The organism is Bartonella sp. MR100HLJHH, from assembly GCF_042194215.1.
GTDB lineage: Bacteria > Pseudomonadota > Alphaproteobacteria > Rhizobiales > Rhizobiaceae > Bartonella > Bartonella grahamii.
Genome location: NZ_JBHIMR010000004.1, coordinates 57,672 through 115,342 on the forward strand (window position 1 = coordinate 57,672; position 57,671 = coordinate 115,342).

The window sequence follows — 57,671 nt, forward strand, 5'->3', positions numbered from 1 at the left end:
ACATTAAGTTATTCTGTTTGGGATGTTCTGTTTTGTGTGAGAGGAGCAACACCATTAAAGCAATATTTGCTAATTATTTAAATAGCACTCTTCCCCCTAACTTTCGAATGTTAGCCAATTACATGATCTATCTACTTTATTTGCTTCTTTGACTGTTGTAAATTTTTGATGATTCAATTTCGTAGTTTTAGAACAGACGTATCTATCCTAACACTCTTACATGTTTCAGCGAATGAGAATAATTATACATTCAGATTATCTTAAGCGAAAAATATTTTCATACCAAATAAATATGAAGAGCTACTGCTATGAAAACTGGTAAATCCATAATCTCTTTGTTGTTTATATGTCAATAAATTAAACGCAAAGGAAAATTCTTCGTCGTTCTTAGGATATTTTTCGTTTCTGAGCTTGATTTTTCATTCCAAATCGACAATATGAACTTGGGAGGTTGGTGGTGGACGAACTGCTCGCCAACTGGGTCAGGTCTGGAAAGAAGCAGCCCCAACGAGTTTTGGTACGGGTCATCGTGCCAACCTCCTATTTTGCTGAAGAAATTATTTTTTATGCTGTCTTTGAGCGAGGTACTTTTAATCTTCAGAGCGGCATTTGTATGCAGCAAATAAAGGGGTTTTGTTATTTTTTAACAAATTGTCCCATAAATAATTTGATTAAGAAAAAATCCTTTTATATGAGACTACAGTATTGATCTATGCTTTTGTATTATCAAAATGTACGCATAAAGAACTTCGAAGTTGGAAATATTCATGGAAAATGTACCGGTAGAAACAGCCTATCGTGTTCTTGCTCGTAAATATCGACCCCAAAACTTCTCTGACCTTATTGGTCAGGAAGCTATGGTGCGTACTCTCACCAACGCCTTTGAAAAAGGTCGTATTGCACAAGCGTGGATGTTAACAGGGATTCGTGGCGTAGGTAAAACCACAACAGCACGTATTTTGGCACGTGCGCTTAATTATAAAACAAAAGATATTGACCAACCGACAACCGTATTAGACTCTCTTGGTGAACATTGCACACAAATTATCGAAGGACGCCATATTGATGTTATAGAAATGGATGCCGCTTCTCATACGGGCATTGATGATATTCGTGAAATTATTGAACAAATACGCTATCGTCCTGTTTCTGCACGTTATAAGGTTTATATTATCGATGAAGTACATATGCTCTCAACACAAGCCTTTAATGGTTTATTGAAAACTCTTGAAGAACCACCGTCCCATGTGAAATTTATTTTTGCCACAACAGAAATTCGCAAAGTTCCTATTACAATCCTTTCGCGTTGCCAACGTTTTGATTTGCGGCGTATTGAATCAAAAGCTTTGAGTGCACATTTGCGCCAAATTGCGAAATATGAAAAGGTAGAAGTAGAAGATCAAGCACTCTCTATGATTGCCCGTGCTGCAGAAGGATCTGCACGTGATGCATTATCCATTTTTGATCAAGCGATTGCCCATAGCAATGGCAATGTTAATGCCATTGCGGTGCGTACAATGTTAGGATTAGCGGATCAAGCACGTATTATTGATCTTTTTGAATTTATCATGAAGGGCGATGTTGTTAATGCATTACATGAATTACGCAGTCAATATGAGGCAGGTGCTGATCCTCTTACTATATTGACAGAACTAGCCGACTTTAATCATTTGGTCACACGTTTACGTTTTACACCAGAAATAGTGGAAGATTTCTCACTGACTGAAGAACAACGTTTAAGAAGTTTAGACTTTTCAAAAAAACTTTCCGTTCCTATTTTATCCCGAAACTGGCAAATGTTACTCAAAGGTTTACAGGAAGTTAATCAAACTGCACGTCCGCTTCAAGCCGCTGAAATGCTTTTAATTCGTCTTGCTCACACGGCTGACTTACCAACTCTTGATGAAGCTTTAAAAAAGCTTACGCAAGAAAAAACACCTCTCACACTGGTTAAAAACTCTTCTCATCAAGAATCTACAAATGCAGATAATATAACAAAAGAAACAATGGTCGAAGCCCATGCTTCCTCGAGCGTTTCAAATACATTACCAGATCAATCAGATTTAAAAACATCCTTGAAAAACCAATTAGATCATTCCTTACAACCGGAAAATTTAGTTAGAAATCAAAAACCTGACAAAATCAACGCCCAAGAAGTAACAGAAACTCTTGAAAATTCTCAATCTATTGATCTTTCTGAAAAGAGTGCAAATTTATCGCATTCTGTCACGCAAACAACAGAAAAGATTACTCAACCTAAAACTCTAGTGATTAATTCTTTGCACGATATTGTTCAATTAGCCGAACAGCATAATGATGCTCCTTTCAAACTCCTTATTAAAGAATTTGTTCATCCTGTTTCTTTTGAAGCTGGGCATATTACCTTAAGACTTTCTGAAAATACCCCACAATTTCTTGCTCATGATATAGAAAAAAAAATCTCTCAATGGACTGAAAAACGCTGGACAATAACTTTTGTTAATGAAGGAGGTGGACCAACCTTACAGGAGGAAAGTATAGCGATTCAAAAGACTCTTTTTTCCAATGCAGAAACAGATCCTGATATCGCGAAAATCCTCAACCATTTCCCAGAAGCAAAAATTGTCGATATTCGACTCAATAAAGAAGAAAATGATCTTGATTTACTTCCCAATACCTTTAAAAATGCTGATATTTTTAAAAATAAAAATGATATCAATGATGAATAAGGATACCTATTCCTATGCGTGAAATGATGAGCATGATGAAAAAAGCCAAAGAAATGCAAGAAAAAATGCAGAAGATTCAGGAAGAAATAGCTAATCTGCAAGCTACCGGCACTGCAGGGGGGGGGCTCGTCAATATCACTTTAAATGGCAAAAATATTATAACAGCAATTCAAATTGATCCTTCATTACTCAAACCTGAGGAAGCTGAAATTCTCGAAGATCTCATTATGGCAGCTTATAATGAAGCAAGAACAAAAATCGAAATCGCAATAGAAGAAAAAACCAAAAGTATAACGGCAGGAATACCGCTCCCTTCAGGTTTCAAGCTTCCATTTTAATGAAACGGATTTTTCCGTGGGACAAAAATATGTCTAAATACATTGCAGGACCTGAGATTGAACGTCTCATTCAGATTTTATCACGTATACCAGGTCTTGGTCCACGTTCAGCGCGTCGTGCTGCGCTTCATCTTATCAAAAAAAAGGAAACATTGCTGGAGCCTTTAGGAGCAGCTATACAAGCAGCTATAGAAAAAGTCGGCATTTGTTCTGTTTGTGGAAATGTCGATACCATTGATCCTTGTTCAATTTGTACAGATTTGCGCCGCGATGATACAACAATCATCGTTGTTGAGGATATTGCTGATCTGTGGGCTCTTGAACGCGCAAAAACTTTAGCCGCACGTTACCATGTATTGGGTGGACGACTCTCCCCCTTAGATGGAATAGGTCCTGACGAACTCAACATTGCCACCTTAATACAACGTGTTGTACAAAATCCTATTACGGAAATTATTCTTGCTGTCAATGCGACTGTCGAAGGTCAAACAACTGCTCACTATATCACCGATCAGCTCTCTAACTTCTCCGTTAAAATTACGCGACTTGCTCATGGTGTTCCTGTAGGAGGCGAGCTTGATTATCTTGATGATGGAACTTTAGCAGCAGCTGTACAAGCACGAACAAATCTCTAAAACTTTTTCCTCTTCACCTTTAGCTCTTTAATGACGGGGGAATATTAAAATGTCAAAGAAAAAACTCTCATTTTTGAACGACCTTGGTCCAGGTATTCTATTATGCCTGCTCATATCTGCCTTAGCTTATGGTTTAGAAGTAATAGAAAAACAGTTTTTCGCAGAAGCGTGGCTTGAAAGCCTTGTTTTGGCAATTCTTTTAGGATCAATTACTCGTAGCTGTTTTAATCTGCCCAAATATTTCCAAAAAGGTATAGTCTTTTGTGCAAAAACGCTTCTTGAAATTGCTATTGTTCTTTTAGGGGCAAGCATTAGCATCCGTGCTGTTCTTTCAGCCGGTTGGAATTTGCTTGCAAGCATCGTATTCGTTATATTTATAACGATCCTCATTAGTTTTGTTATAGGCAGACTTTTTGGACTTTCTGCAAATTTAGCAATGCTGGTCGCTTGTGGTAATGCCATTTGTGGCAATTCAGCTATCGTTGCAACTGCCCCTGTCATTCATGCTAAACATGAAGATGTAGCGGCAGCAATTGCTTTTACCGCTCTTTTAGGGGTTCTTATTATTTTATTTCTCCCTTTTTTACACCCACTTTTGAATTTATCATTTAACCAATACGGTGTGCTTGCTGGCATGGTTGTTTATGCTGTACCACAGGTCTTAGCAGCAACAGCGCCAATATCTTTCGTGAGCGTTCAAATTGCAACAATTGTCAAATTGGTGCGGGTTTTAATGTTGGGCCCTGTTATTTTTATCCTATCCATCATCTATCGTCGATCAGCACAAACACATTTTCGTCTACATACTCTCGTCCCATGGTTTATCATCGGTTTTATTATCATGATGCTTATTCGTTCAAGCGGACTTATTCCTGAAACGGCTATAAACCCGATCAGACTTATTGCTCAACTGTTCACGGTCATTTCAATGGCAGCTTTAGGATTAGGTGTTGATATCCGCTCATTAAAAAAAGCAGGATGGCGCGTTATTTTAGCTTCAACTTTCTCCATACTCCTTCTTGGCGCTTGTAGCCTTATCATGATAGGATTGATTGATCTGAACCATATAACATTTTGAAATATGCATTTATTACTATTTTTCAATGGAGCATGCAATCAATCCAAAGGTTCACTAATATTAAAATCAGTTCTTTCATACAACCAGAAAAAGTTCTAAAATACTGCTCATTATTCTATACAAAAAATTAAAAGAGCTGATATTTAAGTGAAAACTGTCAAATTTGCTTTTCAGTCCATAATGATTTGCAACGGCGTAGTATTAAAATACGTAACTCATGCAAAACAATGCCATTTCTTTCATCTTCTCTCATTATGCTGAAGTTTTTATATAAAGACTGATAGAATATGCTCTTATTGGGAAAAAATGTGGGGTCATGGCTTTCCCCCTTTTAACTTACTTTTACTTACTATGGAATACAAATGGCATCATCATACTATTTGATAGCTCAAAATGTTTGTGACAATCCTTACATTTAAAAGATTCGTGAAAGGAGTTTTTATTCTTTTCTTCAACAGTTTTGATTCACACCCTAATTCCGCTTGTAATATACAAGCTAATAACTTTAATTGTCTCACCATAAGTAGATTTGAAATAAGAGAATCTTACAATATTCAAGGTACTCATTCAAAAAGTGAAAACAAATAGGGATTAAATCAACATCTCGTTCTATCCCATAAAAAGATATTGTTGCTTATTGGCACTAGTAACTTTCTTACAAATGAAATATACGATAATAAAAAGATTAAAAATACAGCAGGACTTTTGTTTATCGTTTTATTCAACTAAAATATTTTTATGCTTATCCTTGCTATAGATACTGCTTCAATTTATTGTGCTGTTGCGCTCATTCGTCATAAATCTGTTATTGCGCATATCAATGAGCGCATGAACAAAGGACATGCTGAAAAACTTATTGGGCAGATTACACAAATAATGACACAAGCCAATATGACGCTTGATCAAGTTGAGCGTATTGCTGTCAATATTGGACCTGGATCATTTACTGGTGTACGTGTCGGTGTTGCAACAGCACGCGCTTTGGCATTAGCACTTGAAATACCTGCTGTTGGAGTGAGTGCTCTTGAAGCGTTAGCAGCACAAGTAATAAACAGTAAAAGTACAGCATCAGCAATTACTGTTGTCATTGAAGCAGGGAGAGAGATGTTCTACCATCAAAATTTTCATAATGATCTCACGCCTTTGGGAGCGCCGGGATTAAAAACAATTGAAAATATCCTCGAAGATTTGCCAAAAAAAACCCGACTGACTGGCCCAGCGGCTGATGTCGTTGTGGAGCATATTAAAAGCCATAAAATAAACGAAAAAATTGTCCTAGAAAAAATCCCCTGCGAAGCGGCTGATATTGTAAACTATGCTTATCTTGCCGCAAACAAACAATCAAAAAATTCGCCTCGCCCACTCTATCTACGCAGCGCTGATGCAAAACAACAAACCAATTTTGCTTTACCACAAAAAAAATAATGCCCAAATTTTCATTGACAAAAAAGAATTTTGGAATTGCTCCGCTACAAGTTAATGATGGTGCTCCTCTTCATCAAATTCATCAACATTGTTTTACTCCGTCTTGGGGAAAACAAGCTTTTGATAATTTCTTAACAGATCACTCTATCTTCGGATACAAAGTGTTTCTCATTGATCGCTCTGATCAAATTTTAGGCTTTTGCCTATGCCGCCTCATCCTTGATGAAGCAGAAATCATCACAATTGCTGTTCACCCTCATTATCGTCAACAAGGAATTGGTACCTTTCTTATCGAAAGCACAGTTCACCATCTTCACGACAAAGGCGCTATAAAATTATTCTTGGAAGTAGAAGCCACAAACCTTTCTGCTTTGAACCTTTATCAACGCTTTGAATTTCAAAAAATTTCTGAACGTCTTGCCTACTACCCCTCAAAAAATGGTCGTGGTGATGCAATTATCATGCAAAAAACTTTTAAGTAAATAGATTGAGATTTGTGTAAAAAACATTTACACATGCACCATGAATAAAGTAAACCCTAAAAATACGCCTCCTGTTGCTCCGAAAAAGGTTTTTATCAAAACCTATGGATGTCAAATGAATGTTTATGATAGCCAACGGATGACTGATAGTCTCAGTTCGCAAGGCTATGTGACAACACAAATTCCCAATGAGGCCGATCTTATTCTTGTTAATACCTGTCATATTCGTGAAAAAGCAGCAGAAAAACTTTATTCTGATCTCGGTCGTTTGCGCGTTATGCGTCAAGAGCGCACACCTGATAAACCCCTGATGGTTGGTGTAACGGGTTGTGTTGCACAAGCTGAGGGAAGTGAAATCTTGCGCCGTGCTCCAACAGTGGATCTTGTTATTGGTCCGCAAATGTATCATCGCTTGCCAGAATTGTTAGAGAAAGCCAAACAAGGAAAAAAAATTATCGAAACAGACTATGCTGTTGAAGATAAATTTGCTCATTTACCGCCCCATAATAAACATGCAGTAAGAAAACGAGGTGTTAGCGCATTTTTAACAGTACAGGAAGGTTGCGATAAATTTTGCACTTTTTGTGTTGTGCCCTATACACGCGGTGCCGAAATATCACGATCCGTTGAGCAAATTACTGAAGAAGCCCTTCAACTCATCGAAGCGGGTGTCAAAGAAATTACGCTGCTTGGACAAAATGTCAATGGTTGGCATGGACAAAGTGCTGATGGCAAAACTTGGCGTCTTGGCGATCTTCTTTATCATCTTGCAAAACTCGATGGTTTAAAGCGTTTGCGTTACACAACCAGCCACCCACGTGATATGGATGACAGCCTTATTGCCGCGCATCGAGATCTTGATATGTTAATGCCTTACCTCCATCTTCCTGTTCAATCAGGTTCAGATCGCATCTTAAAAGCTATGAACCGCCAACACAAAAGCTCTCATTATCTTCATCTTATCGAAAAAATTCGAACCGCACGGCCAGATATTGCCTTTTCAGGCGATTTCATTGTAGGGTTTCCAGGAGAAACAGATGAAGACTTTGAAGAAACCATTAAACTTATTCAACAAGTACAGTACAGTTCAGCTTATTCTTTTAAATATTCCCCCCGTCCTGGAACAGTGGGAGCCACAATGAAAAATCATGTTGATGAATCTGTAAAAGATGCCCGCCTTCAACATTTACAAGTCCTTCTCCTTGAGCAACAAAATGCGTTTTTGCGTTCTAAAATTGGTCAAAAAACTAACGTTCTCATCGAAAAACCTGGACGTCACTCAGGGCAAATGGTAGGACGTTCCCCTTGGCTTTTACCTGTTGTCTTAGATACAGAAGTCTCTACAGGTAGCGTAATAGAAATTCATATTAAAAATGCAAGCTCAAACAGTTTTGTTGGTGAAGTGACAAATAGATAAACATACTTCTAAAACCTTGTTCACAATAAATATTTTGGAAAACTCTTTTATTTTAAAAGAAAATGATTACATCTAAAACGTGCACTTTTTTTAAAAAATGTCTTTTATAGAATTTACTTAACAAAACGTGCAATATTTATGTAGATATGGAGAATAGGCTGAAAGCTTCAACCGAAAAAATAAAGCGTATTAAAGAAAAAGTAAATATGTCCCTTGAAAAGGCTGATACCTTGAAACAAACAAGCGCTTCAGATCCGAGCCAAGTTGTTTTGATTTTCGAAAATAATAAATATGCAAAAGCAGTTTTTGGTAAATTTGACGAAAATCTCGCTTATATCGAAAAAAAACTTGAACTTAGTATTCATCCGCGTGGTAATGAAGTCTTAATCCGTGGAAATATTTCTGTTATAAAACGTGCGCAATATGTATTGCAGCAACTTTATGAACGTGCCAAAACACACCAAGAGCTCACTTTATCAGATATAAAAGGAGCGCTTGCTATGGCAAATATACCAAAGAAGCAGAAAGAAGACACAATCACACACAAATCTGCAACGAAACATATACCAGCACGGTTGAGTACCCATAAAAAAATAATTCATGCAAGAACTCCAATACAAGATGCTTACATACGCGCTATGGAGCATACTGAACTTGTGTTTGGTGTAGGACCAGCAGGAACAGGCAAGACGTATCTTGCTGTTGCTCATGCTGCAATGCTTCTAGAACGTGGTATCATTGAGCGAATTATTCTCTCACGTCCGGCTGTTGAAGCTGGAGAACATCTTGGTTTTCTTCCCGGTGATCTCAAAGAAAAAGTCGACCCATATTTACGACCACTTTATGATGCTCTTTATGATATGATGCCCGCTGAAAAAATAGAACGCATTTTAGCTTCTGGTGTCATAGAAATTGCTCCTCTTGCCTTTATGCGCGGACGAACACTTGCCCATGCTGCTGTTATTCTTGATGAGGCACAAAATACTACGCCCATGCAAATGAAAATGTTCCTCACACGTCTTGGAGAAGGAACACGTATGATTGTTACCGGTGACGTAAGCCAAATTGATTTGCCTACAGGGCAAAAATCAGGTCTCATTGAAGCAATTCGCATTCTTTCAAATGTAGAAAATATTGCGATTGTACATTTTGATGAAAAAGATGTTATACGCCATCCACTTGTTGCTGCTATCGTTCGTGCTTATGATCGCGATTCCGAAATACAAAATAAAAAAAAATCATTCGCATGCGGTGCATTAAAAAATGAATTTGATTCATCATGATTATTATTGATATAATGGTTAAAAGCGCAGGGTGGAATGATGAGAAAATGCTTTATAATATCACTGAAAAAGCATTAATGACGACTATGCATCATGTTTCATTGGCAAATGTTGTAAGCGAGATTAGCCTGCTTTTTACGGATGATAAACATATGGCACAAATCAATGCACAATGGCGCAACAAAAACAAATCTACTAATGTATTATCCTTTCCTGCTTTTCCACTTAAAGCTGGAAATCGACCTGGTCCCATGCTCGGTGATATTATTATTGCGCGAGAGACTGTTGTTCTCGAAGCAGAAAAACAAGGAAAAACATTTCAAGACCATTTAACGCATATGATTGTTCATGGTATCTTGCATCTGCTTGGCTATGACCATGAAACTGATAATGAAGCATATCAAATGGAAAAGCTCGAAAGAGAAATTCTGCAAAAGCTTTCCATAAAAGATCCTTACGCTGAATTGTCTATAAATGATAAAATTTAACTTTTAAAATCAATATTACGAGCATACCATTTAAAGCCTCTCATTCACCTAATTATAAAAAGAAAGTTTAGAAGATTTCAAAACCATGACAAACAAAACAAATGCACAAAATAATAGTCAAACATCTTCTAATAATGAAAAAAAAACCTCTCAACAGACGAATCATACAGAAAAATATTCTCTGATGAATCATTTGTTTTCATTCTTACGGGGTCGTAATTGTGTGTCTACATCACTGCGCGATGATCTTACCGTTGCACTCACGACTGACAATGAAAAAGACACTGCCCTCTTCTCACCTGAAGAACGTACTATGTTACATAATATTTTACGCTTACGTGAAGCACGCGTGGATGATGTTATGATACCACGTTCTGAAATCGAAGCACTGGAAATAAACACTTCACTTGGAGAAACCCTTAAATGTTTCGCAAAAATTGGTCATTCTCGCTTACCTGTTTATGCTGACACTTTAGATGATCCGCGCGGCATGATTCACATCCGCGATATTCTTAACTATATGACACGCTTTATTGTCAGCCCAACAAAAACCGAACAGAAATCCGATTTGCTTCAATTAAACCATACAGACTTACATACCCCAATCGGTGAATTGGATCTGATCCGAACTGTTCTCTTTGTTCCAAGTTCCATGCTTGCAAGTAAATTATTAACACGAATGCAAACTACACGAACTCAAATGGCTTTAGTTATTGATGAACATGGGGGAACAGATGGTCTCGTTTCAATGGAGGATATTGTTGAATTGGTCGTTGGTGATATCGAAGATGAACATGATAATGTCGACAATGCTATCGTACGTGAACCAAACAATAAATGGCTCGTTGATGCAAGAACTGAACTAGAAGATGTGGAGAAAGCTCTTGGTCCTGATTTTATCGTAGGGGAATATGGTGATGATGTTGATACGATTGGTGGTTTGATCGTCTCCATTCTTGATCGCATTCCTGCCAAAGGTGAAATTGTCGAAGCTGTACCTGGTTATAGATTTCGTATTTTAGAAGCTGATAAACGCCGGATTAAGCGATTGCGTATTTTTCGCATTCCAAAAAATGAGAATCTTGAGAACAATGTCATCCCTAAAGAATAGTCCAGCGTTTTTAAACAATTTCATCGTTTTTTTGTCCTCTGTTACCGGTTGGAAGCGCCAAGCATGGATATTTCTGTGTGGTGCTCTTACTTCTTTTGCACTTCCACCCTTTTATTTGACACCTCTTTGCTTTTTAACTTTCCCTCTCTTTATTGTTTTACTTGACTCAATACGGGCCGCAAAAAACAATAAAAAACATTTTTTTATTTACGCTTTAAGCTGTGGAACCTTTGGTTTTAGTTATTTTATTTGCGGACTTTGGTGGCTATGCAATGCTTTGTTAACAGATCCAGATTCTTTTGGTTGGGCAGTCCCATTAGCCATTTTAGTTCCTCCACTCTACCTTTCTCTTTATTGGTTTTTTTCTGGTTTCATTGTTGGTTTATTATGGACAAAAGGAATAGCACGCTTTTTTGTTTTAGCCTTTGCATTAGGATTGGCCGAGTGGTTGCGTGCGTTTTTATTCACAGGATTTCCATGGAATGCTCTTGGCTATACAGCCATGCCAACCCCAATGTTCATGCAATCTGATGCAATCGTGGGACTTTACGGAATGAATATTCTTGCTGTCTTAGCCTACAGTTTGCCAACTGTTTTATTAACAGATGAAAAAAAGAAAGTAGCACTTTCTCTCTGCTTATCACTTATATTTATTCACAGTGGTTTTGGGTTTTATCGTCTTCATACTATAGAAAACACAGCTGAAAATCAAAAAAGTTCTTATTGGGTGCGCATTGTTCAACCTTCCATCCAACAAAATATAAAATTGCGTGATAATACACGAGAAGCTATGTTGGAAGCGCATATGAATCTAAGTGCAATGCCAACAACTGACCAAAATTCAGAACCCGATTTTATCGTATGGCCCGAAGCTTCCGTTCCTTACCTTCTCTATGATAACTCATCTATCACAATGCGCATTGCCTCTCTTTTAAAACCTAAACAATGGGCTATTATCGGAGCAATACGAGCCAGCAATGATCTACCTCATTCCCAAACACAATATTTTAATACAATTGCAGTCATTAATGCTCAAGGTAATATTTTAAATACTTCCGATAAACTTCATTTGGTTCCTTTCGGTGAGTATCTTCCTTATCAGGATTTATTGAAAAAAATTGGATTGCGTACCCTTGCCGATAATATTGGTGGATATAGTGCTGCAAGTGTGCGCAAAATTGTTACAATGCCAAACGGATTTTCTTATCTACCCTTGATTTGTTATGAAGCAATATTTCCCCATGAAATGACTTTTAAAGGCTCCTCGCCTCAAGCAATTATTAATATTACAAATGATGCATGGTTTGGTGTAACACCTGGACCCTATCAACATCTTCAACAAGCACAACTTCGTGCCGTTGAACTGGGAATCCCCCTCATACGAGCAGCCAATAATGGAATATCAGCTGTTATTGATTCTTATGGACGAATCGTTGTAGCTCTTCAACAAAATGCTGTGGGCATTATTGATTCACAAGTTCCATCATCCATTACCCCTATAGGAAGCAATGAATACAGAACTTTCTCTACTTTTATCTTATTCATCCTTATGCTATTGTGTCGTGTTGGTTTTGGTTCTACAGAACAGCTTAAATGATTCAAGTGTCCTTTGTACGGTATTATGTTGCGTTTACCAGTAATATTGGGAAAAAATATTACATATTATTTTAATTATATGATAAATCAGCTGCGCATAAATATGATGTTGGTTTAGAAGAAAAGTGCTGGAAATAAAGAGTTGCATTATGACCGAAACTAGAAAAAAACCTGACCCTATAGATATCTATGTTGGAACTCGTATCCGTTTACGTCGTAATATTTTAGGACTCACTCAAGAGAAACTAGGTGAAAAATTAGGGATTACTTTTCAGCAAATCCAAAAATATGAAAAAGGAACAAACCGTATTGGTGCCAGTCGTCTTCAAGCGATAGCGGAAATTATGGATGTTCCTGTTTCTTACTTTTTTGATAAAGGTATTACCTCCCAACAAGTAGAGGGTTTTGCTGAAAGTGATCACAATTTTATAGACTTTTGTTCTAGCAGCGAAGGGATTCAGCTCATGCGCGCTTTTACAAATATATCTGATGCTAAAGTGCGTCGAAAAATTATTGATTTGGCAAAAGCACTTTCTGAGGAAGATTTGACAAATAAGCTATAAATTAAAATTATATCTTTTCTCTTTTATTCATATAAATTTTCATTGACGATTTGCTGTAGAATTAGCAAATCGTGACAACTTTAGTAAGAAATTAATTAAATCGTTGATTTTCTTTTTTGAAGGAGTTCCTATGCCGCATCAAGATTATCTTTTTACGAGCGAATCGGTATCGGAAGGACATCCTGATAAAATTTGTGATCGTATTTCCGATGAAATTGTTGATATGATCTATAAAGAAGCTGAAAAAACTGGTACTGATCCATGGTTAATACGCGTTGCCTGTGAAACTCTCGTCAGTGTCAACCGTGTTGTTATCGCTGGTGAAGTGCGTGTTCCCGATACGCTATTAAAAAAAGATAAAAATAAAGAATTTATCTATGATGAAACTGGCTTTCCACTCATTAATCCTACGCGTTTTCGTACAGCAGCGCGCCGTGCTATTCGTACCATTGGCTATGAACAAGCAGGTTTCCATTGGAAAACTGTTAAAATTGATGTTCTTTTGCGCCCTCAATCAGCTGACATAGCAAGAGGAGTTGATAATGCTACGGATCGGCATGGTGAAGAAGGAGCAGGTGATCAAGGCATCATGTTTGGATATGCTTGCCGTGAAACACCTGATTTCATGCCTGCGCCGATTTATTATGCGCATAAAATTCTCAAACTTCTTGCCACAGCCCGTCATAAAGGAGAGGGAGAAGCTGGAAAATTAGGACCAGATGCTAAAAGCCAAATAACCATACGCTATAAAAATGGAAAACCGATAGAGGTCACATCCATTGTTCTTTCAACGCAGCATCTCGATGAAAGCTGGGATTCCAACAAGGTACGTACAGTGGTTGAACCTTACATTCGTCAAGCTTTACATGACATTCCCATTGCAGATCAATGCAGTTGGTATATTAACCCAACAGGAAAATTTGTCATTGGTGGTCCTCAAAGCGATGCCGGATTAACAGGACGCAAAATTATTGTGGATACTTATGGAGGTGCAGCACCCCATGGAGGCGGTGCTTTTTCAGGAAAAGATACAACAAAAGTTGATCGTTCTGCAGCCTATGCGGCACGCTATCTGGCTAAAAATATTGTTGCTGCTCATTTAGCAGAGCGATGCACCATTCAACTCTCTTATGCAATTGGTATTGCACAACCTTTATCTATTTATCTCAATCTTCACGGAACAGGAAAAGTCGATGAAAAAGTTATTGAAGCAGCCATTCGCAAAATAATGGACCTTTCACCTACCGGCATTCGAAAACATCTTGACCTCAATAAACCTATTTATGCGAAAACAGCTGCCTATGGTCATTTTGGGCGAAAACCAAAACACGATGGTTCGTTTTCATGGGAAAAAACTGATCTCGTGAAAACGCTTCAAACAATGATCCAAATCCCATGATTAAATATAATACACGCAAGAGTGAAGCATTTTTTGGACGCCGACAAGGAAAACAACTTCGAAACAGTCAGCTTACACGTATAAAAATGCTTCTCCCCAATTTAAATATTGATTTAAATGTCCCTCCTCCCTCAAACCTTACATCCTTATTTTCAAGCAAAGTAAGAGAAATTCGACTTGAAATCGGCTTTGGTGGAGGTGAAAATTTACTTCATGAAATGGAATATTTTCCAAAAACCGGTTTTATCGGCGTCGAGCCCTTTATCAATGGCATGGCAAAAATATTGTTGTCCCTTGAACAGCATCAAAACTATCAAAATCATCTTCGCCTCTATAATGATGATGCTACACGCCTCCTTGATTGGCTCCCTGATAACTCGCTTGATGGAATAGACCTCTTTTATCCTGATCCTTGGCCGAAAAAGAAACACTGGAAACGACGTTTCATCAACACAAAAAATCTTAACCGTTTTGCTCGTGTTCTTAAAATAGGGAAAATTTTTCGCTTTGCTAGCGATATAGACAGTTATGTAAACTGGACTTTGTACCATTGTGCACAACATGATCACTTTGAATGGAAAGCAGAAAGCCCTCAAGACTGGAAACTCCCTTATCCACTATGGAAAGGAACCCGCTATGAAGCAAAAGCTTTACGCGAAGGACGGACGCCCGCCTATCTTACCTTTATCAAGAAATAAATGATCAAGCGCTTTTCTCATAAACAACTTGAAAAATTTTGAATTTAAGAGTATCAATAGCTAAATTCTTGGTCTTATGATGAAGGGTGGGCCGTTGGACCCGCTCTTTTTTAATATCATAAAACTGATGAAAATAACTTGGATAAAATGTATGAACGAAGCTGAAAAAATAAGCAATCTTGACGAACCACGCCTGTTTGAAGAAGATGGTATCGAAGCACAGGTTGCTGCTCTTGTCATACCACTACTTAAACCTTTAGGTTTTCGTTTGGTTCGTGTGAAACTTCTTGGTCAAAATGGTTTAACACTTCAAATTATGGTTGAACGTGCCGATGGTTCTATGACCGTAGAAGACTGTGAAACTGTTAGTCGAACTGTTTCCCCCCTTCTTGATGTACAAAATGTTATTGAACGCAAATATCATTTAGAAATCTCATCACCTGGAATTGATCGTCCATTGGTAAGAAAATCTGACTTTTTTCATTGGCAAGGGCATCTTGCAAAAATTGAAACCAAAATAACAATTGATGGGCGCCGAAAATTTCGCGGGACACTTACAAATATCACGCAAGATGGATTTATTTTAAACACTGATAAAGCTGCTTATGGAGAAGCCATGTATACCCCTATTTCCTTTTGTGATATCATAAATGCGCATTTAGTGCTTACCGATGAGCTTATTCGCGATGCATTGAAAAAAAATAAAGAGTTAAGTCAACAATTCATTGCTGAAGAGAAAGCTAACGACTCTATACAGACGCTCAATTTCAAAAAATAATATCACTGGGAAATACCCATCGTGTGGCACAAAGAAGGAGAAAATTGATGGCTACAAGCGCTAACAGGCTTGAGATTCTGCAAATTGCAGATGCTGTTGCACGTGAAAAGTCAATCGACCGTGAAATTGTCATTTCTGCGATGGCTGATGCTATTCAAAAAGCAGCACGTTCTCGTTATGGTCAAGAAACAAATATCCGTGCTGAAATCAATTCTAAAACAGGTGAAATTAAATTACAGCGCCTGCTTAAAATCGTTGATGTCGTTGAAGACTACACAACGGAAATTACTTTGTCTGATGCTCTTAAACATCAAGCAGAAGCAAAAATTGGTGATTTTTTTGCTGATCTTTTACCTCCTATGGATTTTGGACGTATCGCAGCACAATCTGCTAAACAGGTTATTGTACAAAAAGTACGCGACGCAGAACGTGATCAGCAATATGAAGAATTCAAAAATAAAGTTGGTGAAATTATTTCTGGTACAGTTAAGCGTGTGGAATATGGTAATGTTATCGTTGATCTCGGGCGTGGTGAAGCTATTGTGCGCCGTGATGAATTAATTCCTCGTGAATCATTCCGCTATGGAGATCGTATTCGTGCTTTTGTCAATGATGTACACCGTGAAACGCGTGGTCCGCAAATTTTCCTTTCACGCACACATCCCCAATTTATGGTAAAACTTTTCACTATGGAAGTGCCAGAAATTTATGATGGTATTATAGAAATCAAATCTGTTGCTCGTGATCCAGGTTCACGGGCTAAAATCGCCGTTGTTTCACGCGATGGTTCCATTGATCCTGTTGGAGCATGCGTTGGAATGCGAGGAAGTCGCGTACAAGCTGTTGTTGCTGAATTACAAGGCGAAAAAATTGATATTATTCCTTGGTCGCCTGATGCGGCAACATTTGTCGTTAATGCACTGCAACCTGCTGAAGTTTCTAAAATCATCCTTGATGAAGATGCTGAACGGATTGAAGTTATTGTGCCAGATGATCAACTTAGCCTTGCTATTGGACGACGTGGACAAAATGTTCGCTTGGCTTCGCAACTAACAGGATGGAACATTGATATTTTAACGGAAAAGGAAGAATCTGAAAATCGTCAAAAAGAATTTACTGAACGGAGTAAATTGTTTATGGAAGCCTTAGAGGTTGACGAAATGATCGGGCAGGTTATGGCATCAGAGGGTTTTTCTTCTATTGAAGAAATCGCCTATATTGATCTTGAAGAAATCGCTTCTATTGATGGTTTTGACCATGATACCGCCGCTGAAATCCAAAGTCGTGCCCGCGAATATCTTGATCATCAAGAAAAAGAACTTGATGAAAAACGCAAAAAACTCGGAGTTTCTGACGAATTGCGAACACTTCCTGGAATGACAAGTGCTATGTTGGTTGCTGTAGGTGAGGATGGTGTAAAAACAATAGAAGACTTTGCTGGCTATGCCGTTGATGATTTAGCTGGTTGGAGAGAACGCAAAGAAGGTCAAACACAGAATTTTTCTGGTATTTTAACCCCTTTTGACATTACACGCGCGGATGCAGAAGCTATGGTTTTAGCCGCACGTGTACAAGCAGGCTGGATAGACCAAGCTGATCTTGTTACAGAAAATCCTGTAGAAGATGAAAATTCTGCAGAAAATGAAAAAACAGATGATTTGGATGTGGATACACTTTAAATGAATGAACGGACTTGCATTGTGACTAGAAAAAATGCTTCAGCACAAACGCTGATCCGTTTTGTTATTGGTCCCAATAACCAAATTGTTCCTGATCTTAAAGCGAATTTACCAGGGCGTGGCGTTTGGATTTCTGCCCATCATGCTGTTATTGAGAAAGCAATCAAACAGAAAGCTTTTCATAGAAACTTTAAAACAGATGTTGAGGTTGCACCAAATCTTGTGCATGTTGTTGATACGCTTTTACTAAAAGCTGCTCTTTCAAGCCTTTCTATGGCACGAAAAGCGGGAGCAATTGTTATGGGAGCAACAAAGGTTGATGCTGCTATCCGCTCTGGTAAAGTTATTCTTGTACTTCATGCTAAAGAAACAACAGAAGATGGGAAACGAAAAATTGCACAGGCCATCCATTCAATACAACAACAAACAAATCGGACTATAAAAATCATATCTTTATTTACAAGTGATGAAATGCGAGTGGCTTTTGGCTCTAATCCTGTAATGCACGCGGCCTTATTGGACACAAAAGCTGCTGAGGGATTTCTCAAAACGACATATAAATTGATCAGCTATCGTGACGACAAGCATAGTAAGCCTAGTGAGATGACGGCACAAGCCGTGAAGGAAATACAATGAGTGAAAATAACAACGACAAAACAACAGTCAAGAAGACACTAACTCTCAAGCGGTCTGTCTTGGAAACGAGCACGGTCAAACAAAATTTTAGCCATGGCCGTACGAAGGCTGTCGTTGTCGAAACCAAACGGCGTAAAATTACGCGACCTGATGAAAAAGCTGAAACCCCACAGCCCATTACAAAGCCGCATGTGGCCGCCCAGCGCTCTAAGCCGCGTTTTGAGGGAAAAAAGCCTCAAGAATCTATGACCAAAAGCAATCTTTCATCAACTGAAATGGAAGCGAGACTTCGCGCATTAGAAGAAGCACATATCCAAGAAAGAATAACGCGAGAACAAGCCGAAGAAGAAGCAAGACGCGCTAAAGAGCGTGAAGAAATTTTACAGCAAGAAATTAAAGAAAAAGAAATACATCTCCAACAAGAAGAAGAAATATCGCCAGTACAGGCTCCACCTGTTCCTCCTCTCATTGAACAGACAGATATTCCTATTGCGCCTAAAAACACAACTGTGGTTGAAAAACGCAAAATAGATGAAAATAAAGAGGAAGAACGGCATAGTCGGCGTGCTAATCCTGCTAAATCAGAAATACGTGTACCAAAAGTTGTCAAAGGAGCTGATGAGCGGCGACGCGGAAAGCTAACTCTGAATAGTGCACTGGACGAAGAAGGAAGCGCACGTGGACGCTCAATGGCTGCAATGCGGCGTAGACAGGAAAAGTTTAAGCGTGCACAAAATCAAGAACCAAGAGAAAAAATTTCTCGCGAAGTTGTTCTTCCTGAAACGATTACCATTCAAGAGCTCGCACAACGTATGACTGAGCGTTCTGTTGATGTGATTAAATTCTTGATGAAACAAGGACAAATGATGAAACCTGGCGATGTTATTGATGCAGATGTTGCCGAACTCATCGCTGTTGAATTTGGCCATACTGTTAAACGTGTTTTAGAATCTGACGTAGAGGAAGGTATCTTTAATATAACAGATAATCCTCAAAACATGCAGCAGCGCCCTCCTGTTGTAACCATTATGGGCCATGTTGACCACGGAAAAACTTCTCTTTTGGATGCTATTCGTAAAGCAAATGTTGTTTCTGGCGAAGCGGGAGGTATTACGCAGCATATTGGTGCCTATCAAGTAGAACAAAACGGTCAAAAAATTACCTTTATTGATACACCAGGACATGCTGCATTTACGGCTATGCGCGCACGTGGAGCTCGTGTTACCGATATTGCTGTTCTCGTTGTAGCCGCTGATGATAGTGTTATGCCCCAAACGATTGAATCAATCAATCATGCGAAAGCCGCTGGTGTACCTATCATTGTTGCTATCAACAAAATTGATAAACCAGCTGCGAATGCACAAAAAGTGCGTACAGAACTTTTACAACATGAAGTGTTTGTTGAAACTATGGGCGGAGAAACTTTGGACGTTGAAGTTTCTGCTAAAACTGGTCAAAATCTTGATAAACTTCTCGAAGCTATCCTTCTTCAAGCTGAAATGCTTGATCTGAAAGCAGATTCTCAACGAACTGCAGAGGGCGTTATCATTGAAGCCAAATTGGATCGCGGACGTGGATCTGTTGCAACAGTTCTTGTTCAAAAAGGTACATTACACCCTTCTGATATTATAGTTGCCGGAAATGAATGGGGTCGTGTGCGTGCTTTGATTGATGACCATGGCCGCCATGTCAAAGAAGCCGTTCCATCTACACCGATTGAAATTTTAGGCATGCAAGGAACGCCACAAGCCGGAGACCGTTTTGCTGTTGTCACACATGAAGCAAAAGCGCGTGAAATTTCTGAATACCGTCAACGATTAGCACGTGATAAAGCTGTTGCGCGGCAAACTGGTTTGCGTGGTTCTCTTGAGCAGATGATGACAAAATTGCAAACGACTGGTGTTAAGGAATTTTCTCTTATTATAAAAGGGGATGTGCAAGGATCAATTGAAGCAATCGCTTCAGCATTGGAAAAACTCGGAAATGATGAGGTTCGTGCGCGTATTGTACATTCTGGTGCTGGAGGAATTACCGAAAGTGATATTTCTCTTGCGGAAGCTTCTAACTCTGCTGTAATTGGTTTTAATGTTCGAGCCAATAAGCAAGCACGTGATTTTGCTAAAACACAAGGAATTGAAATTCGTTATTACAACATCATTTATGATCTTGTTGACGATATCAAGGCTGCCATGTCTGGATTACTCTCACCAGAACAGCGTGAAACTTTCCTTGGTAATGCTGAAATTCTAGAAGTCTTTAACATTACAAAAATTGGAAAAGTTGCAGGATGTCGTGTTACAGAAGGTAAAATAGAACGAGGAGCCGGTGTTCGCCTTATCCGCGATAATATCGTTATTCACGAAGGAAAGCTGAAAACACTCAAGCGCTTTAAGGATGAAGTCAATGAAGTGCAAAGTGGTCAAGAATGTGGAATAGCCTTTGAAAATTATGAAGACATGCGCGCAGGAGACATCATTGAGATCTTCCGTATCGAACATATTAATCGCACATTATAAAATAATCCAATAACTTTACTCTGTTGTAAAATGAAGAAAGTTATTAGGTTTTATACACAATATCTCTTTTCCCTTATCTAAATGGTCAAAAAAAGAGATCTTGTAGCAAGGATAAAACTTTGATGAAAAATGCAAGGCCATCACAACGGCAACTTAGAGTAGCAGAGCAAGTACGTCATGCAATAGCGCATATATTACAGCGTGATATTTTGCTTGATGATATCTTGAAAGATATTGTTATTTCTGTCTCTGAAGTACGTATGTCACCAGATTTAAAAATTGCTACTTGCTTTGTATCACCTCTCAGCACTCTTAAAAATGCTTCTCATACCGATGTTGTTGATACCCTCAATAAACATAGTCGTTTTCTCCGTGGAGAAATCAGTCATGCGTTGCGACAAATGAAATATATGCCTGAACTGCGTTTCCGACTTGATAATAGTTTTGATAATTTTTCAAAAATTGATGCTCTCCTTCGCTCGCCTGAGGTTGCACGCGATCTTCACCATAGTGATAAAGATGAGGATTAAAGATATGGCACGGCAACACAAAAAAAAAGGGCGTCCTGTTTCTGGCTGGGTCATATTTGATAAACCAAAAGGAATGAAATCAACAGAAGCTGTCTCACAAATCAAATGGCTCTTTCATGCACAAAAGGCAGGACATGCAGGAACACTTGATCCTCTTGCTTCTGGTCTTCTTCCCATTGCATTGGGCGAAGCAACCAAAACCGTCCCTTACGTGATGCAAGGCAAAAAAACTTACCGTTTTCATATCGCTTGGGGAGAAGAGCGTTCAACAGATGATCTAGAGGGCGAAATAACGAAAACTTCTCTCAAACGTCCAACACAAGAAGAAATACTTGCTCTTCTTCCTCAATATACAGGTATTATTTTGCAAACGCCTCCGCAATTTTCAGCAATAAAAATTGCCGGAAATCGTGCCTATGATTTAGCGCGTGAAGGGGAAGTTGTTGAAATTCCGCCCCGTGAAGTGGAAATAGAAACTTTCAAATTATTAGAAATGCCTACTAAAAAGCACTCTGTCTTTGAAATAACCTGCGGAAAAGGAACTTATGTGCGCTCTTTAGCACGCGATATGGGACGTGATCTAGGTTGCTATGGGCATATTGCTGATTTAAGGCGTATTTCCGTCGCACCTTTTGATGAAGAAGATCTCATTACATGGGACGAACTAAAAGCGGCCGTTCCGCCAAATAAAAACACTACAGATGAAAATAATCGTTCTTTTGAAAAAAACTTCACAACACTCGATGAGCTCTTAATTGAAACAAGCGCTGCATTGGATTGCCTCCCTCACTATATCCTTAATGAAACTCAAGCACAGAGAATTATAAAGGGGCATTCTATCCTCTTAAGTCATCACAAAGTACCTCTTGACGAAGATGAGATTTTTGTCCTCTACAAAGAACAACTTCTTGCCATTGGCACCCTCGACGAAAGTTTATTTAAACCGAAGCGGATTTTCACAATTTAATCGATTCTTTTCCTCACCTACCTTTTGCGGAAAGATATTTTTCTCTATCAATTAAGAAAAATATGGTACTTTCCATTGTCTATATTTACCGTATTCATATCAAAATTTAAGTCAGTGCTATAAACTAACACCACCACACACTTTTTCCTCTTAATGTCGCAACAATCCTTGCGTTTAAAAGGATTCATAAGAGGCTTTTTATTTCTTATTCAATCGTTTTTTACTCACACTTTAACCCTCATTTGTAATGTGCAAGCGAAGATTTGGACTGATTTACTCTAAATAGATTTGAAACGAGAAAAGCTTAAGATTTTTAGGACTATCACTCAACATGAAAAACGACAAATAATCATTATAAATCAATTTATTAACCATTTAAACAGCAATTTTTTGTTATGATTATGCTAACAAATCGATCGAAATAATATTAACTAACGTATTTAATATTTTACAAAAACTGTTTTAACCCTAAGGGAGATGATCAGAGGAGGCTTTTAAAAGCATCTCATTGGCTTGGGGTATTGTTTGGCGTTCAATCATACGATGCACTCTTATGCCGTTAGGAGCACAATTTAAATGACGCAAACGCTTATTGACTTCTGCATCCGCTTTTGTACGACGATGATTATGGCGTAAATAATCCACCCATGTTGGCATATGATAAGCCTCTGTCCAATATTCAGGTCTTTCAAGATCTCGTAAAAGGACCCACTGACGCGCACCATCACGTAACCGGATATGGCGTCGACGCGTCATCACTTTGAGAAACTCTTCGAGATCATTTTCATGAATTTGATAATCAATCATTATCATGATCGGACCACTTCTTGCTTTGAGGTCGAGTAATAGTTCCGGCTCTCTAAAATGATCAAGAGGATTTAAATCTATCTGAGGAATTTCTTGAATTCTAAATTTTACCCCCGCAAGAGCACCAAAAATCAAGAATAGAGAACAGATACTCAAAGCAATTGTTGGAGAATAACCATCAGCTAAGCCTCCCCAGATTGCACTTCCAATAGCCATCCCCCCATAAGACGCCGTTTGATAAAGTGCTAAAGAACGTGCAACAACCCAGCGTGGTGTAGAGAGTTGTACAGATGTATTAAACAATGATAATGCCAAAACCCAACATAAACCTGCAGGAAATAAAGCGATATGGCTTATAATTAGTGAACGGCTGATTCCCAATAAAAAGCAAGAAAAGGCGAAACCAATAAATGCACTTGCAATAATTGTTTCTGAACGAAAATGATGCCGTACAACTGCATTAATAATACCTGCTATCATGGCTCCTAACCCAAAACAACCGAGCAATGTACCATAAAGAAGGGCACTTCCTCCAAGAACTTTATGCGCAACAATTGGCAAAAGTGCTAAAATAGAAATAGCTCCTATACCAAAAAGGAACGCTCGAACCATAATACTCAGGAGATTAGGTGACATCGCAACATAACGCAAACCATCTGAGACAGCTCCTAACAGCCTTTCTCGTGGCAATGAGTTTTTTTTATAATTCGACTTCCAGAAAAATAACGCACCGATAAGAGGAATATAGCTTATAGCATTAAACAAAAAAGCAGCAGATGCCCCCAAAGTTGCAATGATGGCACCGCCAATAGCAGGACCAACACTCCGCATCAAATTAAAGCCTACACTATTCAAACTAACAGCAGCAGGAATATTTTCCCTGCTCACAATATCTCCTATCGTTGCTTGCCAAGAAGGATTATAAAAAGCTGTACCACATCCAATCAAAAACGTAAAACATAACAAAAGCCAAGGTGTTAGAAATCCCATATAGGCTAAAACAGATAAACTCATGGATATGACCATCATCATAATCTGCGCACACAACATAATTTGACGCCGATTAAAATTATCCGCTAATGCCCCTGCCATCAAAGAAAACATAACAAGTGGTAATGTTGTGGCACTTTGAACAAGCCCCACCATGGAATGCGAAGAACTGATCAACGCCATTAACCACCCTGCTCCAACAGCCTGTATCAGCCCCCCTAAATTAGAAATAAGAGTAGATGACCATAAATTTCGAAATACCGAATTACGAAAAAGTTTTAATGTTGAAATGCTCTGCATCTTTTTCCTCCAAATCGGTATTTATCATCTTTGTTAGCACACACACGCTCATAATCTTTGTATCAAAAGGATGCATAATTCTTAAAAAAACTTCTCATAAAACTCTATTTAAATCAATATTTCAAAACAAAAGCTTTTATTTAAAGAAAGACTTCAAAATGCTGTCAAGGACTAGTATTTTAACCTTCTTTCCTATATAAGGACGAAAATAGGTAAGAGTCTTCGACTCTTCTTGTTTCCTCACAGACCCTTGCTGAACGACATCTCGGCTATGGGTGACTTTATGTTTCTTCGTTTTTGGAAAGGATAATACGATGTCGATTACAGCTGAACGTAAACAAGCTCTTGTCGCAGAATACGCAAATAAAGTTGGTGATACAGGATCACCGGAAGTACAGATTGCTGTACTTTCTGAACGTATTTCTAATTTAACAAACCACTTTAAATCTCACAAAAAGGATAATCATTCTCGTCGTGGTCTTTTGAAGATGGTGTCTCAACGCCGGCGCCTTCTTGATTATCTTAAAGGAGTTGACCAAAATCGTTATCAGACACTTATCAAGAAGTTAGGTTTGCGTCGCTAAAAGAAAAATGGTGGTGGTGTTAAAAAAAACCGCCCATTTTTTCAACGTATTGCTTTTAATTAAAAAATTTAAAAACTGACAAGTTATTATGGGATAGGACTGCTCATCATTTTGCATTTAAGGCAGTTTACTTCTCTCTTCTCGTAACAAAGATAAAAAGTATGTTGTCCACCCCAGAGCTTGGAAATATGCTACGCAAAACCAGAATGTGAGCAATCAAAGATTTAAACACTGGTCATTAAGGATAAAAAATGTTCAAAACGCACAAGATAGAAATTGAATGGGCTGGGCGTCCTCTCACCCTTGAAACAGGGAAAATAGCACGTCAAGCTGATGGTGCAGTGATTGCTACCTATGGAGAAACTATTGTCTTAGCAACCGTTGTATCAGCCAAAAGTCCAAAACCAGACCAGGATTTTTTTCCACTCACTGTTAATTATCAAGAAAAATCCTATGCTGTTGGTAGAATACCTGGGGGCTATTTAAAACGTGAAAGTCGACCAAGTGAAAATGAAACTTTGGTTTCACGTTTGATTGATCGCCCAATTCGTCCCCTTTTCGTTGAGGGATATAAAAATGATACGCAAGTGATTGTTTCCGTTATACAGCATGATCTCGAAAATAATCCCGATATCCTTGCGATGATTGCATCTTCTGCTGCATTGACCCTGTCAGGTGTTCCTTTCATAGGGCCTATAGCTGGTGCCCGCGTTGGCTATTGTAATGGACAATATGTTCTCAATCCTCATATCGATGAAATGCCTGAATCAAAACTTGATCTTGTTGTTGCTGGAACAGAAAGTGCTGTTTTGATGGTTGAATCAGAAGCACAAGAATTACCGGAAGATATCATGTTGGGTGCTGTGATGTTTGGTCACAAAGGCCTTCAACCTGTCCTTGATGCCATTATAAAGCTTGCTGAAGTTGCTGCAAAAGATCCTCGTGATTTTGTTCCTGAAGATCTTTCTGAACTTGAAAAAGCAATGCAGAAAATGGCAGAACAGGATATACGAAAGGCTTACACAATTACTGATAAGCAAGAACGTTATGCTGCAATTGATGCACTAAAGACAGAAATCCTCAATAAATTTATGCCCGAAACAGAAGAAGACTGTAAGTTTAGTGCAGATCAAATTGCAACCGTATTTAAACAGTTGCAAGCAAAGATTGTTCGCGGGAATATTCTTGATACCCAAAAGCGGATTGATGGACGCAATCTTTCTACCGTGCGCCCTATCCAATCAGAAGTAAGTATTTTACCCCGCACACATGGATCAGCACTCTTTACCCGCGGAGAAACACAAGCTATTGTCGTTGCAACACTAGGAACTGGTGAAGATGAACAATATGTTGATTCCTTAACGGGAATGTATAAGGAAACATTCCTTCTCCATTACAATTTCCCACCATTTTCAGTGGGTGAAACGGGACGCCTTGGTTCTCCTGGTCGTCGTGAAATTGGACATGGCAAATTGGCATGGCGAGCAATTCACCCCATGTTGCCAACGAAAGAATCTTTTCCTTATACTATTCGTGCTGTCTCAGAAATCACTGAATCCAATGGATCTTCTTCTATGGCAACGGTTTGTGGGACCTCACTTGCTCTCATGGATGCCGGCGTTCCTTTAGCACGCCCTGTTGCTGGTATTGCTATGGGCTTGATTAAAGAAGGAGAACGCTTTGCTGTTCTATCTGATATTTTAGGGGATGAAGATCATCTTGGAGATATGGACTTTAAAGTCGCAGGAACAGAAAATGGTATTACTGCCTTGCAAATGGATATCAAAATTGATGGTATTACCGAAGAGATTATGAAAATCGCGCTTGAACAAGCCAAAGGTGGACGAATCCATATCCTCAATGAGATGGCAAAAGCTTTAACCAGTGCACGTGCTGAGCTGAGTGAATTTTCTCCACGAATCGAAGTTATGAATATTTCTGTCGATAAAATCCGTGATGTTATCGGCTCTGGTGGTAAAGTTATTCGGGAAATCGTGGAACAAACTGGAGCAAAAATTAATATTGAAGATGATGGTACCATTAAAATTGCTTCTGCTGATGCTAAAACCATTGAAGCAGCAAAACGCTGGATCCATTCTATTGTCGATGAGCCTGAAGTTGGTGCTATCTACCAAGGAACAGTTGTAAAAACTGCAGAATTTGGTGCATTTATAAACTTCTTTGGTTCTCGTGATGGACTCGTTCATATCTCTCAGCTTGCATCAGAACGCGTCACCAAAACAACCGATATTGTGAAGGAAGGTGACAAAGTTTGGGTTAAATTAATGGGCTTTGATGAGCGTGGAAAAGTTCGGTTATCAATGAAGGTTGTTGATCAAAAAACCGGAAAGGAAATCACCGGTGATAAAGTGATGAATGAAGAAAAGTGCGTGGATGAAAAAAAACAACCTGAAAATAAGCACCGCCGCAAGAAAAAAGAAGAGTAAGTTTTTCCTCTTATCGTATCATGAAATGCCATCCCAACATTGGAGTGGCATTTTTCTTTGAAAGAGTCATATGTGTTATTATTTTTGCCTTTTGAAAATCATGAACTCCCGTATCCTAATCCAAACCAATGTTGGTTAAGTTTCGGTTTAACAGAAATCCCAGCTCCAGAATGGGCACAGAATTTAAAAGTTATTACGCCTTGGCGACCAGATTTTTTAAAATTTGTCGATACTCAATTTCACTGCTCTCCTCAAATAGATAAAACCTTCAGCTATGATGGTGCATTTTTACATTTGAGCAAATATCGTGGTTTTAACCAAAATTGTTTTCTTGATTTATTAGAATGCGTTAAACCCAATGGATGGATTGTAATCAGTGGGAATAAAACTGCTGGTGCTGCTTCAATGATGAAGTGGGTCAAAACAATTGTTCCCATCACCAACAAATTGTCTAAAAATCACGGTCTTGTATTTTGGTTGCAAGTTCCTCAACAAATTGAGAGACATAACATTGCACAATTGCGCTCACCACCGCTCACTTTTGGTAAATTTCAAACCACTTCTGGTATGTTCTCACACGGACGTATTGATCCAGGATCCGCTGCACTTGCTTCTTATATGCCCAAAGTTATTTCTGGAAAAACGGCTGATTTTGGTGCTGGATGGGGCTATCTTTCTCACGTTGCGCTTGAAAGAAGTGAAAAACTCACCGCTCTCGACCTTTATGAAGCAGACTACAACGCTTTGAGAGCGGCAAAACAGCACCTTAAATCCATAACAGCTCCTTTTTCAATTCATTTTTATTGGCACGACCTTGTGCATGAACCTATCACAAATCTGTATGACACAATCATTTCAAACCCACCGTTTCACACGCAACAAACGACAGATATTTCATTAGGAAAAAATTTTATTATAAATGCTGCAAAGTGCCTAAAACCAAGCGGCAGCCTGCTTTTTGTTGCAAACCGCCACCTGCCTTATGAAACATTATTAAAAAATATTTTCCGCACAGTGTTGATACATGAACAAGCCCATGGTTTCAAAATTATCGAAGCGCGCAGATAAAGAAAAAAAGCGATAACTCTAAAGAATAAAACGTGAAAGATCGATATCAGCAGCAAGCTCGCCAATAGATTTTCTCACATAAGCGGCATCAATTGTAAAGGATGTTCCAGCTTTATCAGGTGCCGTGAAAGAAATTTCATCCAAAACGCGCTCCATCACTGTTTGCAAACGACGTGCCCCTATATTTTCAATCCTTGCATTTAAATCTACAGCAATATCTGCTAAAGCATCAATTGCATCATCGGTAATTTCCAAATGAACCTCTTCTGTTGCCATAAGAGCAATATATTGTTTAATCAAACTAGCTTCTGGTTCCGTTAGAATACGCCGTAAATCTTCTCTTGTTAAAGGGTTTAGCTCCACACGAATGGGCAAACGTCCTTGAAGTTCCGGTAATAAATCAGATGGCTTAGAAACATGAAATGCACCTGAGGCAATAAAAAGAATATGATCTGTTTTGATTTGCCCATATTTTGTACTAACCGTTGTTCCTTCAACCAAAGGCAAAAGATCACGTTGAACGCCCTCACGCGAAACGGCAGCACTGGCTCCACCATCCCTAGTTGCAATTTTATCAATCTCGTCAATAAAAACAATCCCGTCATTTTCAGCAACACAAAGCGCTTCTTGAATAATTTGATCCTGATCAAGGAGTTTTTCAGATTCATCATCAATAAGCGGCTTAAAAGCATCCCTTACTGTCGTCTTACGAACTTTTGTACGACTACCCATTTTGCCCAAAATATCTGATAAATTCATAATACCCATTTGTGCCCCAGGCATACCAGGAATATCAAAGGTTGAAGCACTATTGCTATTATTATCGGCGACTTCAATTTCAATCTCTTTCTCATCCAATTCACCTTCACGCAATTTTTTGCGAAAACTATCACGGGTAGCGGGACTGGCTGTTTTACCAACAAGGGCGTCTAAAACGCGCTCTTCAGCATTCACGTGAGCCTTTTCTTTTATTTCATCCCGTTTCTTTTCACGCACAAGAGAAATGGCAATTTCAACAAGATCTCGAATAATTTGCTCAACATCACGTCCCACATAACCAACTTCAGTAAATTTAGTCGCTTCTACTTTAACAAAGGGTGCTCCAGAAAGTTTTGCTAATCGACGTGCAATACCAGTTTTACCAACACCTGTTGGCCCTATCATTAAAATATTTTTTGGCATAACTTCTTCACGCATCGGCTCATCAAGCTGTTGTCTACGCCACCGATTGCGCAGTGCGATAGCTACAGAGCGTTTGGCATCATTTTGGCCAATAATAAAACGATCAAGTTCAGAAACAGTCTCACGAGGGGAAAATACAACACACATTTAAATAGCTTTCTCTAAAGAAGATAATTCTGCATCCAATGTTTCAATCGTAAAATGATCATTGGTGTAAACACAAATTTTAGCGGCAATAGCCATAGCTTTACGAGCAATAGTTTCTGCATCCAAATCCAAGTCCATGAGTGCACGCGCTGCTGAAAGAGCAAAATTTCCTCCAGAGCCAATTGCCATAACCCCATCTTCTGGTTCTAAAACATCACCAAGCCCTGTTAGAGCCAAAGTTACTTTCTTATCAGCCACGAGCATCATTGCTTCGAGACGACGCAAATAGCGGTCTGTTCGCCAATCTTTTGCAAGTTCTACACATGCACGCATAAGCTGATCAGGATATTGCTCAAGCTTTGTTTCCAATCTTTCCAGTAATGTGAAAGCATCTGCCGTAGCACCTGCAAAACCAGCAATAACCACTCCGTTCTTTCCAAGACGACGCACTTTACGTGCATTACCTTTCATAATTGTCTGCCCAAGAGAGACCTGACCATCACCGGCCATCACGACTTTTCCACCTTTTCGTACCGTAATAATTGTTGTACCATACATTATGTCTGGCTTATGTTCTGTCATAAGGAGACTCCTTAATATTAACTTTACTTTTTAATATTGATTTCTTTTCATACAATGTAAAACTCAACTACTATTGTCCTATTTAAGAACATATACAGCAAAACACAATGATTCAGCATAACTCAATTTGTTGAAAATGGAAAAATGATATCATTGTTGTCAATGTAAATTACTGCTAAATAGCTTTATATAAACAGTTTGTGCCTTTTAGAGGAAAATTATGAAAAAAATAGCCATAGGGACCTTAGGTGGAACAATTGCAATGACTGCTGATCGTTTTGGTCACATGCAACCGACTTTAACTTCAGATAACCTCATAAAAAGTGTTCCTGATTTAAATAACGTTGCTGATATTCATGCACAAACATTAATGCAAATACCAAGTGGATCTTTATCGTTTCAAATTCTTTTTGAAATAATCGAGTGGGCAAAACAACAAATAAATGCTGGTGCAGAAGGTATTGTTTTAACACAAGGGACTGATACTCTGGAAGAAACAGCTTTTTTTCTTTCTCTTTATTGGAAGGAAGCTGAACCACTCATCATAACCGGCGCTATGCGCATGCCTCATGAAGCAGGCGCAGACGGCCCCGCCAATATTTTAGCAGCCACTCGTGTCGCAGCAGCCCCACAAAGTCGTAACAGGGGCGTTCTTGTTGTCATAAATGATACAATTCATTCACCTTATTGGCTCTATAAAAGCCATACCGTCAAAGTCGAAACATTTCAATCAGGTCTTGCAGGTATTTTAGGAACTATTTTAGAGGGAAAACTTATTTATTTCAATGATCAAAAGCTTTTTCCGACGACGTTTGATCTTCCCCAAAACCACGATCATCAAATTGCACTCCTCTATTCCTCTTTATCATCTGATGCACAATTAATGAAGCTATGCCTTGAAAGTGGGTATTATGCTGGAGTTGTTATTGCTGGTTTTGGTGCAGGACACTGTAGTTTTCAAGAAGCAGACCTTGTACAACAATATGCACAAAAAATACCAATCATTATTGCTAGTCGTTGTTGTAATGGCTCAACAACTCGTATAACTTATGGCTATAAAGGCTCAGAAATCGATATGATTGCTTCTGGTGCTCTCATGTCTGGTTATTTATCAGCCGTAAAAGCGCGTCTACTTTTATGGGCTTTTTTAGCGCAAGGGCACTCATTAGCACAAATCCGTGCAAACTGGAATGACTGGACTATAAGTTAATGAAAAATGATCTATTATCTTAAAGAAGAGAGCATGCAAAACAAAATTTATTTGAAAATCAAGCCGCTCATCTGTCCAATTTTAATCGATTGCTGCGGCAAAAAATTCTCGACCAATACAAATGATTGATACGATTATACAAAAAATTAATCAGGAAGATAATCTGGTCAAATGCGTTTCTGACCGATATTCACCCTATCGTGTTTTTACTGCACAAGAATGGTCAGAGTTTCGTGCAGACACACCTCTTACTTTGACTTTTGATGAAATTAAGCGTTTGCGCTCTATTGATGATCCTATCGATCTTAAAGAAGTCCAACGCATTTATCTTTCTTTATCGCGTTTGTTATCATGCCATGTTGAAGCAGTACAGGAACTTTTTCACAAACGTCAGCAGTTTCTCCATCAAGAAGAGAGTAGAAAAACGCCCTTTATTATTGGAATTGCTGGTTCTGTAGCAGTAGGAAAATCAACCACGGCTCGCATTCTTCAAGAACTGTTGAAACGATGGACATCTAGTCTTAAAGTTGATCTGATCACAACGGATGGTTTTCTCTATCCTAATGCAATCTTACAGCAAAAAAATCGTATGAATCGTAAAGGATTTCCTGATTCCTATGACATTAAAAAATTGCTGTGCTTTCTTTCGGCTATAAAAGCAGGTATCGGAAATGTCCGTGCCCCGCTTTACTCACATATGACTTATGATGTTCTAGAAAATCAGACAATTACCATTGACCGTCCTGATATTTTAATTGTTGAAGGTATTAATGTATTACAGGTCAGTGATCTTCCTAAAGATGGAAAAGCTATTCCTTTCGTATCAGATTTTTTTGATTTTTCAATCTATGTCGATGCCGAAACAGAAGTCATTCGTCACTGGTATTTAGAGCGCTTTAAACGTTTGCGTAAAACAGCTTTTCAAAATCCTGAATCCTATTTTCATCGTTATGCCCTGCTCAGTGAAAAAGAAGCCTCAAAAATCGCTGAGGATCTTTGGCAAACAATTAATTTAAAAAATTTACAAGAAAATATATTGCCAACACGACCACGATCCAATCTCATTCTACGAAAAGGAAAAAATCATTTGGTCGAGTATGTCGCACTTAGACGACTATAAGGATCTCATAACTATGCAGCATTATCACATTCATTTTACCTCAACGCGTATCGATAACAGTTGCCCTATCATCTTGGTAAACCAAAGAACTCTTGCCAACTTATCACTTGATGCGTCAACAACAGCATGGATAAAAGTTAATGACTTTACTGGTAAAGCAGGACAAATACTCTTTGTTCCTCACGAAACGGGGCATTTAAAAAAAGTTTTATTTGGAATTGGAAATGGGAACGATCCCTTTATCACAGGACTGCTTGCTCAAAAACTTCCTGCTGGTCAATGGCATTTAGAAGGTACGACCTCTGATGAAATAAATGCCTATCTTGGATTAGCATTCGGTAGCTATCAATTTAATCGCTATCGTCAAAATTCTTCTTTCAAATCATTGTCTATCCATGTCAATGAGGCCGTTGATCTTAATGAACTCCAACGAATTTATGAGGCTGTCTTTTTTGTCCGTGATCTCATCAATATTCCAGCCAATGATATGACCCCTGATGCTCTCGAAAAAGAAGCACGAAAACTAGGAAAAACCTACGGTGCTCATGTCCAAAGTATTTGTGGAGATGATCTCTTAACCCATAATTTTCCGATGATTCATGCCGTAGGACGAGCAGGCAGTACTGCACCGCGACTGATTGAGTTACACTGGGGGCAAGAACATCATCCTAAAATAACGTTGGTAGGCAAAGGGGTAACTTTTGATACGGGAGGACTCGATATTAAATCAGCCAATAACATGTTGCTTATGAAAAAAGACATGGGGGGTGGAGCAAACGTTTTGGGATTGGCTAAACTTATCATGGATGCCAAATTGCCTTTCCGTCTACGTATTTTGATTCCAGCTGTAGAAAATGCAATTTCTGCGAATGCTTACCGACCAAGTGATATTCTCAAAAGTCGTAAAGGCTTAAGTGTTGAAGTAGGTAATACAGATGCTGAAGGGCGACTTGTCCTTGCCGATGCGCTCGCCTATGGTGATGAAGAAAGTCCACAATTCATGCTTTGTATGGCTACTTTAACAGGGGCAGCGCGTATAGCATTAGGACCAGATCTCCCCGCATTTTATTGCAATGATTCAATATGGGCACAACAAATCTCTGAATCTGCTCACGCTGTTTTTGATCCTCTTTGGCAAATGCCCCTTTGGAAACCTTACCAAGAGATGTTATCATCACCAATTGCTGATCTTAACAATGTAACTGGAAATAGCTTTGCTGGCTCTATAACGGCTGCTTTATTTCTTAATTCTTTTGTTGAAAAAGCTGAACATTTTGCGCATTTTGATCTTTATGGATGGGTTCCAAAAGAAAAACCAGGATACCCTATTGGTGGATCAGCACAAACTATTCGTGCCCTTTATAATATTTTTAAAAATGAAGTTTGACACACAATATCCACAAAGATAGACAATTTTACATCCTAAAGAATAATTGCAATCGTCTTAAACTGTGTCCTTAGTTTTGTTTGAGGATAAAAAACTTACCAATAGAGTTTTCATGAGTTTGTTTAAAAGTAAGAAGTAACAAAATGGAAGCAAAAAGATGACCTCTAAAGACCCAAGGCTTTATGCATTCAGAGATGATCTAGCGGATCAACGTCTTGAAACAGAAATTACAGCCCAGCGCTTTGTTCAAGGTGAAAAAAAACGTGTTAATACAGCGGTCGCTGGACTTTTTAAAGAAAATAGTAAAAAAAGTGAAAGACAAACAGAATGCTTATTGGGAGAAGAACTTCTCATTTTTGAACAAGGGGAAACGATGTCGTGGGGGCAATCCCTTAAAGATGGTTATGTTGGTTATATTGATACAACAGCCCTTTGTACATCAACTATAAAACAAACGCATATAGTTTCAGTCCCACGTACATTTAAATATTCACACGCTGACTTACGTGGACCAATAGTGTCTCCGTTATCTATGGGAAGCAAAGTCAGTGTTGTTGATGAAATTGAAGTCCGTGACACAATGTATTCTATTCTTGAAAATGGAACAGCAATCATTACGAGCCATCTCAGCCCCATTGGACGTGTATACGAAGATTATGTCACAGTTGCAGAAACCTTTATCCGTACACCTTATCTTTGGGGTGGTGTCAGCGGTTTTGGAATTGATTGTTCGGGACTCATTCAACTCTCTATGATGATGACTGATCAAATAGTTTTACGTGACACCGATATGCAGCAAGAAACTATAGGCAGTCCTCTTACAGATACTGATAAACTTCAACGAGGCGATTTAATTTTTTGGAAAGATCATGTTGCTATTATGGTTGATCATGAAAATATTATTCATGCAAATGGTTTTTCCATGGACGTTATGATCGAGCCATTAGAAGAGGCAATTACGCGTATAGCTAAAAAAAATCAATATCCCATCGCAAAACGTCGTCCAATGCAAGAAACTTAATACATGCCTCCTATAAAAAATAATATCTTTCTCATATTATTTATATTTCTCGTTTATATACTTATTTATGGAGATTTTTTCTTTATCTCTCATATTTGAAATGAAAAAAAATTACGACTCTGGACTTTTACATTCAACATAAAAATTATAAATTATCATTTTAAATCAATATATTGAATTATATTTAAACAATGTTTTCTTCTTATAACACATTAAAGAAGATGATTTTTCAATACCTGAACCAATGGTTTATCAGCATCAGGCATAGGGTATTTATCAAGATCATTAACAAAAACCCATTCTAAATTTTGCCCCTCTCGTCCTTGCGCAACTCCCTCATAATGATAACAAAGATACAACGGCATCAAGAGGTGAAATGTTGCATAGCTATGGCTTGCAAACGTTAAAGGTAATAAATTATTTGCCTGAACATACACACCAAGCTCTTCTTCTAGTTCACGAATCAATGAAATTTCTGGAGTTTCACCTTGCTCAACCTTTCCACCAGGAAACTCCCATAAACCAGCCAGCGATTTTCCTTCAGGACGCTTGGTAAGCAAAACACGATTATTTTGATCTAACAGTGCACATGCAACAACAAGAAGAAGGGAACTTTTTATACACATATCACTCTCCAATGAGAATATAAAGATAACTGTCTCTTTCTAGTATATTCCCTTACCTCAAAAAGAACTCACATATCTCATTCTCTTAAAAAAATAATCGGCAGTTAAATATAGAGAGTGCATCCTTTAACTTCTGTAATCACTATTGATCATAACGTACTCTTTTGTTAAATCGCAAGACCAAACCGTCGCCGTGCTCTTACCTAAACCGATATCAACACGAATTGTGATGTGCTTACCTTGCATATAAGTACCTATTGTCTCTTCACAATACTCAGGATCTCGTACGCCATTCACGGCCACACGATGCTCACCAAACCAAATCGTCAATAGATCACGATCGACTTCAACACCGGCCTTCCCAACTGCCATAACGACCCGCCCCCAATTCGCATCTTCACCAGCAATAGCCGTTTTTACGAGCGGTGAATTTGCAATTGATAAAGCAATAGTTTTAGCTGCATTGTTTGTTGTAGCCCCCATCACATTAACCTCAATTAAATGACGAGCACCTTCGCCATCACAAACAACTTGTAGTGCAAGTTCATGCAAAAGTGCACTCAATTGTTTCACAAAAACTCCATAACGCGGATCAGATTTACTTGTAAGACATGGGAAATGTTCTTTTCCTGTCGCAAACAACATAAGCGTATCTGAAGTTGAGGTATCGCTATCAACAGTAATTGAATTGAAAGAACCCTCAACTGCCTCTGATAACATGGATTGGAGTACATCCGAAGAAATAGTAGCGTCACTAACCACAAACGACAGCATTGTCGCCATATCGGGTGCAATCATACCAGCACCTTTTGCAATCCCGTTAATGGTGACAGTCTCGCCTCCACAATCAAATCTGCGTGTAGAAAGTTTTGGAAATGTGTCCGTTGTCATTATGGCTTTTGCAGCTTCCAACCAATTTCCCTCTTCTGCTGTCTCTGCCATAGTTGGTAAAAGATTCACAACGCAAGAAGCATCCATTGGCTCACCAATAACCCCCGTAGAAGCTATAAAAATTTCATCTCCTCTAACCTTTAAAGCGTTCGCTGCTGCACAGATGATTTCATTGGTTGTGTGCTTTCCTTTGCTTCCTGTAAAAGCATTTGCATTTCCAGAATTCACAACAACACCCCTCGCAACCCCATGAGGAAGCGATGCACGACAATGCTCTACAGGAGCAGATGGACATTTTGAACGGGTAAAAACACCGGCCACACTCACTGGCTTATCGAATATGATGAAAAGAAGATCTGTACGATCTTTATATTTAATCCCAGCTTCAGCTGTTGCTATCCGTACCCCAGATAAGGGAGAAAGCTCCTGGATCTTTTGAGGCGATAAAGGAGAAATTTTCAAAACCACAATATGCTTTCTGTAAAAACAAATGAAATGATTGCAGATCAATAACCTCTCATAGAAAACTGCTAGGCTTTTTGAACAAAACTAACCTAGCAAATTATCTATTAAAGAGGCTATCCACTTATTTTTCCTAGCTATTCCGTATCTTCTTCATCTGATGTCTCATCGGGAAGTAGCGTCCCATTTTGATGAAGCGATTCCATGATTTTTGTAACATTAGGATCAGGGTATTTCACATCCATCTTGCTACGCAAATCAACAATCAGTTCTTGATAGCGCTTTTTTATCAGCTGTGTCCGCAACATCTCTTTAACATCATCAAATGCAGGAGGTTGTTTCAAACGACGATCTTCTAATTTAATAATATGCCAACCAAAAGGACTTTCAACGGGTTGTTTAGTGTATTCGCCAATTTTCAAACCAAATGCAGCATCTTCAAAAGGCTTGACCATTTGACCATGGCTAAAATAACCAAGATCACCCCCAACGGCAGCAGAACCATCTGTTGAACTTTTCTTTGCAATCTCTTCAAAATTTTCGCCTTTATTTAAATGCTTAATGATAGCTTCTGCTTCTTTTCTCGTTTTGACCAAAATATGACGCGCTTTAACCTCATCTTCTTTAGGTAAAGCAGCGACTTCTTGCTTATAAAGAGCTTCCAAATCAGTATCCGAGATTTTGTCAACAATCGCCTGTTTAAAATAAAGCTGTTGAAGAACATTGTCACGCATGACTGCCATACGTTTATCGTAAGCTTCTGTCTTATCAAGACCTTTGCTTCTTGCTGCTTTTGCAAGTGCCTGCATATCTAAATAAGCTTTTAGAACCATCATACGGCGTTGTTCATCAGGAAAACGTGCTAAATTAGGATTTATTTCAAGCGCTAAATCATCCAATTGGCCTGCTGTAATATTTTTCCCATCAATAACCGCCATAACATGAGAAGGAGAAACGGCTTTTTCAGAAGCTTTCTCCAAAGTCTTTAAATCATTCGACGATGAATTCAAACCTTCTTGGGCTCTCACCCCTAAACTTGTACTTGCCAATAAAGTTGATGCTAAAAAAAGCGTGATAAAGTTAAATTTCATAAATATACTCCTTAAAAATGAAGGCAGGTTCAAGATTCCAATTTTCTTTACCATAACACTTTAACCTTTAAACATAGAGAAATAAATTAGTAATTTTATTTTAAAAAAGTATAAAATTGTCCTTTTATCTGAGTTGCTCCAATCCTATCTAATGCAGATGAAAAACACGATAATAGAGAAAAATGACATATTGTATCTTAAATTACTTTGTATTGTATCAGTTAAATAGCGTACCTAAAGTTGACATAGAGCGCTTAGCCTCTTATCTCTACTTTACAATTAAAGTGAAAAATTGCACACCAACAAGTATAATGGTACTATCTGCATTTCATGATGTCTCTAATCATATCAGATAACTTGAAGAAAATGTAGAGTATGGGGAAAGCGTATGAATTACCCAACAAGAGTGACAACAATTAAAAGAAAGGGCCAGAGATGGTCAGTTTAGGTGTTTTTGCCCGTAAGTTTTTTGGTTCAGCTCATGAGCGACGTCTCAAAGCACTCCGCCAAAAAGTTGCACAAATTAATGCTTTGGAAGAACAATTTGTAAAATTAAGTGATGAGCAGCTTTGCCAAAAAACAGATGCCTTTCGTAAACGTCTTAGTGAAGGTGAAAGTGTTGATTTGCTCTTACCAGAAGCTTTCGCAACTGTTCGTGAAGCCGCAAAACGTGTTTATGACATGCGTCCTTTTGACGTGCAACTTATTGGTGGAATGGTCCTTCACGACTGTGGCATAGCTGAAATGCGTACTGGTGAAGGTAAAACATTAATGGCAACTTTACCAATTTATCTCAATGCATTGGAAGGTAAAGGCGTTCATGTTGTGACAGTAAATGATTATCTCGCCAGTCGTGATGCTGAAACAATGGGGAAAATTTTTAGTTTTCTAGGGCTTACAACAGGTGTGATTCTTCATGATCTTGATAGTGATGCCCGCCGAGAGGCCTATGCATGCGACATCACCTATGCCACAAATAATGAACTAGGTTTTGATTATTTGCGTGATAATATGGCCTTCGATCGTAGTCAAATGGTCCAACGTGGACATCATTACGCAATTGTTGATGAAGTTGATTCGATTCTTATTGATGAAGCCCGTACACCCCTTATTATTTCTGGTCCTCTAGAAGATCGTACTGACTTCTATAATCTTATTGATACATTTATTCCTGCCTTAACTCCAGAAGACTATGAAATAGACGAAAAACAAAAAACAACGACTTTTACCGAAGTTGGTACTGAAAAAATTGAAAAAATGCTCGAACAAGCTGGACATCTTAAAGGTGAAAGTCTTTATGACATAGAAAATGTCGCTATCGTTCATCATGTCAATAATGCTCTAAAAGCTCATAAACTGTTTGCTCGCGATAAAGATTACATTGTTCGCAATGATGAAATCGTTATTATTGACGAATTTACAGGGCGAATGATGCCTGGGCGACGTTATTCTGAAGGACTTCATCAAGCGTTAGAAGCTAAGGAGCATGTTGCTATTCAACCAGAAAACCAGACACTTGCTTCCATCACTTTCCAAAATTACTTCCGTATGTATAGAAAATTATCTGGAATGACTGGAACTGCAACAACAGAAGCCGAAGAATTCAGAAATATTTATGGTCTTGACGTTGTCGAAGTCCCTACAAATTTGCCAATACAACGTATTGATGAAGATGATGAAATTTATCGAACAGCAGAAGAGAAATATCGGGCAATTGTGCGTGATATCCGTCAAGCACATGAAAAAGAACAGCCTATTCTTGTTGGAACAACCTCTATTGAGAAATCAGAACAATTGGCAGAGCGTTTGCGAAAAGAAGGCATTACCGATTTTAGAGTCTTAAATGCTCGCTATCACGAACAAGAAGCATACATCATTGCGCAAGCAGGAGTTCCTAGAGCTCTCACCATCGCAACCAACATGGCAGGACGCGGTACGGATATACAGCTTGGTGGTAATGTTGAAATGCGCATCCGACAAGAGTTACAGGATATCCCCGAAGGTCCAGAGCGGACAGCTAAAATTGAAGAAATAAAAAAAGATGTTCAGAAGCTTAAAGACAAAGCTTTAGCGGCTGGTGGTCTTTACGTCATTGCAACGGAACGTCATGAAAGCCGTCGTATTGATAACCAGCTTCGTGGACGTTCTGGTCGCCAAGGCGATCCAGGTCGCTCAAAATTCTTTCTCTCTCTTCAAGATGATCTTATGCGTATCTTTGGCTCCAATCGTATGGATGGTATGCTGCAAAAACTTGGATTGAAAGAAAATGAAGCTATTATCCATCCATGGATTAATAAAGCCCTTGAAAAAGCACAAAAAAAGGTCGAAGCACGAAACTTTGAAATTCGTAAAAATCTGCTAAAATATGATGATGTCATGAATGATCAGCGCAAGGTTATTTTTGAACAGCGTATGGAGATCATGAACGCAGATGATTTATCAGAAATGATCCTTGAAATGCGCAATGAAGTCGTAGAGGATCTCGTAGAGGCTTATATTCCATCAGGGACATATTCTGAAAAATGGGATGTAAAAACTCTCGAAGAAGAACTTCAACAACTCTTTAATCTTGAGCTTCCAGTAGAAGAGTGGGCAAAAGAAGATGGAATTGCCGAGGAGCAAATTTTGGAGCGTGTATCAGATGCTGTTACAAAACTTGAAAATGAACGTACTGAACGCTATTCTCCAGAGGTTATGGCTTATTTTCACAAGGCAGTATTGCTCGAAACTATTGACACGTTATGGCGTGAACATCTGGTGAGTTTAGACCATTTGCGTTCTGTTGTTGGTTTTCGTGGTTATGCGCAGCGGGATCCGCTCAATGAATATAAGACAGAATCTTTTGAACTCTTTCAAAGTATGTTGAGAAATTTGCGCCGAATTGTCACTTCTAAGCTTATGCGCTTTGAAATCATTCAACAACCTACAGAACCGATCATGCCTGAGCAAACTGATGCTACTTCTTCTGTCTTTAATGATCAAAGTCAAGAAAATGCTCCCACCTTATGGGCACGATCACAAGAAAATAGATTTGTTAATCCACAAGATCGTGACCCTAATGATATAACCACATGGGGAAAAGTTGGACGTAATGAGCGTTGTCCTTGCGGTTCAGAGAAAAAATACAAACACTGTCATGGAGCCTTTGTTTGAAAAGCAAACTATGAAAATGAATAAAAAGCGAAATTATGAGCAAGAATTGCGCACAGCTGGTTTAAGAGTAACACGTCAACGACGAGTTATTCTTGATATTTTGACTGACACAAATGACCATCCCAATGCATTTGAAATTTTTCAGCGTGCAAACAAAATAGATTCGAGTATTTCACTCTCAACTGTTTATCGAACCATGAAAACATTAGAAGGAAATGGAACAATTCATCGCCATAGCTTTAGTGGTGGTCCATCTCGTTTTGAGCAAGCAGATGGTCAACATCATGATCATCTCATTGATATAGAAACAGGACAAGTTATCGAGTTTCATTCTGATGTTATTGAAAAGCTTCAAGAGGAAATTGCAAAGTCCCTTGGCTATGATATTATTCATCACCGCCTTGAACTTTACGGAAAAAAAAACTCTTAAAAAAGTGATTATATATCATTAGATAAAATACCTCAGGTAAATCGAGTTTTATAAAAATTTACCTTTAAGATATAATAGTTTCCATTGGCAAAAAAAAATTTTGCTCTATTACCCCTTTTTGTATGATGCTATACGGTAATTCATTGTCAGTATTATAACAAAAAATCATTGCAACAAAATATTATAAAAATTGTATTATGAAAAATTAGGCCAATATTATCATGGTTTCCTTGCCACAAGATCGTATGAGACAGCTTGAAAAGCGCTTTGAAATAATTGAAAGCCAAATGACGACTAATCCAAATGCTGAAACATATGTCAAATTAGCTTCTGAATATGCAGAACTACAACCCGTTATTGCCTCTATACGCGCATTAAATGCTCTTTACAAAGAGATTACAGAATTAGAAACAATTATCAATGATAAACAAACAGACGTAGAGATGCGTAATCTTGCCCAAGAAGAGCTACCATTGTTATATAAAAAAGTAGAGCAATTTGAAAAAGAACTCCAGATTCTGCTTTTGCCTAAAGATGTTGCTGATGAAAAAAACGCTATTGTTGAAATTCGAGCAGGAACGGGTGGATCAGAAGCAGCACTTTTTTCCGGTGATCTTTTCCGTATGTATGAACGTTATGCCCATGCTCACCATTGGACAGTAGAAGTTATTTCACTCAGTGAGGGAGAAGTTGGCGGATATAAAGAGATTATTGCTACTATCTCAGGAAAAGGTGTCTTTTCTAAATTGAAATATGAATCAGGGGTTCACCGTGTGCAACGCATCCCCGAAACAGAAACCGGTGGACGTATCCATACATCTGCTGCTACCGTTGCAGTCCTTCCGGAGGCTGAAGAAATTGATATTGATATTCGCCCTGAAGATATTCGTATTGACACAATGCGTGCATCTGGAGCAGGAGGACAGCATGTTAATACAACGGATTCAGCTGTTCGTATCACGCATATTCCAACAGGAATTATGGTCGTACAAGCAGAAAAATCACAACATCAAAACCGAGCACGAGCCCTTCAAATTTTACGGGCACGCTTATTCGATATCGAACGACAAAAAGCGGAAAGTGAACGTTCAGCTTCTCGTAAAAGCCAAGTTGGTTCTGGTGATCGTTCAGAACGTATTCGTACCTATAATTTTCCACAAGGACGTGTCACGGATCACCGTATTAATCTAACCTTGTATAAGCTTGATCGCATTCTAGAGGGAGATCTTGATGAGCTTCTTCATGCACTCATCTCAGATCATCAAACAACACTGCTTATGGAAATGGATAATAATTGAGCGAATATTCTTTCAAGAATGTCATCCAACGAATGCAAGAAAAATTGCGCACGAAAGGAATTGCTGAAGCCGATCTCGATGCGAAAATACTCGTTGAATGGATAACAGGAATAAATGCTGCTGAAAGAATTTCTAAACCAGATATGCATCTGTCTTCTGAGCATATTATACAAATAGAACAGGCTCTACAACGGCGTATTGCAGGAGAACCCGTCTACCGTATTATAGGAGCACGAGAATTTTATGGTATATCTTTTGCATTGTCTCAAGAGACGTTAGAACCTCGTCCTGATACAGAAACGCTAATAGATCTTGTTCTCCCTTTTCTCCAAAAACAGGTCGAAAATTCGAGAAGAACAAGATTCCTTGATATGGGAACAGGAAGTGGCGCCATTGCCATTACACTCCTTAAACAAATTCCCCAATCCTATGCGGTGGCAGTCGATATTTCTGAAGATGCCCTTAAAACAGCGAAAAAAAATGCAAAAAACGCTGAAGTAGCACACCGCTTCACACCTCTTCTTAGCGACTGGTTTGATGCGGTCGCAGATCGCTTTGATTTCATTGTTTCTAATCCACCTTATATTCCCGCACAAGATATCGAAAAACTTGCAAAAGAAGTGCGCTTACATGACCCATTACGCGCCCTGATAGGAGGGGAAGATGGACTTGATTTTTATCGAAAACTCGCCCATGAAGCAGCCCACTACTTAAAAGAAAACGGCTATGTCGCTGTTGAAATTGGTTACTCTCAAGAAAATGAAGTCTGTAATTTATTTGAAAAAAATGGTTTTCAATGTTTAGAAGTGCGTAAAGATCTAAGTGGAATACCCCGCGCACTTCTATTTGCATGCAAACATTAAAATTCCCAATCATCATCCGTGGTAGCAACCGCCTTGCCAATGACATAAGAAGAACCTGCCCCTGAAAAAAAGTCATGATTTTCATCAGAGTTTGGTGATAAAGCTGCCAAAATAGCGGGATTAACACGACAAACCTCAGGGGGAAAAAGAGCTTCAAAACCTAAATTCATTAAAGCCTTGTTAGCATTATAATGAAGAAAAATTTTAACATCTTCTGTCAATCCAAGTGCATCATAAAGATCTTCAGTATATTTGCACTCGATATTATAAAGATCAAAGAGCAGGTTAAAAGCAAAATCTTTAATTTCTTTCTTTTTGGCTTCATCAAGCTTTGCAAAGCCCAATTGGAATTTATAACCTATATAATAACCATGGACTGCTTCATCACGAATGATTAATCGAATGAGATCTGCTGTATTGGTCAACTTAGCGCGACTGGCCCAATACATGGGCAAATAAAAACCAGAATAAAATAAAAAGCTTTCCAGCAAAGTCGAAGCAATTTTTTTCTTAAGTGGATCATTTGCTTCATAACGCTCAAGTACTAATCTAGCCTTTTTCTGCAAATGAATATTTTCTTCTGACCATCTAAACGCATCATCAACTTCTACCGTCGAACAAAGGGTTGAAAAAATAGAGGAATAAGAACGTGCATGAACCGCTTCCATGAAAGCAATATTCGTCAACACTGCCTCCTCATGCTCTGTTATTGCATCAGCCAGAAGCGAAATGGCTCCAACAGTATTTTGAATTGTATCTAAAAGCGTTAGTCCTGTAAAAACACGAATTGTTAATTTACGTTCTTCATCTGTTAAGCTTGACCATGAGGGAATATCATTGGAAAGTGGAACCTTCTCAGGTAACCAAAAGTTCCCAGTTAAGCGGTTCCATACTTCAAGATCTTTCTCATCATGTAATCTATTCCAATTAACAGCGCACACAACAGGATTTTTGGTTGTAATCTTTGTCATATGATGATCTCCTATAAACTGCACGAAACACAGCCATCAACTTCTGTTCCACTTAATGCTACTTGCCGTAATCGTACATAGTAAATACTCTTTATACCCTTTTTCCAGGCATAAATTTGTGCGCGGTTAATATCACGTGTGGTAGCGGTATCAGGAAAAAATAATGTCAATGAAAGACCTTGATCAACATGCTGTGTTGCTGCAGCATAGGTATCTATAATTTTTTCAGGACCAATCTCATAAGCATCTTGGTAAAAATTCAAATTCGTATTATCCATATAAGGAGCGGGATAATAAACGCGTCCAATTTTTCCTTCTTTGCGAATTTCAATTTTTGAAGCAATTGGATGAATAGAAGAAGTGGCATGATTAATATAGGAAATAGATCCCGTAGGTGGAACTGCCTGCAAATTACGGTTATAAAGCCCATACTCAATGACTAATTTTTTGAGTTCCTGCCAATCCTTTTGATCTGGGATAACAATATTGTTCCGTGCAAAAAGCTCTTGCACAAGCGCAAATTGCGGTTTCCATTCTTTTTCAATATATTTTTCGAAAAAACGTCCATCTGCATAAGCTGATTTTTCAAACCCTGCAAACATTTCTTGACGTTCACGTGCAATCAAATTGGAAGCCCGTATGGCGTGATATGTCACAATATAAAAATAGATATTGGTAAAATCTATCGCTTCTGGAGATCCATAATAGATCTGTTCACGCGCTAGAAACCCGTGCAAATTCATTTGTCCCAAACCAATCGCATGACTTTCAGCATTGCCTTTCGCAATGGAAGGCACACAGGCAATATTGCTCATATCCGAAACCGCAGTAAGGGCACGAACAGCAGATTCCACGGTCTGTCCGAAATCAGGACTTTCCATTGCTTTGGCAATATTCATGGATCCAAGATTACAGGATATATCACTTCCAATCGTGCGATAAGTTAAATCTGTCTCCAGTTCACTTGCCTCACTCACCTGCAAAATTTCTGAACATAAATTGCTCATACTTATGCGCCCAGCTATTGGGTTCGATCGATTAGCAGTATCCTCAAATAAAATATAGGGATAACCCGACTCAAATTGAATTTCCGCTAATGTCTGGAAAAAAACGCGTGCACTTATTTTCTTTTTACGAATCTTTGCATTATCAACAAAAGAACGATAATGCTCCGTTAAAGAAATATCGCTAAAGGGCTTACCTGTCACACGCTCGATATCATAAGATGAGAAGAGATACATATCCTCATTATTCCGTGCAAGCTCAAAAGTAATATCAGGAATAACGACACCAAGCGAAAGCGTTTTGATTCTAACTTTTTCATCAGCATTTTCACGCTTTGTATCCAAAAACTTCATAATATCTAAATGGTGAGCATGCAAATAAACAGCTCCAGCCCCCTGTCTTGCCCCAAGCTGATTGGCGTAAGAAAAAGAATCTTCCAAGAGTTTCATCACCGGTAAGACTCCTGAGGACTGATTTTCTATTTGCTTAATTGGTGCCCCAGCTTCCCGCAAATTCGTTAAACAAAGCGCCACACCTCCACCACGTTTTGAAAGCTGCAAAGCCGAATTAACCGAACGACCTATCGATTCCATATTATCTTCAACACGTAGCAAAAAACACGAAACCAATTCACCACGTTGTTTTTTCCCAGCATTTAAAAATGTCGGTGTTGCCGGCTGAAAACGTCCTGTAATAATTTCATCCACAAAACTTTCAGCAAGAGCTTTATTCCCTTGTGCCAAATATAAAGCTACAAGACAAACACGATCTTCATAACGTTCAAGATAACGTTTCCCATCAAAAGTCTTTAATGTATAGCTGGTATAGTACTTAAATGCGCCTAAAAAGGTAGGAAAACGAAACTTAAATGCATAAGCACGTTTAAAAAGCTTTTTAATAAAAGAAAAATCATAAAGCCCAAATAAAGCTTTTTCATAATAACCTTCTTCTATTAAGTAGTCTATTTTTTCCTTCAGGTTATGAAAAAAAACTGTATTTTGATTAACATGCTGAAGAAAATATTGCCGTGCGGCAAGCCTATCCATATCAAATTGAATATGACCATTTTCATCATAAAGATTAAGCATTGCATTCAGCGCATGATAATCAGTAATCTGATCCGATTTCTGCGATTGCCCTATACCAATTGTTTCCAAAATCTTTCCAATCCCTTTTTTACATAAATAACGTCTTCATCAGTTCCACGCAGCTCAAAACGATAAAGGCAAGGTACACAACATTTTTCAGCAATGATTTTACTTGCTAAATTATAATAACAACCAAAATTACGATTCCCACCACCAATGACACCACGAATTAATTTTCGGTTCTCAGCTTCATTAAGAAAATGGATAACGGCTTTCGGCACTGCTCCTCTTCCTTCACCATCTGCATATGTAGGAACAACCAGTACATAAGGTTCACCAACCAATGCAGAAGGCTTTCTTTTATCAATTTTGAAGAGTCGTTGACCAAGTTGCGAGACAAAATGTTCTGTATTACCCGTTGCACTCGAATAATAAACAATAAGCCCCATTAAGCACAAAGACCACTAATCATATCTGGTCTAAAACCAGACCAATGATTTTCACCACAAACAACGACAGGAACCTGACGATACCCCAGAGATTGAACAAAATTGTATGCTTGTTCATCACAAGAAATATCAACAACACGATAATGAATGCCTTTTGCATCAAAAGCGCGGCGTGTAGCATCACATTGGACACAAGATGGTTTGCTATAAATAGTGATCGACATTTTCTTCAACTTTCACAATTCCAAACAATCAACCCTAAAAGGTCAATCTAATAATTTTATAAGTACTCAAGAATAACAAAAAACAGAAATTGTACGCAAAACATGTGGTTACTTTCAAATAGTACACAGCTTCTTGAACATAACAGAATTCCTCATCAAATAACTTCAAAGACTATGATGAGAATAAGCGATTATTCTATAACTTAAATGGCAAAGCCCCCCAGTTATAAAACAATCTTTTGCTTGCATTACAATTCCCTCCTGCTGTCTAAAAACTAACGTTCTAAACTACCGTTTTTCAAGAGCTCTGTTTTACTCTTTTACGGCAAAAATCAATTACAAAAACGAAAGGAATCCTTCCAAAAGAGATCCTTCAGCAAAAACACTGCTATGCCCTTGGTCAATAAACTCTTTACAATAATGGAAATAACTTAGATACCAAACGAAACACACTAACACCCTCTCTTGTGCTTATTTAGAATCACCAATCATTTTGATACTATATATAGTATATACTCTCTCTCTTTCGTCAAGGTGAATTCAATTATTATTTTTAATTTTCCACGATCTTCACACTAAAATTTTCAGTCCTCAAAACTATGTAATAATATAACATTTTATTGACAAACGTTATATTATTACATAGTTTTCAAAATAATAAGCAACGATGGTAAAAAATATGGATCTGCACTTCAATAAGACAACATTAGGCTATGGAAATAGAATAGCAATAAAGAACTTTTCAGCAAAGTTAAAAGCTGGTTCATTGGTCGCAATAACAGGCGATAATGGCGCTGGAAAATCGACACTGCTAAAAGCCATCGCCGGATTGATTAAACCTCTTAAGGGAAAAATTACAAAACCAAAAAAAAGCCGTATTGCTTATCTTTCTCAGCAATGTGATGTAGATCAAACATTTCCAATTGATGTGAAAACGCTTGTAAAAACAGGACTGTGGTCTTTTTGTGGATTATGGAAAAGCCAGCGCCTTTATGATTCTAAGATTCAAAATGCGCTTGAAACGGTTGGGCTTACAGAACTAGCACCCCGTTCGCTTGAAACATTATCAGGCGGGCAATTACAACGCGCTCTTTTTGCACGTATCATTGTGCAAGATGCCAATATTATTTTGCTTGATGAACCTTTCAATGGTGTAGATCATAATACCCAAAAAGACCTTCTTACACTGATCACATACTGGCAACAGCAAGGACGCACAGTTCTTGCAGCACTCCATAACCCTCTCATCGTGCAAGAATTTTTCCCCCAAATGATTCAAATTAATCAACAAAACGCCTTTTATGGAAAAACAACACAGTTTTTTAACAACACTATTCATCACGTTATGCCACCTCTCACATCCAATTCTTTTCCTATTAGCGCACAAAAACAAAATCTTCCCATCAATGATCCTCTCTTTCTTAGGTTATAAGACGTGTATGCATTTTTTCTTGCCCCCTTTGTTGATTTCCAATTTATGCAAAACGCCCTTATCGGTTCTATTTTCCTGTCTATTAGCGCTTGTCCTGTTGGTGTATTTTTGATGCTCCGTGGAATGAGCTTGACAGGAGATGCTATCTCTCATGCCATTCTTCCTGGTGTTGCAACTGCTTTTCTGATTTGTGGCTTTTCCCTCATATCTATGACACTTGGTGGCATCTTCGCTGGTATTATTGTTGCTTTAGCAACCATTTTAATTTCACGAAATAGCTTTCAGAAAGAAGATGCATCCATGACCGTCTTTTATCTTATTGCACTCGCGGCAGGTGTCATTATTATCTCACTAAAAGACTCAACAATTGAGCTGCTTCATCTCTTATTCGGATCGGTTCTTGCACTTGATGCACAAGCCCTTTGGTTAATCACTATTATAATGCTGATTACACTATGCAGCCTTTGTATTTTTTGGCGTGCACTTGTTTTAGAAAGCTTTGACCCCCTCTTTTTTAAATCACTCTCTCCGTTGAGTAAATATATTCATATTTCATTGCTTGGACTTGTGGTGTTGAATCTGGTTGGAGGCTTTCAATCACTAGGAACATTACTTTCCGTTGGCATTATGATGATTCCAGCTATTACAGCCCGTTTTTGGTTTTCACGGCTAGGCCCTATTTGCGCGCTTTCCACTCTTTTTGGAATCATTTCTAGCGTATGTGGTCTCCTGCTTTCTTTTCATCTTTCTCTTCCCTCCGGCCCTGCTATCATCATTGCCGCAGGATTTATTTATCTTTTTTCCTGCTTGATAAGTCCACGTGGCTTTATTGTAACATGGTTTCCCCACCTCTTTTATACCTCCTCACTTTAAGGAAAAAATGTGCCTAAGTTTACTCAAAAATTTGTTCTTCTTGGAGCTTTATTGCTTTCCCTTTCTCCATTTTCTGCTTCTGCAAACAATAAAATCAAAGTTGTTGCGAGCTTTTCTATTCTCGCAGATCTCGTAAAAAATGTAGGAGACAACCATATCTCTATGACCACTTTTGTAGGTCCCAATGCGAATACCCACACTTATGAACCTACCCCCCATGATGCTCAAGCTCTTAGAAATGCTCAAATTATTTTCATCAACGGACTTCATTTAGAAGGATTCATTGATCGCCTCATTACAGCAAGCGGTACAAAAGCACTTCTTGTCAAAGTTAGCGCTAACATTCCCTCCCTCAAAATGAAAAATCAAGAACATAATGCCCATCACCACCATAGCGTTATTGATCCACACGCTTGGCAAACAATTCCCAATGTCAAAATCTATGTGAAGAATATCGCTGCTGCTTTTTGTAAAATCGATCCACAATCCTGCACCAGCTACAAAAAAAATGCCGAAACCTACATCCAAAAACTTAAAATAGCACAAGATACCCTGAAAACAAAAATTGCTACCATCCCTAAAGATAAACGTATCATTATCACATCTCATAACGCCTTTGGCTATTTTGCCAAAGAATATGGTTTTACTATCCTTGCTCCCCAAAATGCTTCAACAGAAGCTGAAGCAACCGCAGCCGATGTTGCTAAACTTATCAAACAAATTAAGGCGAATAAAGCAGCTGCACTATTCGTTGAAAATATCTCTAATCCTCGGCTCATAAAACAGATTGCAAAAGAAACAGGTTTAAAAATTGGTGGGACTCTTTATTCTGATGCATTGTCAAATAAAAATGGCCCTGCAGCAACTTATCTCGATATGATGGAACATAATGTGAATACCATCATTGATGCCATCACAAAACATTAAGATTTTCTACAAAAGAGATAAAAAAGCGTTCATAAAATCGTAAGTCTATGATTATATTACTAATGATACCCAACATCTATAATTGATAATATTGATATAAAATAAAGTTACTTTTACAGAGAAATTTATACTCAATAGATGCTAAGATAGATAAAGTAAGTGGATTTATTGCCTCATGATGCCCAGATCGTCAGCGGCATCATTCTATTTTCCAACGCTTCTTTTACAATAACTCTCGACACTTGAAACGATTCATAAGAAGCATTTGGGGTCTCTTTCTTAAAGTATTTTTATCTACCCAACTCCATTTATAACATGCAAGTAGAATGAGTGTATGAATAAAAACCACTTGAAGAAAAAATGCCTCTTATAGGATCTCTGAAACCATTTAAGATCATATAGTCAGCAGTAAAATAGAATATGCCTATTCTCGTACAGACTATTTAGAACAGCGTCGTATTTTTTGGATCAAATAGACTTCTTATGTTAGGGATCAAAGCTACGATATGGGGCGCATCCCCTCTCATCTGTGAATTATTGTTTCCCTCTATTTCTCTCATTTACTTTTTATAAGTTACATAAATTATTACATCAAGAAACACATGATAATATATTGTTTTTTATGAGCAATAATATGGTTAATCAATGGTTATTTTATATTAATATTTTTTATAGTGAAAATAATTTTCTTATGTTTGAGATTTGAAAATAATATTCTTCTCACAGACCGTGAAAATGCATATTTTCTTCATATAAATGTTTTGACATTCTCAGCGCCATGGGACAATGGATCATTACCAAAACTTTTAAAATTTTGTTTTTAATCCCATCGGTTACAACCTGATTTTGTAAATGCAATCGAGAAAATCGAAACGCAACATAAAAGAAAGTCGTGTCACATCAATTAATGCTTACTTACTATTTGTACGCTTTCCAGTGTTTTTGTTAAAAGTATGAAAATTCTGATGAGCGACAGTGAAACTTAGTTTTTGCCCATAGTCGTGTGTCAAGCGTTCTTTTATTTCAATCGTAAAGATGATATTATTCCAACGCGTTAAAACATGGCAACCTGTTCCGATAGGCTTGATAAGCTCAATTTTTGTGTGAAAGACAGGTCCTTTATCTGGATGTTCGCCCAATAAGATTATTTCAGGTCTGAATGCTAAAAGATCAGTTTCTTCGCCATAAGAAAATGAATGCCCTAAATGTTGTTCTAAGACATGGCGATCAAGAAAATTCATAGGAGGAGAACCAATAAAATCAGCAACAAATGTTGTTGCTGGAGTGTCGTAAATTTCCATTGGTGTTCCAATTTGCTCGATAGCTCCTTTATTCAAAACGACTATTCTATCAGCTAATGTCATAGCTTCTAGTTGATCATGGGTAACATAGAGGCTGGTCGTTCCTAATGAACGCTGTAGTGTTTTTATTTCAATACACATTTGCGCCCGCAATTTTGCATCAAGATTTGAAAGAGGTTCATCAAAGAGAAAAACACGGGGTTGACGTACAATCACACGCCCCATTGCAACACGCTGACGTTGTCCTCCTGATAATTGTCGTGGCTTACGATCAAGAAATGATTCTATCTCCAAAAGTTTTGCAGCATGTGCGATGCGTTTTTTAATTTCTTCTTTAGGAGTTTTACGATTTTTAAGACCATATTCTAAGTTTCCACGAACTGTCATATGGGGATAAAGAGCATAATTTTGAAAAACCATAGCAATATCACGATCAGCTGGTTCACGATCATTGATACGTTCGTTATCAATACATAATTCACCTGAGGTAACTTGTTCAAGTCCTGCTATAATACGCAATAAGGTTGATTTTCCGCACCCTGAAGGACCGACAAGAACAAGAAGTTCTTTATCAGCAACAGTTAAGTTTAAATCATCAATGACCAGAATGCCGTTGTCATACCGTTTTTTTATATTTGATAACTGGATTATGGCCATAATTACTTCTCCGTTTCAATAAGGCCTTTGATAAAAAGCCGTTGCATGAAGATAACAACAAGAACAGGGGGAACCATGGCAACAACCGATACTGCCATGAGTATATTCCATTGAGGATCATGTTGAAGTGATTCGACAATAAGCTGTTTTAAAATAATAAGGATCGTTTGATGATTTTGATCCGTTGTGATGATAAGAGGCCAGAGATATTGTATCCATCCATAAATGAACATAATGATAAATAAAGCAGCGATATTGCTTTTACTAAGAGGAAGAAGAATATCCTTAAAAAATTTAACTGGACCTGCACCATCAACACGTGCCGCCTCTAAGAGTTCATCTGGAATAGTCAAAAAAAACTGGCGAAATAAAAACGTAGCGGTTGCAGATGCAATAAGTGGAATAATCATTCCACTATAGGTGTCAATCATCCCCAATTTCGCAACAACCTCATAGGTTGGAAGAATACGAACTTCGACAGGGAGCATCAATGTAACAAAAATAAGAACAAAAGCAGTTTTTCGGAAAGGAAAACGCATATAAACAATTGCATAAGCAGACAAAAGTGAAATAATAATTTTCCCAATACTAATCCCTAGAGCCATAATGAGTGAATTCATTAAGAGTGGCCAGAGGTTGGGAAGACCGAGTTGTGCAAGGCCATCACCAAAGATTGTTTTATAATTTTCCAAAGCATACTTCCCAGGTAAAAGAGGAAGTGTTCCTGAGTTGAATGCTGCTGAACTATGGGTTGATGCAATGATAGCAACATAAACTGGAAAGCAAATAATGATAATGCCAACAATGAGAGTAAGATGGGTTAGAAATTTCAAAATAGGGCGATTTTCAACCATAATTTATTTCCTAATATTGTACACGGCGCTCAATCCAGCGAAACTGAATAAAGGTTAAGACAATAACCATCAACATCAATATTGTTGACTGTGCTGCTGATGCACCGATTATTTGATTTCTAAAGCCATCGTCATATACTTTATAGACGAGGATGCTCGTTGCACGCGCAGGACCTCCAGAAGTTGTATTATCAATAATACCAAAGGTATCAAACATAACATAATTGACATTGACAATAAGAAGGAAAAACGTCGTTGGTGAAATTTGCGGGAAGACCACAGTCCAAAATCGTTTAAAGGGACCAGCACCATCAATGGCGGCTGCTTCTATTTGAGAACGCGGAACAGACTGAAGCCCCGTAAGAAAAAAGAGAAAATTGTAAGAAATTTGTTTCCAACTAGCTGCTATGACAATAAGAATCATTGCTTGAGTGCCATTAATACGATAATTCCATAGCACCCCTATTTTCTCGAGAAGAAAAGGGATAATTCCGATGGTGGGATGAAAGATAAACAGCCATAATATACCTGCCAATACTGGAGCAACAGCATAGGGCCAGAGCAAAAGCATTGTATAAGCCTTTTTTGCACGGATGACACGATCAACACAGACAGCTAAGAGAAGTGATATTGTCATTGAAGCGACAGTAACTGAGATGGAAAATACTGCGGTTGTAAGAAGTGATTGCAGATAAGTAGGATCAGAAAGAACGGTTAGATAATTTTCAAAACCAATAAAGGTTGTTGTAAAGCCAAAAGGGTCTTCACGCTCAAAAGATGATTTTATTGCTTGAGCAGCAGGCCAAAAGAAAAACAAAAAAGTCACAAGAAGCTGAGGGAAAAGCAGTCCGTAAGAAAGTAGACTATTTTTAAAATATGCATGTTTTTCTTGCATTCGTAGGGCTCTTTAAATGTAGAGACTTTAAAAAGATAAACAAAAAGAACTCAACTGTTTTTGTTGAGTCTTTAATGTTTAACAATAAAACGAGATTAATGATTAGATTTTTCAAATTCACGCAAGAGTTTATTTCCACGTTCAACGGTCTCATCTAAACCATCTTTCGGTGTTTTTGAACCACTAAGAACAGCTTCCAACTCTTGATCAAGAATGGCACGGATTTGTGGTAAATTACCAAATCTTATCCCTTTCGAGTTAACTGTTGGTGGATTAAGATTAATCTGTTTGATAGCTATATCCGCACCTGGCGTTTTTTCATAGAAATGTTGTTTTTTGCTCAATTCATAAGTCGCTTTTGTGGTTGGAAGATAACCTGTTTCCTGATGCCATTTTGCTTGGTTTTCTGTTTTTGAAAGAAATTTAAGAAAAGCGGCTGCCCCTGCATATTCCTTTGGGGTATGTCCCTTAAACGCCCAAATAGAAGCTCCCCCAATAACTGAATTTTGTGGTGTTCCTTCTGCATCCTTATAATACGGTAGCATACCAACTCCCACATCAAACTGAGCTTCCGAAACAATTCCAGCACGTGATCCTGAAGATTGCATAAAAATTGCACAATTTTGTGCCATAAACATTGGTGTTGAATCTAATGCACCTGCTGGACCACCATAACGGAAAATACCTTGATCAGACCACTTTTTCAGGTCAGTCCACATACGCACTTGTAAAGGTCCATTAAATGTAAGTTCTGAATCAAGTCCTTTAAAGCCATTTTCCTTCGTTCCAAAAGGAACATTATGCAACGCTGAAAAATTTTCTATACCAATCCATTGAGCAGCATAAGCCATCGTAAAACCGCAAGTTGCCGCTTTAGTCTCAAGAATTTTTTTGGAAAAGTCTTCTATATCTTGCCACGTTTTAGGAGGCTGTTCCGGATCAAGCCCTGCTTTTTTAAAGATATCTTTGTTATAATAAAGAATGGGAGTTGAAATATTAAATGGCATAGAGATGATACGTCCCTGTTCATCGGAGTAATAACCACTAATAGCAGGGAAATAATCTGTAGGATCAAATTCTTGTTTTGTATCAGCCATAAGTTGATAAAATGGATAGATTGCGCCTTTTGCAGCCATCATAGTTCCAGTACCAACGTCATAAATTTGGGCAAGCACTGGTTGTTTCTTTCCACGAAATGCTGCAATGAGTGAAATCAACCCCTCTTCATATTCGCCGCGAAATGAAGGAACAACTTTATACTCTGATTGACTTGCATTAAAATCGTTAATGAGACTTTCAGTTTGCTTTCCTAATTCACCACTCATAGAATGCCAAAAGCTGATTTTTGTCTGCGCAAAACTTGCTGTTATTCCCGCTGTAGACATTATGATAGCAACCGTGGCCGCTATGGAAAGATAAAAACGACTCATGGCTCACCCTTTCTGAAGTGATGGAATACAAACTACCCCTAAATTTATAGTATTACACATGAACATGCTATGACAGTTTTATTTCAGAAATATATTCTCTCATTTAAACAGGAACCACCAAAAGGTCAAATGAATTTGTTTAAATTTATTCGTTTTCTTTTATAAGCTTTCTTATGTATTAACGAGATACGCGTTTGTAACTATCTGAAAAAAGTGAGATGGCTTAAATAAGCAAAGTCAATTGGTAAAAAGATATAGATCGTAAATGTCATTCAATGACTATTCTAATATCTGGATTTACTTTTTTTAAAAAGAATTATTTATTCTTTTGCTATTTGTCTTATAACTTTCGGCTTATAACTTTAACACGATGTTGCTACTGAATTTAACGAAGAGACAAATAGAATTTTTCTTAAAACTACGAAAATCATTTTGAAACGCTTAATAGTTCCTTTCCTGTAGTGAGATCACGCTCCTCACGCAAAACAAAATGACATTGTATTACCAATTTCCATGCTGTTAAAAAATCTTTCAATACATCTACATTTCATGATAGCTCCTATAAAATAAGCCATAAAGCCTCTCCACTAAATTATATAAGACTTTTTGTATGCCATCATATGAGCCCCTAATGCTTCAACAAGTCTTGCATTTGAAATACGTTAAATGAATATTTTTATTCTTTTCTCAATAATTTTTTATCCACACACCAACCCTGCTTGTAATGTGTAAACGAATGATTTTGATTGATTCATTGTAAAAAGATTTGAAATAAGAAAATCTTACGTATTAAGATCTCTTATTCATATGAATAAACCATTAATTATCATTATAAATCAATGTATTATTGTTATATATTAGATAATTTTTCTTCTTTCATTACGCTAGCTTTATGAGGATATATAGTTCCCTTTGTATTGATGTATTTTTACCTTTGTGCACGCAATTGCAATGCGAGATCGGGTTGATCTGTCGTAATATAATGTACAGGCATGTCAAGCCAATGTGATAACCGAGCTTTTCCATTGATTGTCCATACCCCTACAGTAAAACCAGCCTCAAGAGCTGATTCAATAAAGTCCTGTGAAACAATGGAGCCATCTAAACTTAGATCAGAATAACCTAATTGCTTCCATACAGAAAAATGACGGTACATATCACCTTCAAGATTATCAACACATGGACCAGATGGTATTCCTGCTTCAATAAAAGGACGAAGGATCAAAGGATCAAAACTAATTGCAGAAACCCGTTCTGATAAATTTCGGCTTTTTATTAGCGCAAGCGCTTTTTGGGATAATATTGTTTCACGCTCCACTTCACCACATGTCTTGATTTCAAGATGCAATGCAATATTCGTTGGTGCTAAAAGATCAAGCACCTCTTCTAATAAGGGAGGTGCTTCTTGGCTTCCTTTTACGCAGAGTTGTTTGCGTGTTTCATTATCAATGTCGTGAATATACCCCTTTTTTCCAACCAATTGGTCTAGACGGAAGTCGTGAAAGACAACCACTTCACCGCTTTTCAGCAAATGAACGTCGCATTCAACTTCATCAACACCTAACGCTATAGCATTATT

The 57,671-nt window shown here is 38.1% G+C and carries 49 protein-coding genes, 1 other RNA gene and 1 pseudogene (1 of these 51 only partly in view); 36 read left to right on the plus strand and 15 right to left on the minus strand.

All coding sequences use genetic code 11. The features are described 5' to 3' along the window. Positions 1–446 precede the first annotated feature (446 nt). The 21 genes from ffs to truB all read left to right on the plus strand — a co-directional run bounded on the left by ffs (position 447) and on the right by truB (position 22,327). Positions 447–544: signal recognition particle sRNA small type (ffs, locus tag ACFIJ7_RS03530), an RNA gene on the plus strand. A 223-nt stretch (positions 545–767) separates the two neighbouring features. Then, a complete protein-coding gene (locus ACFIJ7_RS03535; protein ID WP_375644630.1) occupies positions 768–2,708 on the plus strand; it encodes a DNA polymerase III subunit gamma/tau in 1,941 nt (646 codons plus the stop codon). A gap of 14 nt (positions 2,709–2,722) precedes the next feature. After that, positions 2,723–3,046 carry a YbaB/EbfC family nucleoid-associated protein gene (locus tag ACFIJ7_RS03540; RefSeq protein WP_012754643.1) on the plus strand — a complete coding sequence of 108 codons (324 nt, stop codon included), beginning with the start codon at positions 2,723–2,725 and terminating at the stop codon, positions 3,044–3,046. Between the two features lie 29 nt (positions 3,047–3,075). Continuing rightward, entirely contained in the window at positions 3,076–3,681 is a 606-nt protein-coding gene (recR, locus tag ACFIJ7_RS03545; protein WP_012754642.1) for a recombination mediator RecR, read from the plus strand. 49 nt (positions 3,682–3,730) lie between these two features. Continuing rightward, positions 3,731–4,759 carry a YeiH family protein gene (locus ACFIJ7_RS03550; RefSeq protein ID WP_375644631.1) on the plus strand — a complete coding sequence of 343 codons (1,029 nt, stop codon included), beginning with the start codon at positions 3,731–3,733 and terminating at the stop codon, positions 4,757–4,759. Between the two features lie 738 nt (positions 4,760–5,497). Next, complete coding sequence (gene tsaB, locus ACFIJ7_RS03555; RefSeq protein ID WP_375644632.1) at positions 5,498–6,184, plus strand: tRNA (adenosine(37)-N6)-threonylcarbamoyltransferase complex dimerization subunit type 1 TsaB; 687 nt, start codon at positions 5,498–5,500, stop codon at positions 6,182–6,184. Next, on the plus strand, positions 6,184–6,666 hold the full coding sequence (gene rimI, locus ACFIJ7_RS03560) for a ribosomal protein S18-alanine N-acetyltransferase (RefSeq protein WP_375644633.1): 483 nt from the start codon (positions 6,184–6,186) through the stop codon (positions 6,664–6,666). The genes tsaB and rimI overlap by 1 nt, the downstream gene beginning before the upstream one ends. Before the next feature lie 40 nt (positions 6,667–6,706). Next, positions 6,707–8,083 carry a tRNA (N6-isopentenyl adenosine(37)-C2)-methylthiotransferase MiaB gene (gene miaB / locus ACFIJ7_RS03565; protein WP_375644634.1) on the plus strand — a complete coding sequence of 459 codons (1,377 nt, stop codon included), beginning with the start codon at positions 6,707–6,709 and terminating at the stop codon, positions 8,081–8,083. A 158-nt stretch (positions 8,084–8,241) separates the two neighbouring features. Then, the gene (locus ACFIJ7_RS03570; RefSeq protein ID WP_375644663.1) at positions 8,242–9,366 is read left to right on the plus strand and encodes a PhoH family protein; all 1,125 of its coding nucleotides are present in this window, start codon (positions 8,242–8,244) and stop codon (positions 9,364–9,366) included. Further along, positions 9,363–9,854 (plus strand): rRNA maturation RNase YbeY, encoded by a 492-nt coding sequence (ybeY, locus tag ACFIJ7_RS03575; protein ID WP_375635984.1) that lies wholly within the window; start codon positions 9,363–9,365, stop codon positions 9,852–9,854. The genes ACFIJ7_RS03570 and ybeY overlap by 4 nt, the downstream gene beginning before the upstream one ends. An 85-nt stretch (positions 9,855–9,939) precedes the next feature. Further along, on the plus strand, positions 9,940–10,965 hold the full coding sequence (locus ACFIJ7_RS03580; protein WP_375644635.1) for a hemolysin family protein: 1,026 nt from the start codon (positions 9,940–9,942) through the stop codon (positions 10,963–10,965). Next, complete coding sequence (gene lnt / locus ACFIJ7_RS03585) at positions 10,928–12,562, plus strand: apolipoprotein N-acyltransferase (protein ID WP_375644636.1); 1,635 nt, start codon at positions 10,928–10,930, stop codon at positions 12,560–12,562. Before ACFIJ7_RS03580 ends, lnt begins: the two co-directional genes overlap by 38 nt. 148 nt (positions 12,563–12,710) lie before the next feature. Continuing rightward, entirely contained in the window at positions 12,711–13,124 is a 414-nt protein-coding gene (locus tag ACFIJ7_RS03590) for a helix-turn-helix domain-containing protein (protein ID WP_012754634.1), read from the plus strand. A gap of 130 nt (positions 13,125–13,254) precedes the next feature. Next, a complete protein-coding gene (gene metK / locus ACFIJ7_RS03595; RefSeq protein ID WP_273787797.1) occupies positions 13,255–14,523 on the plus strand; it encodes a methionine adenosyltransferase in 1,269 nt (422 codons plus the stop codon). Further along, a complete protein-coding gene (locus ACFIJ7_RS03600) occupies positions 14,520–15,221 on the plus strand; it encodes a tRNA (guanine(46)-N(7))-methyltransferase TrmB (protein WP_375644637.1) in 702 nt (233 codons plus the stop codon). The genes metK and ACFIJ7_RS03600 overlap by 4 nt, the downstream gene beginning before the upstream one ends. Positions 15,222–15,348: 127 nt before the next feature. Continuing rightward, complete coding sequence (gene rimP / locus ACFIJ7_RS03605; protein WP_012754631.1) at positions 15,349–15,999, plus strand: ribosome maturation factor RimP; 651 nt, start codon at positions 15,349–15,351, stop codon at positions 15,997–15,999. A 47-nt stretch (positions 16,000–16,046) separates the two neighbouring features. Beyond that, positions 16,047–17,678, plus strand: a complete 1,632-nt coding sequence (gene nusA / locus ACFIJ7_RS03610) for a transcription termination factor NusA (protein ID WP_375625637.1) — start codon at positions 16,047–16,049, stop codon at positions 17,676–17,678. Further along, positions 17,679–18,314: an RNA-binding protein gene (locus ACFIJ7_RS03615; RefSeq protein WP_375635989.1), complete on the plus strand. Its 636-nt coding sequence runs from the start codon at positions 17,679–17,681 to the stop codon at positions 18,312–18,314. Beyond that, a complete protein-coding gene (gene infB / locus ACFIJ7_RS03620) occupies positions 18,311–20,830 on the plus strand; it encodes a translation initiation factor IF-2 (protein ID WP_375644638.1) in 2,520 nt (839 codons plus the stop codon). The genes ACFIJ7_RS03615 and infB overlap by 4 nt, the downstream gene beginning before the upstream one ends. Before the next feature lie 122 nt (positions 20,831–20,952). Further along, positions 20,953–21,360 carry a 30S ribosome-binding factor RbfA gene (gene rbfA / locus ACFIJ7_RS03625; RefSeq protein WP_375635991.1) on the plus strand — a complete coding sequence of 136 codons (408 nt, stop codon included), beginning with the start codon at positions 20,953–20,955 and terminating at the stop codon, positions 21,358–21,360. Positions 21,361–21,364: 4 nt separating this feature from the next. Next, complete coding sequence (gene truB, locus ACFIJ7_RS03630) at positions 21,365–22,327, plus strand: tRNA pseudouridine(55) synthase TruB (RefSeq protein WP_375644639.1); 963 nt, start codon at positions 21,365–21,367, stop codon at positions 22,325–22,327. Positions 22,328–22,795: 468 nt separating this feature from the next. Here truB and ACFIJ7_RS03635 read toward each other — a convergent pair whose 3' ends face one another. Further along, positions 22,796–24,424 carry an MFS transporter gene (locus tag ACFIJ7_RS03635; protein WP_375635993.1) on the minus strand — a complete coding sequence of 543 codons (1,629 nt, stop codon included), beginning with the start codon at positions 24,422–24,424 and terminating at the stop codon, positions 22,796–22,798. A gap of 314 nt (positions 24,425–24,738) precedes the next feature. On the opposite strand from ACFIJ7_RS03635, the gene rpsO reads away from it, so the two are divergent. From rpsO to ACFIJ7_RS03650, 3 genes are all read left to right on the plus strand, one after another. After that, positions 24,739–25,008: a 30S ribosomal protein S15 gene (rpsO, locus tag ACFIJ7_RS03640; RefSeq protein ID WP_005774142.1), complete on the plus strand. Its 270-nt coding sequence runs from the start codon at positions 24,739–24,741 to the stop codon at positions 25,006–25,008. Positions 25,009–25,259: 251 nt separating this feature from the next. Continuing rightward, positions 25,260–27,455: a polyribonucleotide nucleotidyltransferase gene (gene pnp, locus ACFIJ7_RS03645; protein ID WP_375635994.1), complete on the plus strand. Its 2,196-nt coding sequence runs from the start codon at positions 25,260–25,262 to the stop codon at positions 27,453–27,455. 72 nt (positions 27,456–27,527) lie between these two features. Next, positions 27,528–28,523 (plus strand): class I SAM-dependent methyltransferase, encoded by a 996-nt coding sequence (locus tag ACFIJ7_RS03650; protein ID WP_375635995.1) that lies wholly within the window; start codon positions 27,528–27,530, stop codon positions 28,521–28,523. Between the two features lie 18 nt (positions 28,524–28,541). Here the strand turns inward: ACFIJ7_RS03650 and hslU are convergent, their stop codons facing one another. Next, positions 28,542–29,852, minus strand: a complete 1,311-nt coding sequence (gene hslU / locus ACFIJ7_RS03655) for an ATP-dependent protease ATPase subunit HslU (RefSeq protein ID WP_375644640.1) — start codon at positions 29,850–29,852, stop codon at positions 28,542–28,544. Further along, positions 29,853–30,434 carry an ATP-dependent protease subunit HslV gene (hslV, locus tag ACFIJ7_RS03660; protein WP_012754621.1) on the minus strand — a complete coding sequence of 194 codons (582 nt, stop codon included), beginning with the start codon at positions 30,432–30,434 and terminating at the stop codon, positions 29,853–29,855. Between the two features lie 220 nt (positions 30,435–30,654). Between hslV and ACFIJ7_RS03665 the strand changes: the two genes are divergently transcribed. The 4 genes from ACFIJ7_RS03665 (at position 30,655) to ACFIJ7_RS03680 (ending at position 35,172) form a co-directional block, all read left to right on the plus strand. After that, a complete protein-coding gene (locus tag ACFIJ7_RS03665; RefSeq protein ID WP_012754620.1) occupies positions 30,655–31,644 on the plus strand; it encodes an asparaginase in 990 nt (329 codons plus the stop codon). Between the two features lie 121 nt (positions 31,645–31,765). Further along, positions 31,766–32,764, plus strand: coding sequence for a type I pantothenate kinase (gene coaA / locus ACFIJ7_RS03670; RefSeq protein ID WP_012754619.1), 999 nt, complete (start codon positions 31,766–31,768; stop codon positions 32,762–32,764). A 13-nt stretch (positions 32,765–32,777) separates the two neighbouring features. Further along, positions 32,778–34,151, plus strand: coding sequence for a M17 family metallopeptidase (locus ACFIJ7_RS03675; protein WP_375644641.1), 1,374 nt, complete (start codon positions 32,778–32,780; stop codon positions 34,149–34,151). Positions 34,152–34,308: 157 nt separating this feature from the next. Then, complete coding sequence (locus ACFIJ7_RS03680) at positions 34,309–35,172, plus strand: NlpC/P60 family protein (RefSeq protein ID WP_375639199.1); 864 nt, start codon at positions 34,309–34,311, stop codon at positions 35,170–35,172. Between the two features lie 212 nt (positions 35,173–35,384). Here ACFIJ7_RS03680 and mutT read toward each other — a convergent pair whose 3' ends face one another. From mutT to ACFIJ7_RS03695, 3 genes are all read right to left on the minus strand, one after another. Next, positions 35,385–35,798 carry an 8-oxo-dGTP diphosphatase MutT gene (gene mutT / locus ACFIJ7_RS03685; RefSeq protein ID WP_012754616.1) on the minus strand — a complete coding sequence of 138 codons (414 nt, stop codon included), beginning with the start codon at positions 35,796–35,798 and terminating at the stop codon, positions 35,385–35,387. 126 nt (positions 35,799–35,924) lie between these two features. Next, positions 35,925–37,157: a bifunctional glutamate N-acetyltransferase/amino-acid acetyltransferase ArgJ gene (gene argJ, locus ACFIJ7_RS03690; protein ID WP_375636000.1), complete on the minus strand. Its 1,233-nt coding sequence runs from the start codon at positions 37,155–37,157 to the stop codon at positions 35,925–35,927. A 131-nt stretch (positions 37,158–37,288) separates the two neighbouring features. Further along, positions 37,289–38,242, minus strand: coding sequence for a peptidylprolyl isomerase (locus ACFIJ7_RS03695; RefSeq protein WP_273787784.1), 954 nt, complete (start codon positions 38,240–38,242; stop codon positions 37,289–37,291). A gap of 435 nt (positions 38,243–38,677) precedes the next feature. Here ACFIJ7_RS03695 and secA point away from each other — a divergent pair, with 435 nt between their 5' ends. The 4 genes from secA to prmC all read left to right on the plus strand — a co-directional run bounded on the left by secA (position 38,678) and on the right by prmC (position 43,986). Next, positions 38,678–41,395 (plus strand): preprotein translocase subunit SecA, encoded by a 2,718-nt coding sequence (gene secA, locus ACFIJ7_RS03700; protein ID WP_375636001.1) that lies wholly within the window; start codon positions 38,678–38,680, stop codon positions 41,393–41,395. Then, positions 41,334–41,825, plus strand: a complete 492-nt coding sequence (locus ACFIJ7_RS03705) for a Fur family transcriptional regulator (RefSeq protein WP_026500203.1) — start codon at positions 41,334–41,336, stop codon at positions 41,823–41,825. The genes secA and ACFIJ7_RS03705 overlap by 62 nt, the downstream gene beginning before the upstream one ends. Before the next feature lie 221 nt (positions 41,826–42,046). After that, the gene (gene prfA, locus ACFIJ7_RS03710) at positions 42,047–43,123 is read left to right on the plus strand and encodes a peptide chain release factor 1 (protein ID WP_375644642.1); all 1,077 of its coding nucleotides are present in this window, start codon (positions 42,047–42,049) and stop codon (positions 43,121–43,123) included. Further along, the gene (gene prmC, locus ACFIJ7_RS03715; protein ID WP_375644643.1) at positions 43,120–43,986 is read left to right on the plus strand and encodes a peptide chain release factor N(5)-glutamine methyltransferase; all 867 of its coding nucleotides are present in this window, start codon (positions 43,120–43,122) and stop codon (positions 43,984–43,986) included. Before prfA ends, prmC begins: the two co-directional genes overlap by 4 nt. Here prmC and nrdF read toward each other — a convergent pair. From nrdF to nrdH, 4 genes are read right to left on the minus strand one after another with little or no spacing between them, the layout of a single operon-like run. Then, positions 43,983–44,957 carry a class 1b ribonucleoside-diphosphate reductase subunit beta gene (gene nrdF / locus ACFIJ7_RS03720; RefSeq protein WP_012754609.1) on the minus strand — a complete coding sequence of 325 codons (975 nt, stop codon included), beginning with the start codon at positions 44,955–44,957 and terminating at the stop codon, positions 43,983–43,985. The two genes, prmC and nrdF, sit on opposite strands and share 4 nt — an antisense overlap. Before the next feature lie 11 nt (positions 44,958–44,968). Further along, the gene (gene nrdE, locus ACFIJ7_RS03725) at positions 44,969–47,119 is read right to left on the minus strand and encodes a class 1b ribonucleoside-diphosphate reductase subunit alpha (RefSeq protein WP_375636004.1); all 2,151 of its coding nucleotides are present in this window, start codon (positions 47,117–47,119) and stop codon (positions 44,969–44,971) included. After that, positions 47,101–47,499, minus strand: a complete 399-nt coding sequence (gene nrdI, locus ACFIJ7_RS03730) for a class Ib ribonucleoside-diphosphate reductase assembly flavoprotein NrdI (protein ID WP_375636005.1) — start codon at positions 47,497–47,499, stop codon at positions 47,101–47,103. The genes nrdE and nrdI overlap by 19 nt, the downstream gene beginning before the upstream one ends. After that, the gene (gene nrdH, locus ACFIJ7_RS03735; protein ID WP_375644644.1) at positions 47,499–47,723 is read right to left on the minus strand and encodes a glutaredoxin-like protein NrdH; all 225 of its coding nucleotides are present in this window, start codon (positions 47,721–47,723) and stop codon (positions 47,499–47,501) included. The genes nrdI and nrdH overlap by 1 nt, the downstream gene beginning before the upstream one ends. Positions 47,724–48,402: 679 nt before the next feature. On the opposite strand from nrdH, the gene ACFIJ7_RS03740 reads away from it, so the two are divergent. The 4 genes and pseudogenes from ACFIJ7_RS03740 to ACFIJ7_RS03755 form a co-directional block, all read left to right on the plus strand. After that, positions 48,403–49,155: an ABC transporter ATP-binding protein gene (locus tag ACFIJ7_RS03740; protein WP_375636007.1), complete on the plus strand. Its 753-nt coding sequence runs from the start codon at positions 48,403–48,405 to the stop codon at positions 49,153–49,155. Positions 49,156–49,158: 3 nt separating this feature from the next. Continuing rightward, the gene (locus tag ACFIJ7_RS03745) at positions 49,159–50,028 is read left to right on the plus strand and encodes a metal ABC transporter permease (RefSeq protein WP_375644645.1); all 870 of its coding nucleotides are present in this window, start codon (positions 49,159–49,161) and stop codon (positions 50,026–50,028) included. A 9-nt stretch (positions 50,029–50,037) separates the two neighbouring features. Continuing rightward, the gene (locus ACFIJ7_RS03750) at positions 50,038–50,955 is read left to right on the plus strand and encodes a metal ABC transporter solute-binding protein, Zn/Mn family (RefSeq protein WP_375636009.1); all 918 of its coding nucleotides are present in this window, start codon (positions 50,038–50,040) and stop codon (positions 50,953–50,955) included. A gap of 695 nt (positions 50,956–51,650) precedes the next feature. Beyond that, positions 51,651–51,776: pseudogene (locus tag ACFIJ7_RS03755) on the plus strand (DNA-binding protein); the annotation flags it as partial. A gap of 90 nt (positions 51,777–51,866) precedes the next feature. Here the strand turns inward: ACFIJ7_RS03755 and ACFIJ7_RS03760 are convergent. From ACFIJ7_RS03760 to ACFIJ7_RS03780, 5 genes are all read right to left on the minus strand, one after another. Further along, on the minus strand, positions 51,867–52,913 hold the full coding sequence (locus ACFIJ7_RS03760) for a sn-glycerol-3-phosphate import ATP-binding protein UgpC (protein ID WP_375636010.1): 1,047 nt from the start codon (positions 52,911–52,913) through the stop codon (positions 51,867–51,869). 2 nt (positions 52,914–52,915) lie between these two features. Next, complete coding sequence (gene ugpE, locus ACFIJ7_RS03765; RefSeq protein ID WP_375644646.1) at positions 52,916–53,767, minus strand: sn-glycerol-3-phosphate ABC transporter permease UgpE; 852 nt, start codon at positions 53,765–53,767, stop codon at positions 52,916–52,918. Between the two features lie 10 nt (positions 53,768–53,777). After that, complete coding sequence (gene ugpA, locus ACFIJ7_RS03770; RefSeq protein ID WP_012754601.1) at positions 53,778–54,662, minus strand: sn-glycerol-3-phosphate ABC transporter permease UgpA; 885 nt, start codon at positions 54,660–54,662, stop codon at positions 53,778–53,780. Between the two features lie 95 nt (positions 54,663–54,757). Beyond that, entirely contained in the window at positions 54,758–56,092 is a 1,335-nt protein-coding gene (gene ugpB, locus ACFIJ7_RS03775) for a sn-glycerol-3-phosphate ABC transporter substrate-binding protein UgpB (protein WP_375636012.1), read from the minus strand. A gap of 928 nt (positions 56,093–57,020) precedes the next feature. Continuing rightward, positions 57,021–57,671, minus strand: partial view of a glycerophosphodiester phosphodiesterase gene (locus ACFIJ7_RS03780; RefSeq protein WP_375636013.1) — the 3' portion only. Its footprint extends 72 nt past the window's final position; 651 of the gene's 723 nt are visible here — the last part of the coding sequence; its start codon lies beyond the right edge, outside the window; it ends in the stop codon at positions 57,021–57,023.

What these genes read in the sequence shown, in the direction of transcription:
- rpsO (WP_005774142.1), top strand. Translation starts at nt 24,739, where the DNA reads ATGTCGATTACAGCTGAACGTAAACAAGCTCTTGTCGCAGAATACGCA.
- ybeY (WP_375635984.1), top strand. Translation starts at nt 9,363, where the DNA reads ATGATTATTATTGATATAATGGTTAAAAGCGCAGGGTGGAATGATGAG.
- rimP (WP_012754631.1), top strand. Translation starts at nt 15,349, where the DNA reads ATGAAAATAACTTGGATAAAATGTATGAACGAAGCTGAAAAAATAAGC.
- ACFIJ7_RS03695 (WP_273787784.1), bottom strand. Translation starts at nt 38,242, where the DNA reads ATGAAATTTAACTTTATCACGCTTTTTTTAGCATCAACTTTATTGGCA.
- ACFIJ7_RS03535 (WP_375644630.1), top strand. Translation starts at nt 768, where the DNA reads ATGGAAAATGTACCGGTAGAAACAGCCTATCGTGTTCTTGCTCGTAAA.
- nrdF (WP_012754609.1), bottom strand. Translation starts at nt 44,957, where the DNA reads ATGACAAAGATTACAACCAAAAATCCTGTTGTGTGCGCTGTTAATTGG.
- ACFIJ7_RS03580 (WP_375644635.1), top strand. Translation starts at nt 9,940, where the DNA reads ATGACAAACAAAACAAATGCACAAAATAATAGTCAAACATCTTCTAAT.
- ACFIJ7_RS03540 (WP_012754643.1), top strand. Translation starts at nt 2,723, where the DNA reads ATGCGTGAAATGATGAGCATGATGAAAAAAGCCAAAGAAATGCAAGAA.
- ACFIJ7_RS03635 (WP_375635993.1), bottom strand. Translation starts at nt 24,424, where the DNA reads ATGCAGAGCATTTCAACATTAAAACTTTTTCGTAATTCGGTATTTCGA.
- ugpB (WP_375636012.1), bottom strand. Translation starts at nt 56,092, where the DNA reads ATGAGTCGTTTTTATCTTTCCATAGCGGCCACGGTTGCTATCATAATG.
- ACFIJ7_RS03740 (WP_375636007.1), top strand. Translation starts at nt 48,403, where the DNA reads ATGGATCTGCACTTCAATAAGACAACATTAGGCTATGGAAATAGAATA.
- ACFIJ7_RS03665 (WP_012754620.1), top strand. Translation starts at nt 30,655, where the DNA reads ATGAAAAAAATAGCCATAGGGACCTTAGGTGGAACAATTGCAATGACT.
- nrdI (WP_375636005.1), bottom strand. Translation starts at nt 47,499, where the DNA reads ATGGGGCTTATTGTTTATTATTCGAGTGCAACGGGTAATACAGAACAT.
- ACFIJ7_RS03590 (WP_012754634.1), top strand. Translation starts at nt 12,711, where the DNA reads ATGACCGAAACTAGAAAAAAACCTGACCCTATAGATATCTATGTTGGA.
- ugpE (WP_375644646.1), bottom strand. Translation starts at nt 53,767, where the DNA reads ATGGTTGAAAATCGCCCTATTTTGAAATTTCTAACCCATCTTACTCTC.
- hslV (WP_012754621.1), bottom strand. Translation starts at nt 30,434, where the DNA reads ATGACAGAACATAAGCCAGACATAATGTATGGTACAACAATTATTACG.
- rimI (WP_375644633.1), top strand. Translation starts at nt 6,184, where the DNA reads ATGCCCAAATTTTCATTGACAAAAAAGAATTTTGGAATTGCTCCGCTA.
- nusA (WP_375625637.1), top strand. Translation starts at nt 16,047, where the DNA reads ATGGCTACAAGCGCTAACAGGCTTGAGATTCTGCAAATTGCAGATGCT.
- ACFIJ7_RS03760 (WP_375636010.1), bottom strand. Translation starts at nt 52,913, where the DNA reads ATGGCCATAATCCAGTTATCAAATATAAAAAAACGGTATGACAACGGC.
- ACFIJ7_RS03680 (WP_375639199.1), top strand. Translation starts at nt 34,309, where the DNA reads ATGACCTCTAAAGACCCAAGGCTTTATGCATTCAGAGATGATCTAGCG.
- secA (WP_375636001.1), top strand. Translation starts at nt 38,678, where the DNA reads ATGGTCAGTTTAGGTGTTTTTGCCCGTAAGTTTTTTGGTTCAGCTCAT.
- pnp (WP_375635994.1), top strand. Translation starts at nt 25,260, where the DNA reads ATGTTCAAAACGCACAAGATAGAAATTGAATGGGCTGGGCGTCCTCTC.
- coaA (WP_012754619.1), top strand. Translation starts at nt 31,766, where the DNA reads ATGATTGATACGATTATACAAAAAATTAATCAGGAAGATAATCTGGTC.
- lnt (WP_375644636.1), top strand. Translation starts at nt 10,928, where the DNA reads ATGAGAATCTTGAGAACAATGTCATCCCTAAAGAATAGTCCAGCGTTT.
- ugpA (WP_012754601.1), bottom strand. Translation starts at nt 54,662, where the DNA reads ATGCAAGAAAAACATGCATATTTTAAAAATAGTCTACTTTCTTACGGA.
- ACFIJ7_RS03600 (WP_375644637.1), top strand. Translation starts at nt 14,520, where the DNA reads ATGATTAAATATAATACACGCAAGAGTGAAGCATTTTTTGGACGCCGA.
- ACFIJ7_RS03550 (WP_375644631.1), top strand. Translation starts at nt 3,731, where the DNA reads ATGTCAAAGAAAAAACTCTCATTTTTGAACGACCTTGGTCCAGGTATT.
- nrdH (WP_375644644.1), bottom strand. Translation starts at nt 47,723, where the DNA reads ATGTCGATCACTATTTATAGCAAACCATCTTGTGTCCAATGTGATGCT.
- tsaB (WP_375644632.1), top strand. Translation starts at nt 5,498, where the DNA reads ATGCTTATCCTTGCTATAGATACTGCTTCAATTTATTGTGCTGTTGCG.
- prfA (WP_375644642.1), top strand. Translation starts at nt 42,047, where the DNA reads ATGGTTTCCTTGCCACAAGATCGTATGAGACAGCTTGAAAAGCGCTTT.
- recR (WP_012754642.1), top strand. Translation starts at nt 3,076, where the DNA reads ATGTCTAAATACATTGCAGGACCTGAGATTGAACGTCTCATTCAGATT.
- ACFIJ7_RS03675 (WP_375644641.1), top strand. Translation starts at nt 32,778, where the DNA reads ATGCAGCATTATCACATTCATTTTACCTCAACGCGTATCGATAACAGT.
- metK (WP_273787797.1), top strand. Translation starts at nt 13,255, where the DNA reads ATGCCGCATCAAGATTATCTTTTTACGAGCGAATCGGTATCGGAAGGA.
- ACFIJ7_RS03705 (WP_026500203.1), top strand. Translation starts at nt 41,334, where the DNA reads ATGAGCGTTGTCCTTGCGGTTCAGAGAAAAAATACAAACACTGTCATG.
- ACFIJ7_RS03615 (WP_375635989.1), top strand. Translation starts at nt 17,679, where the DNA reads ATGAATGAACGGACTTGCATTGTGACTAGAAAAAATGCTTCAGCACAA.
- truB (WP_375644639.1), top strand. Translation starts at nt 21,365, where the DNA reads ATGGCACGGCAACACAAAAAAAAAGGGCGTCCTGTTTCTGGCTGGGTC.
- infB (WP_375644638.1), top strand. Translation starts at nt 18,311, where the DNA reads ATGAGTGAAAATAACAACGACAAAACAACAGTCAAGAAGACACTAACT.
- mutT (WP_012754616.1), bottom strand. Translation starts at nt 35,798, where the DNA reads ATGTGTATAAAAAGTTCCCTTCTTCTTGTTGTTGCATGTGCACTGTTA.
- rbfA (WP_375635991.1), top strand. Translation starts at nt 20,953, where the DNA reads ATGAAAAATGCAAGGCCATCACAACGGCAACTTAGAGTAGCAGAGCAA.
- hslU (WP_375644640.1), bottom strand. Translation starts at nt 29,852, where the DNA reads ATGTGTGTTGTATTTTCCCCTCGTGAGACTGTTTCTGAACTTGATCGT.
- miaB (WP_375644634.1), top strand. Translation starts at nt 6,707, where the DNA reads ATGAATAAAGTAAACCCTAAAAATACGCCTCCTGTTGCTCCGAAAAAG.